The following is a 56,541-nucleotide window of genomic DNA, read 5'->3' on the forward strand; positions in this document are numbered from 1 at the left end:
CCCCGACGCTCAGCGCGGCCCCGGCCCCGCGGGCGGTGATGCCGGTGCCTGCCGCGGTGCGCCCCGCGCCGCCGCCTCCCGTGGCCCCCGCGGCATTGGTGACGGGCATCGACGCGATCGCAACCGAATTCGGGGGCAAGGTCGGCATCGCGGTGAAGAGCATCGATGAAGGCTGGATGGTCGCCAAGAACGGCGACCAGCGCATGCCGCAGCAAAGCGTCAGCAAGCTGTGGGTGGCGATGACGATGCTCGATGCGCGCGACAAAGGTCGCGTGCGGCTCGAGGATTCGGTGACGATCACCCGCAACGACCTGACGCTGTTCCATCAGCCGATCGCCGGCTTGATGAAGGACGGCAGCTATCGGACGACGGTGGGCGAACTGTTCCGCCGCGCCATGACGATGAGCGACAATACCGCCAATGACCGGCTGCTCCAGCTGGTCGGCGGGCCGCAGGCGGTGCGCGGCTTCATCGCCGACCGCAATCTCGGCAATATCCGCTTCGGCCCCGGCGAACGGCTGCTCCAGTCGCGCACCGCCGGGCTGGAATGGAAGCAGGATTATGCGATGGGCCGCGCGTTCGAGGCGGCCCGTGCCAAGCTGCCGCGCGAAGTGCGTCAGGCGGCGTTCGACAGCTATGTCGCCGAACCGATCGACGGGGCGGGGGCGGCGGCGATCGCCAACGCGCTTGCCCGGCTGAAGCGCGGCGAGCTGTTGTCGGCGGGATCGACGACGTTGCTCATCTCCACCATGCAGGAATCGCGCACCGGCCGCGCGCGGCTGAAGGGTGCGGTACCTGCCGGCTGGGTGCTGGGTCACAAGACCGGGACCGGCCAGGATTTCTTTGGCCGCACCGCGGGCTTCAACGATGTCGGCATCCTGACCGCACCCGACGGCAAGAGCTATGCGATCGCGGTCCTGATCGGCGACACGCGCCGGCCGATTCCCGAGCGCCAGCAGCTGATGCAGACCGTCGTCGCGAGCGTCGTCGCCAATCACCGCTGATTGCCGTTGCCGGCCGCCTGGCCGTCGGTTCGTTCAGCGCTTCACTTTTTCGAACAGCTCGATCAGCTCGTTGAACTTGGCACGCTGTTCATTGGCGTCGCCCGCGGCGATCGCCTCGCCGACGCAGCAGGCGGCGTGGTCCTTCAGGATCTCGCTCTCGGCCTTGCCGAGCGCCGCCTTGATCGCCTGGACCTGGTGGAGGATGTCGATGCAATAGCGATCGTCCTCCACCATCTGGATGACGCCGCGCACCTGACCCTCGATTCGCTTCAGCCGATTGCGGATTTCCGCCTTGTGCCTACCCATCTCGCCGACCCGCTTGAATACCCAAGGGGGGTATAGTATCGGCGCGGCGAAGGACAGGCAACACCATGGTGCATTCACGTTCACGGCGATCGGTGCTGGCCGGCATGGGTGCCGGCGCATCGTTGCTGACGATGCCGGCCTGGGCGCAGGGGCATTCGATGCACCGCGCGCCGCGCCGCGGCGGCCCGATCCCGGCCGGCTTCGACGAGGTGTCAGGCGAGGTGATCGACCTGACGATCGGCAGCGGCCATCGCGTGGTCGAGGGGCGGCGCGGTCCCGGCGTCGCGGTGAACGGCAGCGTGCCCGGCCCGCTCATCCGCCTGGTCGAGGGCCAGCGCGTCCGCCTGAACGTCACGAACAGGCTGGACGTCGACAGTTCGGTGCATTGGCACGGCCTGCTGGTGCCGTTCCAGTATGACGGCGTGCCCGGCATCAGCTTTCCCGGCATCCGCCCGGGCGAGACCTTCACCTATGATTTTCCCGTCCGCCAGGCCGGGACCTACTGGTACCACAGCCATTCCGGCCTGCAGGAACAGTCCGGCCATTACGGGCCGATGATCATCGCGCCGCGCGGCGGCGATCCCCTGGGGGTCGATCGCGACTACATCCTGCTGCTCAGCGAGTTCACCACGCTCGACCCGCATTTCATCATGAACCGGCTGCGCACCGGCGGCGGCTATTTCAACTATCGCCAGAACACGTTGACCGACGATTATCCGATGTCGGCGGAAGAAAGACGGATGTGGGGCCGGATGCGCATGATGCCGACCGACATTGCGGACATCGGCGCACCGACCTACACCTTCCTCGCCAATGGCCGGGGGCCGGGCGAGGGGATGGAATATCTGTTCCGCGCCGGCGAGCGGATCCGCCTGCGCGTCATCAACGGGTCGGCGCAGAGCTTCTTCAACGTGCGCATCCCGGGCCTGGCGATGCAGGTCGTCGCCACCGACGGCCAGCCGGTGCGGCCGGTCGAGGTCGACGAGTTCCAGATCGGCACCGCCGAAACCTATGACGTGATCGTCGAGCCGGGTTCGGCGCCCGCCTATACCATCGTGGCGGAATCGATGGAGCGATCGGGCATGGCGGTCGCCACGCTGGCCAGCGCGCCGGGACTGCGCGCCGACGTGCCGCCGCTGCGCGATCCGCCGGTGCTGACGATGGGCGACATGGGCATGAACCATGGCGCGGCGAATCACGGCGCCCCCGGTGAAGGCGGCATGGATCATGGGAACATGGGTCATGGCACGATGGACCATGGCACGATGAGCCACGGCACGATGAGCCACGGCACGATGGACCATGGTGCGATGGACCATGGTGCGATGGACCATGGTGCGATGGGCCATGGCATGACCGCCGATGATGCGAAGCCAAGGTCCGATCCCGCGATGGACATGGCCGGCATGAAGATGCGCGACACGTCACTGCTGCCGCCCGATGTGGCGGTGGGGCCGGGAATCGACATGGTGGCGATGGCGCCGGTCGACAAAATGGGCGACCCCGGGCTCGGCCTGCGCGACGTGCCGCACCGCGTGCTCAATTACCGGATGCTCGCCGCTCGCGATCCGCGCCCCGAGGTTCGCGCGCCGACGCGACTGATCGAGCTTCACCTGACCGGCAACATGGAACGCTATATGTGGTCGTTCGACGGCCGGATGTATTCGTCGGTCAGCGACGTGCCGATCCGCTTTGCCTGGAACGAGCGGGTACGCGTCAAGCTGGTCAACAACACGATGATGGCGCACCCCATCCATCTGCACGGGATGTTCTTTGAACTGGTCAACGGCCAGCCTGCCGAAAGCCAGCCGCGCAAGAACACGATGATCGTCCAGCCGGGCGCCAGCGCGACGTTCGACCTCACCGCCGACGAACCCGGCGACTGGGCGTTTCACTGCCACCTGCTCTATCACATGCATGGCGGCATGATGCAGACGGTGACCGTGATGGGGCCGGAGCAACCGGCGTGACGCTCGCCCATGGCCGATGGCTGGCGCTCGCCGTCGCGGTGGCGGCCACGCCTGCCGAGGCCCAGGATCATGGCGGGCATGGCAGCCACAGCGCGCATCAAGCCTCACCTGCGCCGACACCCGAACCGACGCTTCCGCCGGTTCAGGCCGACCCGCACGCCGGGCACCAGATGGCCGATCCGCACGCGGGACATGCAATGCCGGCCCCGCCAAGCCTGCCAAGCCCACCGGCTGAGGCCCCCGGCATCGAGACGCCACCCCCGCCCGGGGCCGGCAGCGGCCCGCCGCGCGCCGCCGATGCGATCTGGGGCGCCGAGGCGATGCGGGCGTCGCGGCGCGCGTTGCAGCAGGTGCACGGCGATTATCCGCTGTTCTGGTTCCAGGTCGATCGGGCGGAAGTCCAGATGCGCGATGGCCGCGACGGCTATCTGTGGGACATACAGGGCTATTATGGCGGACCGACCGAGCGGCTGTGGTTCAAGAGCGAAGGCGAAGGGGCGTTCGGCGCCGCCCCCGACGATGCCGAGGTGCAGGCGCTCTATGCGCGCGCGATCGCGCCGTTCTTCGACGTGCAGGCCGGCATTCGCCACGACATCGCCGGGCCGGACACGACCCATGCGGTCGTCAGCATCCAGGGGCTCGCGCCCTATCTGTTCGAGATCGACGCTGCCCTGTTCCTGTCGCATCGCGGCGACCTGACCGCGCGGATCGAGGCTGAGCTCGACCAGCGCATCACTCAGCGCCTGATCGTTCAACCCCGTATCGAAGCCAATCTCGCCGCCCAGGATATCCCGATGCTGGGCGTTGGGGCCGGGCTCGACCAGTTCGATTTCGGCGTGCGGTTACGCTATGAATTCGTGCGCGAGTTCGCCCCCTATATCGGCGTCGAGCAAAGCTGGCGCACCGGTCGCGGCGCGGACTTCGCGCGCGCGGCCGGCACCGACCCCAGCGTTACCCAGTTCGTCGCCGGCATCCGCCTCTGGTTCTAGGCCGCCGCCGGGCAGTATCGGCTGAGATAGTCGGCATGGCTCGGCATGTGCTGGACGACATACTGGATGGATTGTTCGATCGCGTCATATTCCTGGCGCGTCGTCGGTTCGGGCAGGCTGTCGGCCATCGCGTTGTGGCCCTGCATCGCAATGCCCTGACCCATCATCACCGCCGCCCAGCTCGTCTCGGTGAACAGTTCGTCATCCTCGCGGAAGATCTGGCCATTGTGGCGGAACAGCTCGATCTTTTCGGTGAGGCTGTCGGGCACCGCCATGGTCCGGCAATGATTCCAGAAGTCGCTGTCGTCACGCGCCGTGGATTTATAATGCAGGATCAGGAAGTCGCGGATGCGCGCATATTCCTTGCCCGTCAGCCGGTTGAAGGCTGCCTCCTGCACCGGCGTTACCCCGTCTAGCGAGAGGAGCGCGATCAGCTTGTTGATGCCGGTGTTGATGAGGTGGATCGACGTGGACTCGAGTGGCTCCATGAACCCCGCCGCCAGGCCGAGCGCGACGACATTCTTGTTCCAGAACTTCTTGCGCCGCCCGGTGACGAAGCGCAGCCAGTTGGGATCGGCGGCCGGCTTGCCCGCGATGTTCCCGACCAGGATGTCGAGCGCGGTATCGTCGGCCATGAAGCTGCTGCAATAGACGTGGCCATTGCCGTTGCGGTGCTGGAGCGGCACCTGCCACTGCCAGCCGGCACTGTGCGCAGTGGCGCGGGTATAGGGCAGCGGCGGGCTGCCATCCTCACGCAGGCAGGGAAGCGCGACGGCGCGGTCGCACGGCAGATAGTGCGACCAGTCCTCATAGCCGGTGTGCAGCGCCTGCTCGATCAGCAGGCCGCGGAAGCCCGAGCAGTCGATGAACAGGTCGCCGGCGATGAGCGTCGCGTCATCGAGCGTTACCGACGTGACGAAGCCGGTTTCGCCGTCGATCGCGACATCGCCCACCTTGCCCTCGCGCCGCACCACGCCGCGCTGCTCGGCATAGGTGCGCAGGAAGCGGGCATAGCGCCCCGCGTCGATATGATAGGCGTAATTGACCGGCGGCAGATCGTCGCGCTGATAATCGGCGGTGCGGGCAAAACGGCCGAAATGCGCCGCCATGGTTTCCATGTTGAACAGCTGGATCGGGCGGTTGTCTCCGGCGACGTGATATCGGTGCCAGACATGGTGGAACGAAATACCGTCGATCTCATAGCCGTAATTGCCGAACGGATGGATGTAGCTGTCGCCGATCCGGCCCCAGTTGACGAACTGGATGCCCAGCTTGAAGCTCCCCTGCACGCACGACATCATCTCGCGCTCGTCGATTTCGAGCAGGCGGTTGAAATCGACAAAGGGCGGGATGGTCGCCTCACCGACGCCGACGGTGCCGATCTGTTCGGATTCGATGAGCGTGATCGAGACGGGACGGCCCGCACGCAGCCGCGATAGCGCCGCCGCTGCCATCCAGCCTGCGGTGCCCCCGCCGACGATGACGATATGCTCGATGGCCATGTCCCCGATCCTCTCCTGCGTGCGCGCGTCCCGGCTGGTCTTGCTGCCCCGGTTGATGCGGCAGGGCGAAACATAGCGCAAATCGCCAACATGTGAACGTTCATATTTCGCGCTTGTGAACGCTCTCAATTGCCGATATCATCCGTGGCGAGGCCAGCAGTCATAGCCGGCACGAAACAGGTTTTGAGGGGAGGTTGGTTTGGCACGCAAACCCATGAGCGGCATCGCGCGCGCATCGCGCCTGGCGGCAATGTCCACGGCATCTGGCCTCGCGCTCGCCGCGTTCACCGCACCACCGGCATTGGCGCAGACCGCCGCCGAACCGCAGGACGGCACTGCCCAGCCCGCGCCTGCCGACGACGGGACCGCAACGCCCGCCGAAGACGAGATTGTCGTCACCGGCTTCCGCCGCTCGCTCGCCAGCGCCCAGACGATCAAGCGCAACGCCGACACCGTCGTCGACGTCATCACGGCCGAAGACATCGGCGCGCTGCCTGACCGATCGGTGGCGGAGGCGCTGCAGCGCGTGCCCGGCATCAACATCTCGCGCTTCGAACAGCGCAACGACCCCGACCGCTTTTCAGTCGAGGGGTCGGGCGTCATCATCCGCGGCCTGCCCTTCGTCCGCTCCGAGCTGAACGGCCGCGACATCTTCTCCGCCAATGGCGGCCGCGAATTGTCGTTCAACGACGTGTCGCCCGAACTGCTCGGCCGGGTCGAAGTATTCAAGAACGGCACCGCCGACATGATCGACGGCGGCATTTCCGGCACCGTCAACCTGGTCACGCGCAAGCCGCTGGACAAGCGCGGCTTCAGCATCGCCGGCACGGTCGAGGGCAATTATGGCGATCTGGCCAAGGAATGGTCGCCCGGCTTTTCGATCCTGGCGTCGAACACCTTTGAAACCGGGATCGGCACCTTCGGGCTTCAGCTCGCTTATGCCCAGTCGGAACTGGTGACGCGCACCGATGCGTCACAGATCACCGACCCCTGTTATCGTGCGCGCACGCTCGATGCCGGCTGCATCCGCGTCCGCGCGGTGGGATCGGGGGGGTTTTCGGGCGATCCGCTGGACCCCTCCGCCTTCCCGCCCGCCGGCGCGGTGTTCGTGCCCAAGGGCGCCGGGGTGCGCACCACCGATTTGACCCGCGACCGCAATGCCTATTCGGCGGTCGGCCAGTGGCAGAGCAGCGACGGCCGCGCCACGCTGACGCTGGAATATCTGCGCGCGGAGACCGAAGCGACGCTCGACGAATTCGCGATTCTGGCGCTGGTCAATGACGACGCACTGTTTCCGGTGCCCGCGCCCGGCACGACACCGGTGTTCCAGGGCAACCAGTTTGTCACCGGCACGCTGACCCAGGCGCAGCCGTTCAACGGCGGGCGCGGCATCCCGACCGAGCTGCTTCGCTTCCAGCGCGAAGACGAGGCGATGACCGAGGACTATTCGCTGACGCTCAAGCTGGAGCCGACCGACCGGCTGCGCTTCAACATCGAATTGCAGAAGATCAATTCGGACCGGACCGAGGAAGGCTTCATCGGCACGATGCAGACCTATACCGACGTCTTCATCGACAATTCGGGCACGACGCCGCAGGTCCAGTTCCTCCAGCCCGGCGCGACCAATTCGCCGGCGGGCTATTTCAACGATCCCGCCAACACCTTCTACTGGTTCCTGATCGACAATCAGGTGCGCAACGAAGGCGAGCTGACCACGATGCGCTTCGACGCGGAGTATGACGTCAGCGAAGACGGGTTCTTCAAGAAGGCGCGGTTCGGTGCGCGCTGGGGCGACCGCAACCGGGTGACCCGCAACGCCAATTTTTCCAACTGGGGCAATCTGGGGGCGCCATGGACCGGGCGCGGCGGCAACTGGAACGGCGCGGATCCACAGGTTTTCGGACCTGGCGGTGCCTATGTCCGCGACTTCCCCGGTTCGTCGACGCTGCGCGACCCGTTCGGCAGCAATTTCCAGCGCGGCAACGCCCCCGTGCCGCTGGGCGACGGATCGGCGTTCTTCTTTGGCGGCGACAATCTGGTCGCCGATTATCTGAGCGGATCGATCCGAGACCAGGCGCGCGCGATCACCGATTTCACGCTGACCCCGAATGCGTGGATTCCGCTCGCCGCGCGCTCCAATGTCGTGGCGGGCGGGCCGTGGACGGCGGGCGAGATTTCCGACGTCGATGAAAGCACTTTCGGCGTCTATGCGCGCGCCGATTTCGGTGCCGACCTGGGTGGCGACGTGACGCTCGCCGGCAATGTCGGTCTGCGCTATGTCAAGACGACGGTGCGCAGCGGCGGGCAGATCAATTTCCCGGCCGGCGACTTTTTCGATGCACCGCCGGGCGGCAATGGCGACGGCCGGGTGAGCGTCGCCGAGCTTCAGCAAGCGTGCGGCAACTTGCAGCCCGGCCAGGTGGCACCGGGCTATTGCAGCCTGTCGCCGCAGCGGCTGGCGCAATTTGCCTCGGTCTTCACCAGCGAAATCATTGACGACAGTTCGAACATCGATTTCGACAACTGGCTGCCCAGTTTCAACGCGCGGATCGACTTCGGCAACGGGATGCTGGTGCGTGGCGCGGTGTCGCGGGGGATTTTCCGGCCCGACCTGTCATCCTTCGCCACCGGGGGTGCGATTTCGGACAATACCACGAACCTGCGCTCCGCCGGCACGCTCGACACCGGGCCGTTGTTCCAGATTTTCACGGGCAACCGCCTGCTTCGACCGACCCAGGCGTGGAACTACGACCTGTCGTTCGAATGGTATTTCGATCGCGTCGGCTCCATCACGCTCGCCGGGTTCGTCAAGGACATCAGCGGGATCGTCAATGGCGGCGCGGTGGTGCGCAACTTCACCAGCGGCAGCGGGGTTTCGACCGACGTGCTGGTCAACGGCCCCGTCAACAGCGACGGCGGCACGTTGAAGGGCGTGGAGCTGGCCTATCAGCAGACCTATACTTTCCTGCCCGGCCCGTTGAGCGGCTTTGGTTCGCAGATCACCTATACCTATGTCGATGCGGGTGATTTCAACAACAGCAACCTGGGTGCCGAACAAAGCCCGTTCACCGGCAATCTGCCGCTGGCGGGCGTGTCGAAACACACGGTCAACGCGACCTTGTTCTATGAAAAATCGTTCCTGTCGGCGCGTGTCGCCTATAACTGGCGCTCCGACTTCCTCCAGACGCCGCGCGACGTCATCTTCCCGTTCTCGCCCATCTATGGCGAAGCGACCGGTCAGCTTGACGGTTCGATCTTCGTCACGGTGAACAAGAATCTGAAGGTCGGCGTCCAGGGCGTGAACCTGCTCGACGAAGTCACCCAGACCAGCCAGGTCATCGATTTCGACGGCACCCGCGTGACGCGATCGGCGTTCCGCAACGACCGGCGCTTTACCTTCCTCGCGCGCTTCAATTTCTGATCGCGCGGCGCCGGTCGGGCGGGTTTCGGGGCGGGTCCGGGCATGGCCCAGGCCCGCCCTTTTTTGGCTCGACAGACGCGCGGCCGGGCAAAGCCCGCCGGGATCGCAAGAGGAGAAACGCATGAAGTGGCTGCCCCACCTTTCGATCGTCCTGCTGGCCCTGGCCGGCCCGGCGGCTGCGCAGACCAAGACCGCGGCTCCGGCACCCGACTGGAAAATGGTCTGGTCCGACGAATTTGACGGGACCGCGCTCGACCTGACCAAATGGCGGCCGGAAGTGTCGTGCTGGGGCGGCGGCAACAACGAGCAGCAATGCTATACCGACCGCGATGCCAACATCCGAGTTGCCGACGGGATGCTGCACCTGATGGCGCGCAAGGAACGCTTCACCGGCCCCGACCGGCCGCCGGAGATCGCCGCGACGCCCAACCCGACCGTCACCCAACCCTATAGCTCGGGCAAAATCCGTACCCTGGGCCTGGCGAGCTGGCGATACGGCCGGATCGAGTTCCGCGCCAAGGTGCCCAAGGGCCAGGGCACCTGGCCGGCGGTGTGGATGATGCCGGCCGACAACGTCTATGGCGGCTGGCCGTTGTCGGGCGAGATCGACATTCTGGAAGCGGTCAACATGGGCGCCACCTGCACCGTGTGCGCGGGCGATCGGGGCGAGAACCGCACGCTCAGCGCGCTGCATTTCGGCGATTCGCCGCCGCGCAACACGCATATCGAGCGTCGCGTCGCGCTGCCCGACCTGTCGCTGCCGTCCGATGATTTCCACGTCTGGACGCTGGAATGGGGCAAGGGGCGGATGCGCTTCTTCCTCGACGGGCGGCTCTATTGGGACGTCACCGCCGACCAGTGGCGCACCGCATCGCCGCGCGCGGCGGGAAATCCGGTTGCGCCGTTCGACCAGCCCTTCTACCTGATGGCCAATCTGGCGATCGGGGGGCGATTGGCGGAGGACAATAACGACAAGGGCATCGGCAAGGACACGCTGCCCGCCGCTTTCGTGATAGACTGGATCCGGGTCTATCAGTGCAGGCAGGATGAGGAGACGGGACTGGCCTGTATGAAAGGCGTCGAAAAGGACTGAACACGCATGGCCAGACGCCGCCAGGCCGTAACCATCAAGCATGTCGCCGCCGACGCGGGTGTTTCGCTCCAGACCGTCAGCCGCGTCATCAACAACGAACCCAATGTCCGCCCGGCAATGAAGGCGCGGGTGCAGGCGGCGATCAACAAGCTGGGCTATGTCCCCTCGATCGCGGCCCAGCGGATGAGCGGATCGCGATCCTATCTGATCCTGGCGATCAACGATCGCGACCGCACCATCGCCGAATGGCAGGCGCGGCAGGGGAATGACTGGGTCGACCAGATGCTGCTCGGCGGGATGCTGAAATCCGCCGAACATGGCTACCGCATGATCTTCGAGCTGATCGACACGCATAGCGACCATGTCGAGCGCGAGCTGGGCGCGGCGCTGGCTGCCCTGCAGCCCGACGGCGTCATCCTGACCCCGCCGCATTCGGAAAACGCCCAGATCACGCGCCTGCTGTCTGATCGCCGCATCCCCTTTGCCCGCATCGGTTCGCAGGCGCGCGGTCCCGGCATCGCGATGACCCTGGGCGACGCAAATTCCGCGCGGCTCGCGACCGAACATCTGATCGCGCTGGGCCATCGCCGCATCGGTTTCATCGCCGGACCGGCCGACTACAGCCTGTCGCAATGGCGCATCGACGGCTGGTGCGCGGCAATGGCGGGGGCGGGACTTGCCACCGCCGGCTATTGCGAGCGCGGCGATTTCGGTCATGCCAGCGGCGTGACCGCGACGGATCGGCTGCTGGCGCACCCACTGCCCCCGACCGCCATCATCGCCAGCAGCGACCAGATGGCGCTGGCGGTGCTGGACGTGGCCAAGGCGCGCGGCATGGCGGTGCCCCGCGACCTGTCGCTGATCAGTTTCGACAACACGCCGGTCGTGCGCTTCACCCGCCCCCGGCTCTGCGCGATCGATCAGCCTATCGCCGGCGCATTTTCCCGCGCGGTGGAGTTGCTGATCCGGGCCACGGGCGACGAACAGTCGGAACTGCCGGTCGAACTGGCCAGCGAACTGGTGGTGCGCGAAAGCACCGCCCCGCCGCCGGCCGATGACCGTGGCTGACCCTGCGGGTCCCGCCGCCCAGCATTCGCGCTTTCTGTCGCTTTACGCGCTGGCCTTTGCCGGCGGTGCGGTGGCCTATGTGCCGTTTCTCACCTTGTTGCTGCCGTTGCAGGCGACCGCGATCAGCGGCGACGACCCCGGGCGCGCGCTCACTTTGATCGCCCATTGCACCTTTGCCGGCGCGTTGACCGCCAGCTTCGCCAATATCGGCTTTGGCTGGATCAGCGATGCGCTGCGCGTGCGGCGGCCGCTGATCGCGTTGGGGATGATCGGATCGTCGGCACTGATGGTGACCATGCCGCTGGCGACGGGTCCGGGCGAACTGATCCTGCGCATCATCGGCTGGCAGCTTTGCCTGAATGCCATGCTCGCGCCGCTCGCGGCGTGGGCGGGCGATGCGGTGCCCGACGCGCAAAAGGGGCTGCTGGGCGGGCTGCTCGCCTTTGCCCCGGCGCTCGGCGCGCTGGCCGGGGTGGTCGTGACCGCCGATCCGCTTGATCCAGCCCGCTGGGGCACGACCATCGTCGCGATCCTGGTGCTGGCGATGGTCACGCCGGGGCTGGTCGCGGCGCGCGCGCGGGCGATGCCGCATTTGGCCACGTCCGCGCCCGCCGCACCCGACCCGCGCGATCCCGCACCGAGCGGGCCGCGTGCGGTGATCGGCATGTGGCTGGCGCGGCTGCTCGTCCAGATTGCCGAGGCGTCGCTGTTCGCGTTCCTGTTGCTGTGGCTGCGCAGCCTTGCGCCCGGCTTTCCCGCGCATCGCACCGCACAGATCTTCATGACCGTGCTGTGCGCCGCGGTGATCGTCGCCCTCGCGCTGGGGCGATGGTCGGACCGTACCGGCCGCCCGCTGGCACCGCTGGCCGGATTGGCGGCACTCTGTGCGGCCGGGCTGGGGATGATGGCGCTCGCGACCACCCTGCCAATGGCGATCGCGGCTTACGCGCTGTTCGGGCTGGCCAGCACGGTCTTTCTGTCGCTCCACGCCAGCCAGACCCTGCGCGTCCTGCCGTCGTCGCGCCATCGCGGCCGCGACCTGGGCCTGTTCAACCTGACCAATACGATGCCGTCGCTGGTCATGCCATGGCTGACGCTGGCGCTGGTGCCGCTCTATGGCTTTGCGGCGCTGTTCCTCGTGCTCGCGTTGTTGACGGCAGGTGCAGTGCTGTTGCTTGTCGTGCTGGGCCGGGGTCCGGGTCAGGCCGGCCGGCGGGCATAGACGCCGAAGGCAGCGATCACCGCATAGCACAGGGCCGGCAGCACCAGCGCGACCGCCAGGCTGGCCGAGACATCGGCGATGACCCCGGTCAACAGCGGCACGATCGCCCCGCCGACGATCGCGACGTTAATGATGCCCGAACCGTCCGCCGCACGCGCGCCCAGCTTCTCGCACGCCAGCGTAAAGATCGTCGGGAACATGATCGCGTTGGCGAGGCCGATCGCCAGCAGGCTGTAGGCCGAGACCGTGCCGGTCGTCTGCGTCGACAGCGCGATCAGCAGGATCGCGGCAACGCCGACCGTTGCCAGCACCTTGCCCGGGCTGACCACGCGCAGCACCGCCGACCCGATGAAGCGGCCGATCATCGCCCCGCCCCAATAGACGCCGATCAGCTTGCCCGCCGCCTGTTCGCCCAGGCCCAGCACCTGGGGCTGCATCAGATAGTTGACGATCAGCGATCCGATCGAGACTTCGGCGCCGACATAGAGGAAGATGCACAGCGCGCCGAAGCCGAAGCGCGGCCGCTTGAGCAGGTCCAGCCCGGCCAGCCCGCTGCTTGCCTCATGCCGTTCGCCCTTCAGCGCGTTACGGAACAGCCACACCACCGCCGCGACGATGGCGAGTGCGACCGCGATGCCCAGATAGCCGTTGACGATCGCCTGGCTTTCCGCAGTCCGATAGGCGTCGAGCTGCGCCCCCGTCAATTGATCGGCGCTGACCGTCGCCAGACTGCCGAGGATCAGGATCGACCCGACGATCGGAAAAACGGTGGTGCCGACCGAATTGAACGCCTGGGCAAAGGTCAGCCGGCTGCTCGCGGTTTCGGGCTTGCCGAGCAGCGTGATCAGCGGGTTCGCGACGACCTGAACGATCACCACGCCGCTGGCCAGCACGAACAGCGCGAACAGGAACAGGCCATAGGTTGCGGTCTGGCTGGCCGGGATGAACAGAATGCACCCGACCATCATCGTCAACAGGCCCGCCACCGCGCCGCGCATATAGCCGATGCGTTTGACCAGCCGGGCACCGGGAATGCCGATCACCGCATAGGCGGCGAAGAAACAGAATTGCACCAGCATCGCCTGGGTGAAGTTGAGGGTGAACAGCTCCTTCAGCTTGGGGATGATGACGTCGTTCAGGCTGGTGATGCCACCGAAGATGAAAAACAGCCCCAGGACGAACAGCTGAAGTTGCGGCGCATCGATATGGGATGCGTCGTCACGCGCGGCGTTCGATGCGCCGGGTTGCAGGGCCATGATTCACTCCCGATGGCTGGGTTGGTTCGATGTGCCGGGGCAGGCGGCAACGCCCGACCCGGCCTCGATCCGCACCGATCGCAACGTGGCGACGAAGCCCTTGGGCGCCTGCACGCGGAACGGTGAACCGACCGATGCGATCTTGGTGCCCGCTTTTTCAAAGCAGTGCAACGGCACCCGGGTCTCCACGACCGTGCCGGGGGTGCTGGCGGCAAGCGCGGCGGTGAGGTCGATCGCGCCTTCGCCGATTGCGACCCGCACGGGCCCAGCCGCGCGGCGGTCGATTCGCCATTCGATGAACAAGGCGAGGCCGCCATTCGATTGGCGGGTCAAATCGATTGCGGGGCCGTTGATCGTCAGCACGGCGTCGGCAAGCCAGGTGAGCTGGCGCGCATCCTCCTGTGCCTTCAGGTCGATCGCGCGCGTGGCGATCGCACCGTCGTCGGCGAGGCGCCAAGGTGCCGGCACCTTGCCGCGCACGACGAAGTTGGTCGCGACCTCCTCGGCCGCAAGGTCGACGCGCGGATCTTCGTTGACCCGCGCAAGCGACCCGCCGCGCGTGTAGTCCAGGCCATAGCCGACCGGGAACAGCGGCTGCTTGACCGGCGCGCGCGCATCGTCGGGCCAGGCAAAGGGCAGCCGGCCGGTAAAGTCGCGCGCCGGCCGGCCATTTGCGCCGGCGATTAGCACATCGGCCACGCCTTCGCCCTGGGTGCCGGGCAGCCAGCCGGCGACAAAGGCATCGGCCTGGTTGAGCAGGCCGCCGACGAACATCGGCCGGCCCGACAGGAACAGGATGACGACGCGCTTGCCCGCCGCCTTCAGCCGCGCGACCAGCGCCGCATCGGTGGCGGCGGGGCGAAAGGCCAGGCTGGGCACGTCGCCCTCGAACTCGGCATAGGGTTTTTCGCCCAGCACGACGATGGCGGTATCCGCGCCCGCCACCTCTGCATCGCTCGGCATCGGGGCCAGCGTCGCGGTGCCGCCGCCGGCGGCCACGCCGTCGACGATCGCGCGGCCGATGGTGCGCCCGCGCGGAAAATCCTGCGCGCGGGTGTCGGTGCCCTGCCAGCTGATCGTCCAGCCGCCCGCCTGCATCGCCATGTCGTCTGCGCCGCTGCCCGCGATCAACACGCGGCTGCCCGGCCGGACCGGCAGGACATTGCCCTGGTTCTTGAGCAGGACGAGCGACTTCGCGACGGCCTCGCGGGCGAGTGCCAGGTGATCGGGCGCGCCGATGCTGGCCACATCGCCGCGCGCCACGGGCGTGGTCCCCATCAGGCCAAGCTTGAACTTGACCCGCAGGATGCGGCGCACCGCATCGTCGATCCGCGCGGCCGGAATGCGGCCGGACTGCGCCGCCGCCAACGTGCTGGCGAACAGCCCCTTCCAGCTGTCAGGCGCCATATAGAGGTCGAGGCCGGCATTCACCGCGGCCGGGCAATCGGTGGGCCTGCAGCCGGGGATCTGGCCATGGCCGTTCCAGTCGCCGACGACCAGGCCGGCAAAGCCCATCCGCTGTTTCAGCACGTCCGTGAGCAGCGATTTGTTGCCGTGGTGTTTGACTCCGTTCCAGCTCGAAAAGCTGGCCATCACGGTCAGCGCGCCTGCGTCGATCGCCGGCGGATAGCCGCGGGCGTGGACGTCGATCAGTTCGGCCTCGCCGATCACGGCGTCGCCCTGGTCGCGGCCGTCCTGGGTGCCGCCATCCGCCAGAAAATGCTTGGCCGTCGCCGCGACCCGGTGGGCGTCGAGCGGCCTGCCGGCAACCAGTGTGCCCTGCAGCCCCAGGGTCATCGCCCGCGCATAATCGGCGACCAGCGCCGGATCGGACGAATAGCCTTCATAGGTGCGGCCCCAGCGCGGGTCCTGCGGCACCGCCAATGTCGGCGCGAAGGTCCATTCGATACCGCTGCCGGCGATTTCCGCCGCGGTTGCCGCGCCGATCCGCTGGATCAGTTCGGGGTCACGCGCCGCGCCCAGGCCGATATTGTGCGGAAAGATGGTGGCGCCGGGCAGGTTGGAATGGCCGTGCACCGCATCGACCCCGAACAGGATCGGCACGCCCGCCCCCGCCTTGCGCGAGGCGTCGCGAAAGGCGGCGACCAGCTCGGCCCATTTGGCAGGGCTGGCGCGTTCATCGCCGAACGGACCGGAATTGCCGCCGGCCAGGATCGAGCCAAGCGGATATTCGGCAAGGTCGGCAGGCGTGATCGACGCGATGTCCGCCTGGATCAACTGGCCGACCTTTTGGCGCAGCGTCATGCGCGCGATCAATCGGTCGATCTCGGCCTCGGTCGCGGGTGTGGTGATCGTGGCCGGGCTGGCGGCGCGCGGCCACTTTCCAGGATCGGCCACGCCCGTTTCGGCGGGTGCGGGCTGTGCGCGACCCTGATGCGCAAGGCCGACGCTGGCTCCCGCCGCCGCCACCATCGACCCAAGCATGATCCATGCTGCACCGACCGTTCTACGCACCCGTGCCTCCGTCTTTCCGTTCGATTATTGTGAACGTTCTCACACGGGTGATGACAGGGTGTGGTGGTCAAATCAAGGGGCTGGGCAGTGTCGGGATGCGATCAGCGCTCAGCCGGTTGGCGCGCTCAGCTTGTCGACGCGACGCTGGTGACGTCCGCCGGCAAAGGATGTGCTCAGGAATGCCTCCACACACGCCTTCGCCTGGTCGAGGCCGATCAGCCGCGCGCCCATGGCCAGGACGTTGGCGTCATTATGCTCGCGCGCCAGCCGCGCCGACAGCGGCTCGTCAACGCGCGCGCAGCGGCACGCCGGGTTGCGATTGACCGCGATCGAGATGCCGATCCCCGATCCGCACAGCGCGATGCCGAATGTCGCCTTTCCGGCCGCGACATGTCCGGCGAGCGCATAGCCATAATCGGGATAGTCGACGCTGGTCGCATCCTGCGGGCCAAGGTCGGTGACGTCATGCCCGGCTTCACGCAACCATTGCGCGAGCGCCGCCTTCAGCTCGATGGCGGCATGGTCGGAGGCGAGGACGATCTGGTGCGGCATGGGCTGGCTCTCCGGTTGCACGAAACGCCCTAGCCCGCCGGCGCGCCTCGGGCTAGCCTCGGTGCACCGCTCATGGGCATCAGGAAACGATCATGGCACGCACCGCAGGATGGATGATGTTGGCCGGCACGCTGATGCTGGTCGGCGGATGCAACGACACGCGCGAACCGGCGACGGTCGAGAGCAATGTGACGATGCCCCTCGATGCCGGTGATAACGACGCCGACGCTGCTGCCGAAAGCACCGTGGCCGCCAATGACAGCGCCCCCGAACCGGACTTCGCCGGCCGCTGGATCGGCCCCGAGGGCATGTTCCTAGACATCGCAGCCGATTCCGAAGTCGGGCCCGGCCATTACACCATCCGCAACCGCTGGGGCCTGGACGCCGATGCCGAAGGGTCGTTCAAGGGATCGGTGACCGGGGGCGTGCTGCGCTTTACCCGCCCGGACGGCGACCAGACGCTGACGCCCGGCAACGGGGAGGCGACCGGCATGAAGTATCTGCTCGACAAATCGGATTGCCTGATCGTGCGCACCGGCGAGGGCTATTGCCGCGCCTGACGGCCGCGGATTCCGGGGTGAAGCGCGCGTGGCAGCGTCCGCCGCGCGTGACGGCGGGGGCGCAGACGCCCGCGCGTGCGCGCCGGATTTGCCGGCCGCGCGCGCAACCCGACCCGGCCCGTCACGCACTTGCAACGCAAGCGTCATAATGTCAGCCTAACGCGCACGGCATTCACCGGCGCGGCGTGCGCTTGAGGGGATTTCACGACATGGCGCTGGTTGAAAATGCTCCCCGGAATGTGGCCGTGCGCGGCGCGGTGCACCGGCATGACCATCTCTCGAAGCAGGGGCTGCTCGAACGGACCTTCACCTTCGCCTTCCGGGGGCTGGTCTATGCCCAGATCTGGGAGGATCCGGTCGTCGACCTGGAGGCGTTGGCGATCACGCCCGATTGCCATGTCGTGACGATCGCGTCGGGCGGCTGCAACGTGCTCAGCTACCTGACCGCCGATCCCGCCGCGATCACCGCGGTCGACCTCAACACCGCACATATCGCGCTCAACAAGCTCAAGCTGGCGGCGGCGCGGCACCTGCCCGACCATGCCGCCTTCCACCGCTTTTTCGGCCAAGCCAACCGGCGCGAGAATGTCGAAGCCTATATGGCGTATGTTCGTCCGCATCTCGACGATGTGTCGCGGCGCTATTGGGAAGGGCGCGGGCTGATCGGGCGCAAGCGGATCACCGGCTTTTCCAAGGGATTCTACAAGCGCGGACTGCTCGGCGGTTTCATCGGCGCCGCGCATCTGGTCGCCAAGCTCTATGGCATCGATCCGCGCGTGATGCTGGAAGCGCGCACGATCGAGGAGCAGCGCGAGATCTTCGAGACCAAGCTCGCCCCGGTGTTCGACAAGAAGTTCGTCCGCTGGCTGGTCGATCAACCCGCGTCGCTTTTCGGGCTGGGCATTCCGCCCGCGCAGTATGAGGCGCTGGCGTCCGATGATCCGCAGGGCATTTCGGCGGTGCTCAAGCAGCGGCTGGAAAAGCTCGCCTGCGATTTCGACCTCTCGCAGAATTATTTCGCGTGGCAGGCGTTCGGGCGCGGCTATGGCGAAGGGCCGGCGGCGCCGCTACCCCCCTATCTCGAACCCGCCAATTACCAGGCGGTGGTCGAGCGGGTCGACCGGGTCGAGGTGCGCCACGCCAACATGTGCGATTATCTTGACGCGATGCCCGATGCGTCGCTCGATCGCTATATCCTGCTCGATGCCCAGGACTGGATGACCGACGCGGTGCTGACCCGGCTGTGGACCGGCATCACGCGGACCGCGAAGCCCGGCGCGCGGGTGCTGTTCCGCACCGCGGCCCAGCCCAGCCTGCTGCCCGGCCGCGTGCCCGACGCGATCCTCGACCGCTGGGATTATCGTGCGGACGAATCGCTCGACTATACCCGCCGCGACCGCTCTGCGATCTATGGCGGCGTGCATCTCTATGTGCTGAAAGGATGAGCGACGGCGCGCGCGATCATGCGCGGCGGATGGACGCGGTCTATGCGACCCAGCGCCACATCTACGACCTGACGCGCAAATATTATCTGCTCGGTCGCGACGCCTTGCTGCGCGACCTTGCCCCGCCCGCGGGCGGCGCGGTGCTCGAGGTCGGCTGCGGGACCGCGCGCAACCTGATCGCGGCGGCGCGGCGCTACCGCCACGCGCAATTCTTTGGCTTCGACATTTCCGAAGCGATGCTGGCGACCGCGCGGGCGAATGTCGCGCGCGCGGGGTTGAGCGCACGCATCACGTTGGCCCAGGGCGACGCGACCGGCTTCGATGCCGCCGCCATGTTCGGCCGTGACCAGTTCGACCGGGTGTTCATGAGCTACACCATCTCGATGATTCCCGGCTGGGAGGATGCGATCGCCGCCGCCGCCGCGGTCGTGGCGCCCGGCGGCACGCTGCAGATCGTCGATTTCGGCCAGCAGGAGCAGCTGCCCCGCCCGTGGCGCAGGCTGCTGTTCGCCTGGCTCGCCAAATTCCACGTCAGCCCGCGCGCCGACCTGGATCGCGTCATCGCCCGCGTCGCGCGCGCGGCGGGGTTGGAAGCGCGTTTCCAGCCGCTCTATCGTGGCTATGCCTGGCGCGCGACGTTGGCCGCCGGCCGGGACTGACGTCGCCGGGTCAACGGTCATGCCCCGGCTATTTCGGCCAGATAGGCGTCGGCATAGTCGATCGCGATTTCGCACCACAACAGCTTGTGGTCGGACATCTGATGCCGACGGTAGTAGCGCCGGAAATAGTCGACCTGACGATCGCGTGGGCGCAAATTGCCGTCGCCGTCGACCGCAATACGCTCCGGCTTCAGGTGATCGATGTAGAAGGCCGCATCCTCGTCGCGATACACGTGCCCGAGCATGTCGAACACGCCCGAATTGCGCACTGCAAAGCCGGGATGCGCGGCCTTGACCGCGATCTGGTCGTAATGATGGTCATTGCCCAGATTGGTGGTGTGCAGCGCGGTCGGCACGGTGAATCCCGCAGCCTCCAGCGCCTGCATCGTCTCGTGCGCGGGCGAGACGATGTTGAAATCGCCGAGCAGGATATAGTTTGCGTCGCGCCCGGCATCTTCGGGACGGACCCAGCCGTCCTCCCGCGCGCGGCGGACGGCGGCGCGCGCCTCGTCCGCCTGCCGGTCGGCAAGGAAGCGGGCGATCTGTGCGATCTCCGCACGGCGCTGCGCCATTTCCGGCGAGCCTTCGCGTGCGTCGCCGTAGAAGATGTGGACGGTGCAGAGCTTGAACTTGAGCCAGCCGGCGCGGAACGCGACGGTGAACGGCGTGCGCGCGAACTGGACATGGCGGGTGACGCCGTCGGCGCCGGGCGCGGCGATCTCCTGACCCTCGGGCAAGACGATCTCGCCGGTTTCGCGAGCAAAATGCACCTTGCCCCGGCGATAGAGAAAGGCCAGCCGCTCGTGATTGCCCGGCCCCCCTTCACGCGAGGTGCCGCCCGCCGTGTCGGTGACCAGATAGTCCCAGTCGGTGCCGAGATGATCGTTGACCAGCGTGTCGAGCGCGGTCAGGTCGCGATTGACCTCCTGCACCGCGACCAGATCGAAATGGTCGATGATCTCGGCGATGTAGAGCATCGATTCGGGCGTGCGACGATACCCGCCGCCATTGCCGAAATGCATCAGGTTCCAGGTGGCGAGCCGCAGGCTGCGCTCGCTCGTCCCCTGCGTTATCTCGCGCTGCAGCGCCGCCTTGAGCGCGGCCAGCCGTTCGGCAACGAAGCGGCGGTGGAGCGGATCGGTAAAGCGCCAGCGCAGCGAATGGATCATCGTCATCGGCCATCCCCCCGAGCGCGATCATGCGCGCGGGAGGTGACGCGGCGATGACCGCGGGCGTCAGGCGGCCTTGCGCAGCTCGAGCCGTTCCCAGATTTCGACCAGCGCGTCGGTCAGCTCGCGCATCATCTCCGGCGTGTGGCTCGGCCCGGGGGTGAAACGCAGCCGTTCGGTGCCGCGCGGCACGGTCGGGTAATTGATCGGCTGGACGTAGACGCCGTATTCGGCGAGCAGGATGTCGCTGATCCGCTTGGCGCGGACCGGGTCGCCGACCATCAGCGGCACGATGTGCGTCGTCGTCGCCATGACCGGCAGGCCCGCTGCGGCCAGCATCGCCTTCAGCGTCGCCGCCGCCGCCTGTTGCCCGTCGCGCTCCACGCTCGACGCCTTCAGGTGGCGCACGCTCGCCAGCGCGCCGGCGACGAGCACCGGCGACAGCGAGGTCGTGAAGATGAAACCCGGCGCATAGCTGCGGATGACGTCGATGATGGTCTGGTCCGCCGTGATATAGCCGCCCATCACCCCGAATGCCTTGCCCAGCGTGCCCTCGATGATCGTCAGCCGGCCGGCGACGTCGTCGCGCTCCGAAATGCCGCCGCCGCGCGCGCCGTACATGCCGACGGCATGAACCTCGTCGAGATAGGTGAGCGCGTTATACTTGTCGGCAAGGTCGCAGATCGCCGCGATCGGCGCGACGTCGCCGTCCATCGAGTAGACGCTTTCGAACGCGATCAGCTTGGGCGCGGCGGGATCGGCCTCGGCCAGCAGCTCCTCGAGATGCGCGAGGTCGTTGTGGCGGAATACCCGCTTCTCGCAGCCCGAATTGCGGATGCCGGCGATCATGCTGGCATGGTTGAGGGCGTCCGAAAACACGATGCAGCCGGGCAGGATCTTTGCCAGCGTCGACAGCGTCGCTTCGTTCGAGACATAGCCCGACGTGAACAGCAGCGCCGCCTGCTTGCCGTGCAGGTCGGCCAGTTCGCGCTCAAGGTCGACATGATAATGCGTGTTGCCGCCGATATTGCGGGTCCCGCCCGATCCCGCGCCGACATTGTGCAGCGCCTCCTCCATCGCCGCGATGACGTCGGCGTGCTGGCCCATCGCCAGATAGTCGTTGGAGCACCACACCGTGATCGGCTTGGGGCCGTTATGGCCGGCGAAGCAGCGCGCGTTGGGAAAGGCACCCTTGTTGCGCAAAATGTCGATAAAGACGCGGTAGCGCCCCTCGGCGTGCAGCCGGTCGATCGCCTGGGTGAAGGCGCGCTGATAATCCATGACCGGTCCCACGTCCGCAATTCGTGTCATGCGCGCGTATCTAGACGCGACGCCCGCGTTTTTCCAGCCGCCAAAGGACCCGGTTGACAGGCGGACGAGATAGCGCATCTGACTGATATTGCGCAAAGTTTCGACATTGCTCTCGATCAAGGACGCGACCTGCGCGCTGTGCTACCCCCCCGATATCGCACTCCCTTCCCCGAGTCGCACGCATCGACGCGATCGATATTCGCCGCGCGCCAATGAAATGCAGGAGGCTGAGACATGGCTTCGTCCAACACCGAATATTATGCGCGCCGTGCGGAACAGGCGCGCTTGCTCGCCGATCGCGCCGCGGATCAATGTGCCCGTTCGGCGCATCTGACCATGGCGAAACGCTATGGCGAACTTGCCGCGCGCGATGCGCAGTCGGCGGCTGGGGAGACCGCGCCGACCAATTGAGCGCAGCACGCGCCGCCCGGCGATCAGAGCGTTTCGATCCGGGTCAGGCCATAGCCGGCCAAAGCGGGCTCAAGCCGCGCGGTCGCCGCGTCGCGTCGAGTGAATACGGCGACATTGGCGCGCGGCGACGCTGGCCACGCCTGGTCCACCGTCAGTGCCTGGACGCGTCGCGCGATCCCGGCTGATCCATCGACAAAATGCAGCGGGCGGGGGGCGGCGCGCTTCAGCTGCGCCTCGACCAGCGGAAAATGGGTGCAGGCGTTGACGACGACGTCGATCCGGTCGCCGCCGGGCTGGTCGAGCAGCCCGGCAAGCACGTCGGCATAGGCCGCGTAGGGGACGTCCTCGCCGCGCAGCACGGCCTCGGCCATCTCGACCAGCGCCGCCGAGCCGTGGCGCAGAACGCGGCAATCCGCGGCAAAGGCACGCGCGAGTTCGTCGACATAGGGCTGGCGCACTGTCGCCTCGGTACCGAGCACCCCGATCACGCGGGTGCGGCTGAGCGCGGCGGCGGGCTTGATCGCCGGCACGGTGCCGACCACGGGCAGGTCGAGCGCGGAACGGACGGCGGCGAGCGCGATCGTCGACGCGGTATTGCACGCGACCACGATCAGGCGCGGATCATAGCGTTCGGCCAGCCGGCCGAGCAGCGCGGGCACGCGCGCGGCAATGTCGGCCTCGCTTCGCGTGCCATAGGGAAATCCCGCCGAGTCGGCGGCATAGACGATTGGCGCCTGCGGCAGCAGCGATCGGGTGGCGGCGAGCACCGACAGACCGCCGATCCCCGAATCGAAGAACAGCAGCGGCCGGTCCGCCGGCGACAGCGTTTCGCGCGCGATCATCGGCGCGCCATGCGGCGGTTGCGCGCGCCAAATCAAGGCCGTATTCGATCGGTCGGAACCGGATAAGGGGTCGAGGGCACGGTGCCGACCGAAATTCTATGGCAGGCACCGGCGCTCGCGCTGCTGATCGGCTATCTGCTGGGATCCATCCCGTTCGGCGTGCTGCTCACCCGCGCGGCAGGTGCGGGCGACCTTCGCCAGATCGGATCGGGCAATATCGGCGCGACCAACGTCCTGCGCACCGGGCGCAAGGGGCTGGCCGCGGCCACGCTGGCGCTCGACGTCGCCAAGGGCTGGGCGGCGGTGGCGCTGGCCGATGCGATCGTGCCCGGCCACGCTCCGCTCGCCGCGGCGGCGGCATTCGTCGGACATTGCTACCCCGTGTGGCTGCGCTTCTTGGGTGGCAAGGGCGTCGCCACCCTGATGGGTGTGGTGCTGGCGCTGCACGCGCCCGCCGCGTTCGTCTATGCGGGGGTGTGGCTGGGCCTGCTGGCGGCGCTGCGCATTTCGTCGGTCGCGGGGCTTGCCGCGGCGTTTTCCGCCCCGGTTTCGCTGGCGTTAATGGGGCGCAGCGACCTGGTTCCGCTGTCGCTCGCGCTCGCGCTGATCGTCGGATGGAAGCATCGCGGCAACATCGCGCGCCTAGTCGCGGGCACGGAGCCGCGGGTGGGCGCAGGTCCGCGTGCCTGATCCGACCGGTCGGGCCGACCGGCTGCGGCTGATCCGCGCGCACGGCATCGGGCCCGTCACCTACGCCCAGCTGATCGCGCGGTTCGGCGATGCCGCGCGCGCGATCGAGGCGTTGCCCATGCTGGCCGCGCGCGGCGGCGGACGCCCGCCGACCCTCGCCGATCCGGCAATGATCGCGCGGGAGATCGCGACCGTCGACCGGCTCGGCGCGCGCCACGTCTTCATCGACGATCCCGACTATCCCGCGCTGCTCGCCGAGCTGGAGAGCGCGCCGCCGGTGCTGACCGTGCGCGGCGACACCGCGCTGCTGGCGCGGCCCGCCATCGCGCTGGTCGGTGCGCGCAACGCGTCGGCGGCGGGTTGCCGGTTCGCGCGCGAACTGGCGATCGGGTTGGGGCGACAGGGGGTGAGCGTCGTGTCGGGGCTGGCGCGCGGGGTCGATACCGCCGCGCATCAGGGATCGATCGACACCGGCACCGTGGCGGTCATCGCGTGCGGCATTGACCGCGTTTTCCCGCCGGAAAATGCCGCCCTGCAGGAGGATGTCGCCGGGCGCGGGCTGCTGCTGGCCGAACAGCCCCCGGGCACCGAGCCGCTGGCGCGCCATTTCCCCACCCGTAACCGCATCATCGCAGGCGCCACACAGGGCACCGTGGTGGTCGAGGCCGCCCCGCGATCGGGATCGCTGATCACCGCGCGGATCGCCGCGGACGCCGGCCGCGAGGTGATGGCGGTGCCCGGCTCGCCGCTCGATCCGCGCGCGCAGGGCTGCAATCTGCTGATCCGCGAGGGGGCGACCCTGGTCCAGTCGGTCGACGACATTCTGGAAGCGGTTCGGCCGATCGATCCCCGCGCGGTCCGCTCGCCGGAATCGACCTATCACCCCGCGCCGGTGACGGCCGATGTCGATGCCAGCGAACGCCGGCGCGTCACCGATCTGCTCGGTCCCGTGCCGGTCGCGGTCGACGAACTGATCCGTCAGGCCGCGATCGCCCCGGCCATCGTCCAGACGGTGCTGCTCGAGCTCGAGCTTGCCGGCCGGCTCGAACGCCATGCCGGGGCCCGGGTGAGCCTGGTCTGATCCGCGTCAGGCGCGCAGACGAATCGCGGAGGCCTGCAGCGCGAGCGGATACAGCAGCTCGTTTTCGCTGCGCATGCGCGCATGCAGCTGGTCGATCAGCTGCGCGGTCGCCTCCGCAAAGCCAGCGCGGTCGCGCATGATCGCTTCTTCGTGCCAGTGCGCGCCATAGCCCAGCCAGTCGACCGCCGCGCCTTCGAAGCGGCGGATCGCGTCGTGCGCCGCGCGGGCATCGGGGTCGTCGTTGCAGGCGAGCAGTCGCGGATAGATGTCGCGATCGCCATTGGCGAGGTGGGGGATCACCGCTTCGAGCAGCCCGTCGACCGCGTCGCGCAGCTGGTGCGGTCGCTGGTGGGGATCCACCGCCGCGTCGGCAAGCGCCGTCGCCAGCGCAACGATGCGCCGGTGATCGCCGATCAGCCGTTCAAGCGAGTGGTGAGACAAGGACAGGTGTCACCTCGAAACGTAGCTGTCACGATCTAGCCGCAAGACCCTTAACAAACCGTCCGCACCGCGCCATGAGCGGCGCCGCGTCATCGGGCGGGCAACGCCGCTTGACGCCACCGCGTGCCGCTCTCCATCCTCGCGCGTACACGTAAGGAACCGTCGCACCCCATGCAGCTTGTCATCGTCGAATCGCCCGCCAAGGCGAAAACCATCGAGAAATATCTGGGCAAGGACTATCGCGTGCTCGCCTCCTACGGGCACGTCCGCGATTTGCCGCCCAAGGACGGATCGGTGAACCCCGATGAAGATTTCGCGATGGCGTGGGAAACCTATGCCGACAAGTCGAAGCAGCTGAAGGCGATCACCGACGAGGCGAAGAAGGCCGACCGGCTGATCCTGGCCACCGACCCCGACCGCGAGGGCGAGGCGATTTCGTGGCACGTTCAGGAAGTGCTGAAGCACCGCAAGGCGTTGCCGGGCGAGGTCGAGCGCGTCACCTTCAATGCGATCACCAAGGCGGCGGTGCTGCAGGCGATGGCCCAGCCGCGCCAGCTCGATACCGACCTGATCGATGCCTATCGGGCGCGGCGCGCGCTCGATTATCTGGTCGGTTTCACCTTGTCGCCGGTGTTGTGGCGCAAGCTGCCCGGCGCCAAGTCGGCGGGGCGCGTGCAGTCGGTCGCGCTGCGCCTGATCGTCGAGCGCGAGCGCGAGATCGAGGGGTTCCGGCCGCAGGAATATTGGTCGGTCATCGCCGAGTTCGAACAGGACGGCACGCCGTTCCAGGCGCGGCTGGTGCGCTTTGACGGCACCAAGCTCGACCGGCTTTCGATCGGCGACGAAGGCACCGCCCTGCGCGCCAAGGCCGCGGTCGAAGCAGGGCGTTTTAGCGTTGCGTCGGTCGAAACCAAGCCTGCGACGCGCAACCCGCCGCCGCCGTTCACCACCTCGACCCTGCAACAGGAAGCCGCGCGCAAGCTCGGCTTTTCCGCCAGCCACACGATGCGCATCGCCCAGGGCCTCTACGAGGACGGTGCGATCACTTATATGCGCACCGACGGCGTCCAGATGGACGGCAGCGCCATCGACGCGGCGCGCCGCGCGATCGCCCAGCGCTATGACGGCGGTTATGTCCCGGACAAGCCGCGCCAGTACCAGACCAAGGCGAAGAACGCGCAGGAAGCGCACGAAGCGATCCGGCCGACCGATTTCAGCCGCGACCGGATGGGATCGGGCGATCATGCGCGGCTGTATGAGCTGATCTGGAAGCGCGCGCTGGCCAGCCAGATGGCATCGGCGCGGCTGGAACGTACCACCGTCGAACTGGAGGAGGGCACCGGCCGCCACGCGCTGCGCGCGACTGGCCAGGTGGTGCTCTTTCCCGGCTTCATGGCGCTGTACGAGGAAGGCCGGGATGAGGAGGGTGACGAGGATTCACGCCGCCTGCCGCTGATCCGCGAGGGCGACGCCCCCGCGCGCAAGAACGTGACCGCCGAGCAGCATTTCACCCAGCCGCCGCCGCGCTTTTCCGAAGCGTCGCTGGTCAAGCGGCTGGAGGAACTGGGCATCGGCCGCCCGTCGACCTATGCCTCGATCATTCAGGTGCTCAAGGACCGCGCCTATGTGCGCGTCGAGAAGAACCGCTTCTTTGCCGAGGAGTCGGGCCGGCTGCTGACCGCGTTTCTCGAGCGATTCTTCGAGAAATATGTGAGCTACGACTTCACCGCCGGCCTGGAGGAGGAGCTGGACGACGTGTCCGGTGGCCGGGCGGCGTGGCAGGCGGTGCTCGACGCCTTCTGGCGCGATTTCAAGCCGCGCACCGCCGAGGTGATGGAACAGAAGCCCTCCGACATCACCGCGGCGCTCGACCAGTTTCTCGAGCCATATCTGTTCCCACCCAAGGCCGACGGGTCAGACCCGAGGCTGTGCCCCAATTGCGGTGCGGGTCGGCTGGCGCTGCGCGGCGGCCGGTTCGGCGCCTTCGTTGCCTGCTCGAACTATCCCGAATGCAAGTATACCCGCCGCTTCGCCCAGGGCGGCGGCGAGGCGGGCGAGGACACCGGGCCCGAGGTGCTGGGTCAGGATCCCGAAACCGGGCTCGACGTCTCGCGACGGTCGGGGCGCTTCGGCCCCTATCTGCAACTGGGCGACGGCAAGGACGCCAAGCGCGCGTCGATCCCCAAGGATGTGCCCGAACCTGATCTGGAATGGGCGCTCAAGCTGTTGTCGCTGCCGCGCACCGTCGGCCTGCATCCGGAGAGCGGCGAGCCGATCACCGCGGCAATCGGCCGCTATGGGCCTTATCTGGCGCATAACGGCAAATATGCGCGGCTGACCTCGACGATAGAGGTGTTCGATACCGGCATGAACGCGGCGGTCGTCAAGCTAGCGGAAGCCGCCGCCGGGGGCGGCCGGCCCCAGCGCGGGGCAGCGCGCGAACCGCTGCGCAGCTTTGGCGCGCATCCGGTTTCGGGCGCGGAAATCAAGCTGATGGAGGGGCGCTATGGCGCCTATCTGACCGACGGCACGACCAATGCGACGCTGCCCAAATCGGCGGACAAGGACGCGCTCACGCCCGAGGAGGCGGTGGCGCTGATCGATGCGAAGGCCGCAGCGGCTCCGGCCAAGGGCAGGAAGAAGGCGGCGTCCAAGAAGCCGGCGGGGTCCAGCAAGGCCCCGCCGAAGAAAGCGGCTGCGAAGAAAGCGGTGACGAAGAGCTGACCGCGCCGGGCGATGCGTCGCTTGGGCGGGGCCAGCGGATCATGTCACGCCGCCTTGAGGGTGGTCATCTGAAGCCAGGCGCGTGCCTGCTTCTGCGCCAGCGCGATTTCACGTGCGGTCATTTCATCGGCCACTTCGGCGCGGCAGAGCTGAGCCCGCGTGTCCCCGGTCATCGCGGCGAGATTGAACCATTTATGCGCTTCGATCAGGTCGATGCCGACCCCGCCCGATCCGCTCGAATAAACCATGCCGAGATCGAAATAGGCGTCGGTGTCGCCGCGCGCGGCGTCCTCCAGACGGCTTTCGATCAGAAACCGCGCACTCTTCAGACTGTTGGCCATGATGCCCCCATCCCCTTCTTTGCCAGGGGAAGGATTGCCGTCACAGTTTCAACAAATGGTTAACGCGATTAACCAGAAGTGATCGGGGCCACCGCGACATTGTCGAGCAGCCGCGTGCCGCCCATTCGCGCGGCGGCGAGCAGGCGCATCGGGCGTGCCGCGTCGAACGCGCCCAGCGTCACCGCGTCGACCAGCTCGACATAATCGACCTCGAACCCGGCCTGGGTCAGGGTATCGCGTGCCTGGGCGAGCGCCGCTGCCACTTCGCCGCCGCGTTCGATCGTGCGGGCGGCGACGCCGAGCGCGCGGGGCAGCGCGACCGCCTGAGCGCGGTGGTCCTCCGCCAGATAGATGTTGCGCGAAGACCGGGCCAGGCCATCGTCCTCGCGCTGGGTCGGCACGCCGATGATGTCGATGGGCAGGTCGAGATCGGCGACCATGCGGCGGATCACCGCCAGCTGCTGGTAATCCTTTTCCCCGAACAGCGCGACGTCGGGGCGCACCTGGTTGAATAGTTTGGCGACAACGGTGGCGACCCCGTCGAAATGGCCCGGGCGCTGATCGGCCTCCAGCCCCTCGCTCACCCCGGTCATCGTGACGCGGGTAGCAAAGCCCGCCGGATACATCACCTCGACCGACGGCAGCCAGAGCAGATCGGCCTTGGCGTCGGCCAGCATCCGCGCGTCCGCCTGTTCCCGGCGGGGATAGCGCGACAGGTCCTCGCCCGCCCCGAACTGCATCGGATTGACGAAGATCGACACGACCACCCGGTCGGCTGCACGCCGCGCCGCCTCGACCAGCGCCAGATGTCCTTCGTGCAGTGCACCCATGGTCGGAACCAGCGCCACACGCTCCCCGGCCGTCCGGAACGCGGCGGTCGCGTCGCGCAAAGCGGGCAGGTCACGGATGGTTTGCACGGGCGTCGGGCCTCCGATAAGGACTTTCGAGGGGCGGCCTTCTATGGGCGGCGTGGCAGCGGATCAACAAAGGATTTCCGGGGTTGGGCGAAGTTTCGAGCGGCGGTTTGGCGACGGGGCTCGGGCGGATGCACGTCATCGTGTTCGCCAATGAAAAGGGCGGCACCGGCAAGTCGACCACGGCGGTTCACGTGGCCATTGCGCTCGCTGCCAAGGGGCATCGCGTCGCCGCATTCGACCTGGATCACCGCCAGCGCACGCTGGGCCGCTATCTCGACAACCGCGCCGCGACGATCAAGCGGACCGGTCGCGCGCTGCCGATGCCCGAACATTTGACCCATGACGGCGAAAGCCTGGCCTTCTTCACCGAGGCGATCGACACGCTCAGCCGCAACGCCGATTATCTGGTCATCGACACGCCGGGCCGCGACGATCGTTTCGCGCGCATCGCGGTGACCAACGCCGACACGTTGGTGACGCCGATGAACGACAGCTTTGTCGACCTCGACCTGATCGGCCAGGTCGATCCCGACACGTTCAAGGTGACGCGGCCGAGCTTCTACTCCGAACAGATCTGGGAATCGCGCAAGCACCGCGCCAAGGCGGACGGATCGACGATCGACTGGGTGGTGCTGCGCAACCGCATGCAGCACATCGAGGCGCGCAACATGAAGCGCGTGGCGAGCGCGATCGAGCAGCTCGCCAAGCGCGTCGGCTTTCGCGTCATCTCGGGCCTGTCGGAGCGCGTCATCTATCGCGAGCTGTTTCCCCAGGGGCTGACCATGCTCGATTCGCGCGAATTCGGGGAGATGGCGCTCGCGCATGTCGCCGCGCGCCAGGAACTGCGCGAGATGATGGCCGGCCTTGCGCTGCCCGAAACGACGCTGCCGATGTTCGCCTGATGGCCAAGCTGGTGCTGGTGGCGGCGGTGGCCGCCGCGATCTGGTGGTTTTTCCTGCGCAAGCCGCCGCGGCCGGCCCTGCCCGAGGAAGCCGAGGCGCGCGAAATCCTGGGCGTCGGGCGCAATGCCGACGCGGACGAGATCCGCGCCGCACACCGCCGGCTGGTCCAGGCGGTCCATCCCGACCGCGGCGGATCGGAAGCGTTGACCCGACGGATCAATGCGGCACGTGACGTGTTGTTGAGACGCCTGCGCCATTGAGTTTTGTCGCCGGCTCGCCGAAGAGGCGCGCGTCACTCAGGGAGGCCCGCATGACCCATCGTTTCGACCCCACTTCGCTCCGAGAATACGACATTCGCGGCGTCGTCGGAAAAACCCTGGGAGAGGATGACGCGCGCGCGATCGGGCGCGGATTCGCCACGCTGTTGCGCCGCGCGGGTGGCACGCGGGTGGCGGTTGGACGGGACGGGCGCGCATCGTCGCCGGTGCTCGAGGCCGCACTGATCGACGGGCTGACGTCGAGCGGGGTCGACGTCGTCCGCGTGGGGCTCGGCCCGACGCCGATGCTCTATTACGCCGAAGCCACGCTAGAAGTGGATGGCGGCATCCAGATAACCGGCAGCCATAATCCCGCCGATTACAATGGCTTCAAGATGGTGTTTCAGCACCGCCCGTTTTTCGGCGCGGACATCCAGACGCTGGGCCGCATGGCCGCCGACGGCGACTGGGAGGACGGCAGCGGCACCGTCACCGACGTCGACATCATGGACGATTATGTCGGCCGGCTGATGGCCGGCTATGCCGGGGGCAGCTACCGGATCGGCTGGGACGCGGGCAACGGCGTGTCCGGCCCGGTGATCGAGCGGCTGGTCAAGCTGCTGCCCGGCGAGCACCACCTGCTCTACACCGATGTCGACGGCAATTTCCCCAACCATCATCCCGATCCCACCGAGGAAAAGAATCTGGCCGATCTGAAGCGGCTGGTCGCGGAAAAGCAGCTCGATTTCGGACTGGCGTTCGACGGCGACGGCGACCGGATCGGCGCGATCGACGGCGAAGGCCGGGTGATCTGGGGCGATCAGCTTCTGTCCATTCTGGCCGAGCCGGTGCTGCGCGAGGTGCCCGGCGCGACGATCATCGCCGATGTGAAGGCTAGCCAGGCACTGTACGACCGCATCGCCGAGCTGGGGGGCAACCCGGTGATGTGGAAGACCGGCCACAGCCTGATCAAGACCAAGATGAAGGAAACCGGCGCGCCGCTGGCGGGCGAGATGAGCGGCCACATCTTTTTCGCGCACGACTATTACGGCTTCGACGATGCGCAATATGCCGCCGTGCGCCTGATCCGCGCCGTCCACATGATCGGCAAGTCGATGACCCAGCTGCGCAGCGAGATGCCCGCGATGGTCAACACGCCCGAGATGCGTTTCCAGGTCGACGAGAGCCGCAAGTTCGCGATCGTCGACGAAGTGCTCGCGCGGCTGAAGGACGAAGGCGCGCAGGTCAACGACACCGACGGCGCCCGGGTCAACACCCCCGACGGCTGGTGGCTTTTGCGCGCGTCCAACACCCAGGATGTGCTGGTCGCGCGCGCGGAATCGCTCGATCAGGCCGGGCTGGACCGGCTGGTGGCGATGATCGACGCGCAACTGGCCGCAAGCGGGGTCGAGCGGGGGCCGCAAGCGGGGCACTGAAAACGATCCCGCGTCGGAGGGGTAGCGCCTCCGGCCGATCGCGCCCACATAGCGGCGATGCCCGCGCCCCAGATCGTCCGTGTCATCGACCTTGAAACCACCGGGGCGGCACCGCCGACCCACGCGGTGTGCGAAATCGGCTGGCAGGACGTGGCGCTCGGTTCGGACGGACGCTGGGCACTGACGGGCGAGGGCGGATCGACGCTGGTCAATCCCGGCCGGCCGATCCCGCCGGTGACGATGGCGGTGCATCACATCCTGGACGAACATGTCGCGGACGCGCCGTGGTGGCACGACGTCGCACGCCCGATCCTCGACCCGTGGCCCCGCCGCGTGGCGCTGGCGGCGCATCGCGCGTCGTTCGAGGCGCAATTCTGCACGCCTGCGCTCACCCACGGCGCGGACTGGATCTGCACCTGGAAATGCGCGCTCAGGCTGTGGCCCGAATCGCCGGGCTTCTCAAACCAGATGCTGCGCTATTGGCGGCGCCCGGAGGGGATGGAGCACGAACGCGGCCTGCCCGCACACCGCGCCTTTCCCGATGCCTATGTCACCGCTTTCCATCTGCGCGACATGCTCAACCTGGCCAGCGTCGAGCAGCTGATCGCCTGGTCGAAGGTGCCGGGGCTGCTGCCGCGCGTGCGCTACGGCCCCTATCGCGGGCGCGAATGGAGCGAGATCGACGACGACGCCCTCGCCGCGTTTCTGACGGATCGTGACGAGGACATCCGCTTCACCGCCGAGCATGAATATGCGCGTCGCCAGGGTGGTGGCGCGATCGGCCGCGAGTCGCGCCAGCAGCAGCTCCTGTAGGTTACGCCAAGGCCACCACTGGCAAAAAAGCGGGCGCCGACACCGTCGACGCCCAGGTTGCCAGTTGCACGCTGGAAGAGGTCAGTATTTGATGCGCTCGGCCTTCACCTTGTAGGGGCTGAGCTTCACCTGGACGCTGTCGGGGCCGGCCAGGTGCCCCGCGCCGACCGCGATGAACACGGTGCCGGGCTTTTCAAGGCGCGTGTTGATCCAGCTTGCCCAGCGTTCGTTGCGGTCGTTCAGAATGGCCTTCGACACTTCCGGCGATTCGCGCAGCGCGTCGTTGATGATGGTGCCCAATGCTTCCGCATCCCCCGCCGCCCAGGTATTGACCAGGTTTTCGGTAAACGTAGCGATTTCGGGCAGCTGCTCGACGGTCGCGTTCAGCAATTCGATCTGCGCCGCTTCCGGCAGCGAGTCGAAGAAGCCGAGCTGTTCGTCGAGCGTTTCGAGACCAACGACGGGCTTGTTCGCTTGCTTGGCAGCCGCCGAGATGACCATTTCGGCCCCGGCGTTGGGCTGATAGCCGCTCTTCATCGTCGAGACCATCGACAAGGTGGTCGCCGCGAACCATGGGTCGACGCGATCCAGCCCGGCGGCCGGGATTCCCAATGACGCCAGCGCCTTGACGAACGCTTCCCGCTTGTCAGCAGGGATTTTCTCGGTCAGCGACGGGCCCGTCGGGTTCACCGCCCGGGCTGCCACAGCCTGCTGCGCTTCCTGTTCGGTCGGCATGACGAGTTCGAGCACGACCTCGTCGCTCTTGTCGAATGAGGTCTTCACCGCCTCGTCGAACCAGCTCAGCCCCGGCTTCAGCACATGGACGGTGCCGAACAGGTAGATGGTGGTGTCCTCGTCCTTGACCACCCACAGCGCCGGGTCGGCATCGACCGTGGCCGGGGCGGCCGGGGCGGTCGCCGCCGACTGCGCCTGGGGCGCGGGCTGGGCGGCGGAGGGCGGGAAGTAGGCGAGCGTCATCGCCGCGCCGACATAGAGGATTGTCCGCAACATTTTGTTTCTCCGGTCAAAAGAGGTTGGTTTGGGTCAGTTCAGGGTCGAAACTTCTTCCAGCCATAGGCTGCCATCAACACGAAGTAGAGCACTACGAAGATAATTTCATGGCTCGGCTCGGGGACGAGCCCGCCTTTCCAGAGCAGGAACCAGATCGGGTAGCCGACCAGGTAGACGTTGAACGCCATCATCATCGCCCAGCTGTTGTCGCGGCGTTCGAATTCGTCGACGGCCTTGAAATACCGCCACGTCCCGACCGTGCAGGTCAAAAGGAAGACCAGCGACGCGATGATCGCCCATGCTGCCGGAATGCCTTCAAGGAATTCACCGTCCTCGCGTTCGAAATGGGCGCTCAGAAAACCGATGACGAAGCCGCTGGCCGCAAGCGTGCCGATGATGACGAAGATTCGCCGACGCCGCGCCTTCAACGCCGCCTCACCCGCGCCCTTCGGCAGATCGGCGGGATTAGCCATGATCATTTCCTTCCCCGTCATCGAAAATCTCCTCGATCCTGAGATCGAACAATCGGCCGATCTTGAACGCCAGCGGCAGCGAGGGATCGTATTTGCCCGTTTCGATCGCGTTCACCGCCTGGCGCGACACGCCCAGGCGGCCGCCAAGCTCCGCCTGGCTCCAGTCCCGCTCGGCACGCAATACCTTGAGACGGTTTTTCATGAACACTCCGGCGATCCTTCCCGACTGTCACTATCGCATGACGTTATGTCATGCAACGCTGACTAAATGACACCGTCATCTGACTATGTCAAGTCTCCATGACCAAAGGTCGCCCGACCATGACATCATGTCAGGGCCGCGTGACGCTAATTGTATCGGATTGCTCCGGTTTTCCGCGCATTTGGTCACTGCGCGGCGGGTCATGCTAGAGAGCGTTCGGTCAGCGATTTTCGCGCAATGATCGGGGAGAAGAGCAAGGTGCCCAGCGAATCGTTCAAGTTCACCGGCGCCGCCGGCCATGCCCTGGCAGCGCGACTCGAACGGCCGATCGGCCCGATTCGCGCGGTCGCGGTGTTCGCGCACTGTTTCACCTGCACAATGCAGAGCCACGCCGCGACCCGCCTGACCGCCGCGCTGGCACGCACCGGAATCGCGACGCTGCGATTCGACTTCACCGGCTTGGGGGGCAGCGACGGCGATTTCGGCAATGCCGGTTTTGCCGCCGACGTCGCCGACATCATCGCGGCGGCGGATCACCTGCGCGCGACGATCGAGGCGCCCTCGATCCTGATCGGCCACAGTCTGGGCGGTGCCGCGGTGCTCGCAGCCGCGGCGGGCGTGCCGGAAGCCAAGGCGGTCGTGACGATCGGCGCGCCGTTCGATGCCGCGCATGTGCTGCATCAGATCGATGGCGACTGGGATCGGATCGAGCGCGAGGGTGAGGGCGACGTCCGCATCGCCAGCCGCCCGTTCAAGGTCAGCCGCAACTTCCTCCACGCGGTCCAGGGCGTGGAGCCGGAGCGGCGCATCGCGGCGCTCGGCCGCGCGCTGCTGGTGCTCCACGCGCCGCGCGATGCGACCGTCGGGATCGAGAATGCGCGCCTCATCTATGACGCGGCCAGGCATCCCAAGAGCTTCGTGTCGCTCGACGACGCCGACCACCTGCTGACGCGGCTGGCCGATGCCGAATATGCCGCCAACCTGATCGCGGCCTGGGTGGCGCGCTATCTGCCGCCGCTCGCCACTCCGGTGCTGGACGAGGGCGCGGTGCGCGTGTCGAACGGTGCGGGCAAGTGGGGCACCCTGATCGAGGCGGGCGCGCATCGCTGGATCGCCGACGAGCCGCGCAAGCTCGCCGGCGAGGACGCGGGGCCGAGCCCCTATGACCTGCTGCTCGCGTCGCTGGGCGCGTGCACGTCGATGACGCTCAAATTCTATGCCGAGCGCGAGGGCATCGCGCTGGACAAGGTGACGGTGATGCTCAGCCATAACCGCAACCACGCGCAGGATTGCGATCATTGCGAGGAGGGCGGGACCCGGATCGAGGCAATCGACCGTACCGTTTCGCTGACCGGCGACCTGAGTGCCGAAGATCGTGCACGGCTGATGGTCATCGCGGACAAATGCCCGGTCCACAAGACATTGACCGGCGACCTGCATATTCACACGCGCGCCGCCGAACCCGGCGAATAGTCGCGAAAGCGAAACGAAATGCATGCACGTTCCGAACAGGTTCAACCGGAGCAGCAGGAGCTCGAGTGATGGCGGTTTTCCGCAACCTCAAAAATCACGGTCAAAAGATCATCAAGTTCAAGCAGGGCAAGGTGCTCGATAACGAGCTGGCATTCTGGGAAAACGTCAATGCTTCCCTGACCGGTGACGGCGCGTTCAATTACGGCAAGGGCGTCTGCGCCGCGATTTCGCTCAGGTTCATCGGCGAACTGCTGGGTAACCGGTTGCTGATGGACTTGGACAACTTTTCCTTCAATCGCGATGAGGGTGTATCATCGAAAAACACGCACAACGAAGGCCTCTACAACGAGGCCGTCCGGTTCCAGTCGGCCTATGTGAAGCGGTTTGAGACGGTGGGAAACCGCGACGCCGTTGCTGAAATGGCGAACCGCATGGGCCTGGAGGTTGCGGTCATGGGCAGGGACCTGATGTCGTTCGATTCAAGCCTGGTCGATTTCGCCACCTATTGGAGTGGCAAGGTCACCGATAGCGTCGCCGCCTATCTCTCCTACAATTTCAAGACCGCGGCGAACGAGCCGGGCTCGCACGCCATCGCGATCGGACGCCGGTTCGGCAAGATCTACATCTTCGATTCAAACATCGGCGGATACCATGTCGTTCCGGCCAATGTTGAGGCGTTCATGACCACCTATGTACAGGCTTACGCGGCCTATTGGACGATCGGCGCGGACGGGTTGTTCGCGCTGCCGTTGAAGAAGACGGCCTGAGCGCAGGCGGCTAGAGCGGTGCGGGCTGACAGCCGAGCAGCGGGTCGAAGCGGACCGAACGGCTGGCGATCAGGGGTACCGACGCGGTGACGGTGCGGGTGCGCGGATTTTCGGCCAGGCGGATCGGCTCCATGCCGGGTTCGAAATCCTTGCGGCAATCGGTCAGGCTGCGATTGCCGATATAGCGGCACGCGCAGGCGACCCGCGCGCCATAGCCGACGCCCAGTGCCAGCTGCGGCTGCATCGCGCGAATGTAAAGCCACAGCCCGACGCCGGTCAGCGCCACCACCGCCAGCGTTCCCCAGATCGCGATGCGCCTTGCCATCATCGCTGCCGAGCCTAGGCTGGCGCGATGCGATTGCAAGCGATCCTCGCGCTGGGCCTGGCGCTCGCGCTGCCGGCAGCATCGGCCGTGTCGCGAGACGCGCCGGCTTCCGCACCGGCCATGTTCGACACGCTGTTCAATCCCACGCTGGCGGAAACCCGCGCGGCGATACTGATCGTCGACGGGCGCGTGGTCGCGCGTCGTTATGCGCCCGGTTATTCGGACGCCAACCGCTTCATCAGCTGGTCGATGGCCAAGACGGTCACGGCGATGCTGATCGGGGAACTGGTCGCCGATGGCCGGCTGAAGCTCGATGCACCCGCACCGATTGCCGAGTGGCGGCGGCCCGGCGATCCGCGCGGCGCGATCACCTTGCGTCACCTGCTCAACATGGCGTCGGGGCTGCGCCACGTCGAAGTCGGCGAACCGATCGAGGCGTCGGACACGAACCAGGTGCTGTTCGTCGGCGGGACGCAGGACATGGCGGCGCGCGCGATCGCCGCCCCGCTCGCCGATCCGCCGGGCAAGCGCTTTCGCTACAGCTCGCTCACCTCGATCATCCTGGCGGAGATCATCACGAGGACGCTGACCGACAGCCGCGATCCCCGCGTGCGCGCAAAGGCCTATCGCGACTTTGCCGAACAGCGGCTGTTCGCACCCGCCGCGATGCGTCGCGTGTTCCTCGAGTTCGACGGTGCCGGCACGCAGGTCGGCGGATCGATCCTGCACATGCCGCTCGACGACTGGGCGCGCTTTGGCCGGCTGCTGCTCGACGGACGCGGTGCCGACGGCCGCCAGGTGATCGCGCCCGAATGGCTGGCGTTCATGAAATCGCCGTCGCCTGCCGATCCCATCTATGGCGGCCAGACCTGGCGCAATGTGTCCGGTGGTGAGGAGACGCTGTTCCCCGGCAAGGGTCCGCCAGGAACGGTCAGCGCAATCGGCCATCTGGGCCAATATGTCGTCGCGGCGTCCGCCCCTGTCGCGCCGGGTGGCCCGACGCGGACGATGATCCTGGTGCGCCTCGGCAAGACCCAGGACGATCAGCTGCCGCCGCTGCGTGCCCGGCTGGGGGACATCACCGCGGCGGTCTTCGCGCACCAGGGCCCTTTGCCCTGACGTCGGACTGGCTCGATTGAACCCTGTCCCAAGGGTGGATCAGAGCAGGAAGCTGCCCTCGATCACCGACACGCACCCGCCCCCTAACATGACACGGTCGCCGGCATCGGTACAGGCGATCCGCCCGCCGCGCGTGCTCGCCTGAAAGGCGGTGAATTGCGCGCGACCGAGCCGCTTTGCCCAATAGGGGGTCAGCACCGCATGCGCTGCGCCCGTCACCGGGTCCTCGTCGATCCCGGCACCCGGCGCAAACACCCGGCTCATCACGTCGCTGTCGGTGCCCGGTGCGGTGGCGATGACCAGCACGTCGCCATGGGTGGCCAGCGCGCGGAAATCGGGCGTCAGCGCCATTACCTGGTCGGCATGGTCGAAGACGATCAGGCTGTTGCCCGCATCGTGCCACAGCGTGTCGCGGACCGCACCCGCATCGACGCCCAGCGCCGCGACGATGTGCGGCAAGGCGCGCGGGGCGGGCGTCCATGCGGGCAGTGCCATCGCATAGCCATCGCCGTCGCGCCGCACCTCCAGGATGCCGGCCCGGCGGGTCCGGAACCGGACCCGGTCGCGCGCCTGGTCGAGCCCGAGCACGACATGGCCCGACGCCAGCGTCGCATGGCCGCACATGATGACCTCGGTCGTCGGGGTGAACCAGCGCAGCTCGAAATCGGCGTCGCCGTCGCCATCCGGCATATAGAAGGCGGTTTCCGACAGGTTGTTTTCGGCCGCGATCGCCTGAAGCACTTCGTCGTCGAGCCATTGGTCGAGCGGCATGACCGCAGCCGGGTTGCCGGCAAAGGCGCGATCGGCAAATGCGTCGACCTGGAAAAAGCGCAGTCGGGTCATCATGGCTCCTTGGGCAGGCGGGCGAGTTCGTCGGCTTCGATCAGGTCGTTGCCGGGATGATCCACCTGCCCCTCGGGGTCGATATGGATCAGGATCTCGGTATTGGGAAACGCTTCCGACAACTGGCGCTCCAGCGCCTCGACCACGTCATGTGCCCGGGCGACCGTCATGTCGGGGTCCATCCACATGTGGAACTGCACGAAATCGCGCGCGCCGCTGGTGCGGGTGCGCAGGTCGTGGAGGTTGCGCAGCTCGGGGTGGCGGCTGGCGACTTCGACGAAGCGCCGCCGCTTCTCGTCCGGCCATTCGCGGTCCATCAGCTGGTTGATCGCCGCGACCGATGCGCGCCACGCGCCGAACAACAGCCACAGCCCGATCGCCACGCCGAACATCGGGTCGATGCCACGCCATCCAAGCCCGCGCTCGAGCGTCAGCGCGGCGATGACCGACAGGTTGAGCCACAGGTCGGATTCGTAATGCAGCCGGTCGGTGCCGATCGCGAGTGACCCCGTCGCGGCGACGACCCGGCGCTGATAGCGGGTCAGCAGCAGCGTGACGACGATCGCCACCGCCGACGCGCCGATGCCGATTTCGGCATGCGCGGTCGCCGCGCCGGCCGAAAAGCGCCGCAGTGCCTGAATCAGGATCGCGATCGCCGACGCGGTGATGATCGCGACCTGGAACAGCGCGGCCAGCGCCTCCGCCTTGCCGTGGCCGAAACGGTGGTCGGCATCCGCCGGGCGCGCCGCCATGTGCACGCCGAACAGCGTCACGAGCGAGGCGACGAGGTCGAGCAGCGAATCGGCGAGCGAGCCAAGCATCGCCACCGACCCGGTTTCGATCGCGGCGGCAAGCTTGATCGCGCCAAGCAGGATCGCGGTCGCCACGCTCGCCAGCGCCGCGTTGCGGGTCAGCCGGGCCAGGGCGGCGGCGTCGGTCATGGAAACAGCATCGTCATGCGCCACGCATTGCCGGCATCGCGGGTGAACACGTGGCGCTCGTGCAGGCGATGGTCGCGATCGGTCCAGAATTCGATCCGTTCGGGCGTCAGGACATAGCCGCCCCAGTGCGGCGGGCGGGGCACGTCGCCCCCGGCGAAGCGCGCTTCCACGGCGGCCAGCTTCGCCTCGAACGTTTCACGGCGGTCGAGCGTGCGCGACTGGTCTGACGCCCAGGCGCCAAGCCGGGATTCGCGCGGCCGGGTCGCGAAATACGCGTCCGACGTCGCGTCGTCGGCCATTTGCACCGATCCTTCGATGCGCACCTGGCGGCGCAGCGTTTTCCAGTGGAACAGCAGCGCCGCATGTCCCGTCGCCGCGAGCTCGCCCGCCTTGCGGCTCTCGCGATTGGTGTAGAAGACGAAGCCGTCGGGCCCATGTCCCTTCAACAACACCATGCGGACCGAGGGGCGCCCCACGCCGTCGGTCGTCGCCAGTGCCATCGCATTCGGATCATTGGGTTCGCTGGCGCTGGCTTCGGCCAGCCAGGCGTCGAACCGCGCAAGGGGATCGGCATCGTTCATCCGGGCGATCTAGGCCCCCGTCCGAAGGCTGTCGAGACACGTGCCACACCGGCGTTTCGATTTGCATGCGCCGCGGTGCGCAACGCGGTTGCGCTGTCATGGCCTTTGTGGTCACGTCACCCGGCCCGGTCGCCCGGCGGGGCGACACCGGGATTGAAGGCGCCACTCATGGACTGCGATGGCTAGCGCATCGGCGACACCCCCTGAATCAAGCGACAATGCGCGCGCATGGGAACGCGCCTATTGCGCCGCCGATTCGGGCGTGGATGCCCTGTGCGCCGCAACCGGCGCGTCGCGCGCGGCCTGGTCGACGATGATCGAGGAACTGGCCGGCGCGGCGCCCACGCTGGATCAGGCACGCGAGCGGGCGCAGCGCCACGCCGACGATATCGGCACCGGCTACCGCATTCCCGGCGAGCGCGAGGAGCGGCCCTGGCCGCTGTCGCCGGTGCCGCTGATGATCGATCGCGACGATTGGCGGCAGGTCGAAGCCGGCATCGTCGAGCGCGCGGAGCTGATGGAAACCGTGCTGGCCGACCTGTATGGCCCGGCGACGCTGATGGCCGATGGCGCGCTGCCCGCGGCGCTTGCCACCGGCAGCCCCTATTTCCTGCGTGCGATGGCGGGAATGTCGCCGCCGGGCGGCCGCCACCTGCATTTCTACGCCGCCGATCTGGCGCGCGATCCCGATGGCGGCTGGCGCGTGCTGGCTGATCATCTGCGCTCGCCGGCGGGTGCCGGCTATGCGCTCGAAAACCGGCTGGCGATCGCGCGGACGATCAGCGGGCTGCAGCTTCGCCTCAACATCGAGCGCCACGCACCCTTTTTCGCGGCGATGCGCGAGGGGCTGGCCGCGTCGTGCCGTCGCACCGATCCGCGCATCGGGCTGCTGACTCCCGGCCGGTTCAACCCGAGCTATGCCGAACAGGCGCATCTGGCGCGCTATCTCGGCTTCCTCCTGGTCGAAGGTGCCGATCTCGCCGCGATCGACGGCAAGGTCTATGTCCGCACCATTGCCGGGCTGAAGCGCATCGATGCGCTGTGGCGGCGGATCGATCCCCAGTTCCTCGACCCGCTGGTGTTCGATTCCGCCTCGCAGATCGGGGTCGCCGGCCTGGTCGACGCCATGGCGGCGGGCAATGTCGTCATCGCCAATGCCCCCGGCGTCGGCGTGCTCGAAGCACCGGCCTTCATGGCCTTTCTGCCCCAGCTTGCCCGGCGCATGCTTGGCCGCCCGCTCACTCTGCCCAATATCGCGACCTGGTGGTGCGGCGATCCGGCCGCGGCGGATGATATGCTCGCCCATCTTGACGAGCGGTTGATCGGGCCGGCCTTTGGCCCCGCGCCGCTCGGCCTGCCGGGTGCGGAGCCGGTGATGGGCGCATCGCTCGGCCGTTCCGAGCGCGCGGCGCTGGCCGCTGACCTGAAGCGCCGGCCCCAGGATTATGCGGGGCGGGAGGTCGTACGGCTGTCGACGATGCCGGTGGTGATCGAAGGTGCGCTGGCGGCGCGGCCGTTCACGCTGCGGGTGTTCGCTGCGCGCGGTGCCGACGGGCAATGGGTGGTGATGCCCGGCGGTCTGGCGCGGATCGGCACCGGGCCCGACACGCGCGCGGCGGTGATGGGGGAGGGCAGCTGGTCGGCCGATGTCTGCGTCCATGGCCCCGATCCGGTGCCGGCCATCTCGCTATTGCCGACGGCGGGCGCCATCGAGATCCGCCGCAACCCCGGCACGCTGCCCAGCCGGGTCGCCGACAACCTGTTCTGGCTCGGCCGCTATCTGGAGCGTGGCGAGGCATTGCTCGGCGTCATCCGCGTCCTGCTCGGCCATTCGATCAGCGCGGACACCGGTGCCGCACTCGCGGCGGACACCGTCACGCGGCTCGTCGACCTGATCCGTGCCGCCGGCGCCGCGCCCGCCCCGCCGACCCGGTCGCGCACCGACCTCGCCGAGTTTGCCGAAGCGGCATTGGACGGGCATCGCGGCTGGTATGGCGTGCGCGCGATCATCGGCCAGGCGCGCACCATCGGATCGGTGTCGCGCGAGCGCTTGTCGGCGGACATGATCCGCCTGCTCGACGCGCCCTTTCCCCAGGGCGGCACGCTGCTCGACCGCGCGGGCTCGCTCCAGCGCCGCTACGCCGCGATGGCGGGGCTGGCCGCCGAACACATGGCGCGCACCGATGCGTGGCGTTTCCACGACCTCGGCCGCCGGATCGAGCGCGCGGCGACGATCCTGCGCATCGTTAGCGCATTCATGGCGGAGGACGCGAGCGGCGACGACCTGTCGACGCTCCTCGACCTGGCCGACAGCCAGATCAGCTATCGCCAGCGCTATCTGGGCGCGATCGCGCGCCGTCCCATCCTCGATCTCGTGCTGCTCGATCCCGGCAACCCCCGCAGCCTGGCCTTCCAGACCGCGACGATCCTCGATCATCTCCGTCGCCTGCCCGTCCTGTCCGACCATGGGCTGGCCGAACCGCAACAGGCGCTGGCGGAGGCGTTGCAGGCCGCGGTGCAGATCGCGCGGGTCGAACAGATCGATGCCGGCACGCTCGACGACTGGGCGAACCAGGTCGGGCAGGTCTCGGACGCGATTGCGCGGCGCTATTTCCTGCATGGCGCGGAGCCTCTGCGCGCCGGCGGCCTGACGCTCGCCTGACGCGATGCGTTACGCCATCCGCCATGTGACCCGCTTCGACTATGCCGAGCCGGCGGCGTTCGCGCGTTGCAACCTCCGGCTGCGCCCGATCGCCTGGGACGGTCAGCGCCTGGAACGTCACCATCTGTCGGTCGAGCCGGGCGGCGAGATGACCGCGGCGAGCTTCAATACCGGCCTGGCCAACGTCACCCGGCTGGTGATCACCCAGCCGACCCGGACGCTGACGATCGAAAGCCTGGCCTGCGTCGCGGTCGACCGCGCGGTACCGATGCCGGCACCCGACGATCCGAGCGTCGCGGCGGTCGCGGCGGCGGCGCGATCGAGCGGCGACATGCGCGCCGCCGGCCCGGCCGCCTATCTCTTCCCCTCGCCCCGCATCCCGCTCGACGTCGACATCGCGCAATGGTGCGCCAGCGACCTCGATCCCGATCGCGGCGTCCTTGAGGCCGGCATCGCGCTGGCGCAGCGGATCCAGCGCGAATTCGCGTTCGACCCCACCGCGACGCTCGTCGACACCCCGCCCGCGGAGGCCTTTGCCAAGCGCGGCGGGGTTTGCCAGGATTTCGCCCAGATCATGCTGAGCGGGCTGCGCGCGGCCGGTCTGCCCGCCGCCTATGCCTCCGGCTATATCCGCACGCTGCCGCCGCCGGGACAGCCGCGGCTGGTCGGTGCTGACGCCACCCATGCGTGGGTGCTGATCTGGTGCGGGGCCGAACGCGGCTGGATCGGGGTCGATCCGACCAACGGCATCTGGATGGCGGGCGACCATATCGTCATGGCGGTCGGGCGCGACTATGGCGATGTCGCGCCGATCGACGGCGTCGTGCTGGGGTCGGGCGCGCAGGCGATGCAGGTGTCGGTCGATGTCGAGCCGCTGGCCGACCCGGCCTGATCGGCACCGCCGGAAGGCCCACCGTCTTTAATCGGGCGCCCCCGGCGACTAAGTGCTATGCCGCATCAACGCACCCCTTGGGGGTGCCAGGAACGGTTCGGAGACCAGATGGCTGATCCCTATGCGACGCTTGGCGTGGCGCGCACCGCGAGCGAGGGCGAGATCAAGAAGGCTTATCGCAAGCTCGCCAAGGAGCTGCATCCCGATTACAACAAGGACAATCCCCGGGCTTCGGAGCGGTTTGCCAAGGTCACGCAGGCCTATGACCTGCTGACCGACAAGGACAAGCGCGCCCGTTTCGACCGCGGCGAGATCGACGGCGAGGGCAATCCGACCGCGCCCTATGGCTTCGGTGCGGGGAATGGCGGCGGCTTTCGCCCCGGCGGCGGCCAGTTCGATTTTTCCGGCGAGGGCGGCGACTTCAGCGACATTTTCGAGGGGCTGTTCGGCCAGGGCGGCGGATCGCGCCCCGGCGGCGGTTTCGCCAGCGGTTTCGGCGGCTTCGGACGTCGTGCCCAGCCCAAGGGCGCGAACACCCCCTATCGCCTGGCGGTGCCGTTCGTCGATGCGGCGACGCTCGCGCCCCAGCGCATCACGCTGGGCGACGGCAAGACGATCGACCTCAAGCTCGCGCCCGGCGTCGACAGCGGCACCCAGTTGCGTCTGGCGGGCAAGGGCCAGCCGGGACCGGGCGGGCCGGGCGATGCGATCGTGACGATCGAGGTGCAGCCGCACCGCTACTTCACCCGCGACGGCGACGATGTCCGGCTCGACCTGCCGATCACGCTGGCCGAAGCGGTGCTGGGCGCGCAGGTCCGCGTGCCGACCGTCGAGGGCACCGTGATGCTCACTGTTCCCAAGGGCGCGACGTCGGGCAAGGTGCTGCGCCTGAAGGGCCGCGGCTTTCACAAGAAGGGCGGCGGGCGCGGCGACCAGCTGGTCACGCTGATGATCGACCTGCCGGTCGAGGATGACGCACTGGTCGAATTCGTCCGCGGCTGGCCGGGGCGCGACCGCCATGATCCGCGACGGCGATTGGATCCTTGAGCGCGGGCCGACCGTTTCCCGGTGACAGGCGGCACGAAGGGGGACGACGATGTCCGAAATCTGGTCGGTAACCAAACAGGTGGCGGTCAAGTCGGTCGAGCGCGGCTTCACCCATTCGGGCAACCTCGCCTATCTGTCGCTGCTGACCCTGTTTCCCTTCTTCATCGTTGCCGCCGCAGTCGCCGGCCTGTTCGGGCGCACCGGCGACGGTGAGCGCGCGCTGGTCGCTTTCCTGCGCACCGTGCCGCCCGATGTCGCCGACGTCCTGGCCGGGCCGGTCACCGACGTCATCGCGGCGCGGTCTGGCGCGCTGTTGTGGATCGGCGCGCTGGTCGGGCTGTGGACCACCGCGGGCTTCATCGAAACGATCCGCTCGATCCTTCGCCAGGCCTATGGCACGTCGATGAGCCGGCCGTTTTGGGAGTATCGATTGACCTCGATGGGGCTGATCATCCTCAGCGTCGTCATGGTCCTCGTCGCGTTCGCGCTGCAGGTGATCCTGACTGCGGTCGAGGCGTTCATCGTCCGCGTCCTGCCCTTTGCCCAGGATGCCGCCGATCTCGTCTCGCTGTCGCGGATCGCGCCGGCGGTCGCGCTGTTCGTGGCGATGTATTTCCTGTTCTACAGCCTGACGCCGGGCCGTTACCGTCGGGGATGTCCGAAATGGCCGGGTGCCCTGTTGACGACCCTGTGGTGGCTGGGCACCACCGCGCTGCTGCCGGTCGTGCTGGGGACGCTCGCCAATTACGACCTCACTTACGGCAGCCTCGCCGGGGTGATGATCGCCCTGGTGTTCTTTCAGCTGATCGGGCTGGGCGTGGTGATCGGCGCCGAATTGAACGCGGCGCTGGCGCAACGCAGCGCGACCGGGCTAGAAGGCGCGCCGGACGAAGACGCGAAGAGGGCGACGTGACGGGATTGATGGCGGGAAAGCGCGGGCTGATCATGGGGCTGGCCAATGATCGTTCGCTGGCATGGGGTATCGCGAAGAAACTGGCGGAACAGGGTGCCGAACTGGCGTTCACCTATCAAGGCGAGGCGCTCGAACGCCGGGTCCGCCCGCTCGCCGAACAGCTGGGCGCCCCGATCCTGATCGATTGCGACGTGTCGGACATGGCCAAGCTGGACGCGACCTTCGCGACGCTGGCCGAACACTGGCCGACGATCGATTTCGTCGTCCATGCCATCGGCTTTTCGGACAAGACCGAGCTGCGCGGACGCTATTACGACACCAGCCTCGACAATTTCCTGATGACGATGAACATCAGCGTCTATTCGTTCACCGCGATCGCGCGGCGCGCGCGCGCGATGATGCCGAACGGCGGCAGCCTGCTGACGCTGACTTACTATGGCTCGGAAAAGGTCGTGCCCCATTACAATGTGATGGGCGTTGCGAAGTCCGCGCTCGACACCTCGGTCAAATACCTCGCCGCCGACCTGGGTCGCGACAATATCCGCGTCAACGCCATCTCGGCCGGGCCGATCAAGACGCTGGCGGCGAGCGGCATCGGCGATTTCCGCTACATTCTGAAATGGAACGAACTGAACGCGCCGATGAAGCGCAATGTCACGATCGAGGATGTCGGCGGCGCGGGCCTCTATCTGCTGAGCGACCTGGCGAGCGGCGTGACCGGCGAAATCCACCATGTCGACGCCGGTTACAACGTGATCGGCATGAAGGCGGAGGACGCGCCGGACATCGCGCTCGCCTGATGGGCGCGGTGCTTGCCAAGCTCGGCTTCAAGCCCGGAATGACGGGCTGTGCGATCGGCCGACCGGATGCGCTGGCGGACGTGCTGCCGCTGCCGTCGGGGCCGGCCGACGACGCCGACCTGACCATCGCGTTCGTGACCGGTTCGGCGGATGTCGAGCCGCTCGCGGCGCGGCTCCTGCCCGCGCATCGTCCCGGTGCGCGCTTGTGGTTCGCCTATCCCAAGAAATCGGGTGCGATCCGCAGCGACATGTCGCGCGATACGGGGTGGCAGCCGCTGGCGGCGCGCGATTTTCTTCCCGTCACCCAGGTCGCGATCGACGCCGACTGGTCGGCGCTGCGCTTTCGCCCGCGCGCCGAAATCCCCAGGCTGACCCGCCAGTCGGAGATCGGGGCGCAATGAGCTTCAACAGCTTCGGCCGGGTATTCCGCTTCACCACCTGGGGGGAAAGCCACGGGCCCGCGCTCGGCGTGGTGATCGACGGCTGCCCGCCGGGCATCGCGCTGGGCGAAGCCGATATCCAGCCCTTTCTCGATCGCCGCCGGCCGGGGCAATCGCGCTTCACCACCCAGCGCCGGGAGCCCGATCAGGTCCGCATCCTGTCCGGCGTGTTCGAAGGGCGCACGACCGGCACGCCGATCAGTCTGATGATCGAGAATGTCGACCAGCGTTCAAAGGATTATGGCGACGTCGCCCAGGCCTATCGTCCCGGCCACGCCGACTATGCCTATGACGTCAAATACGGCTTTCGCGACTATCGCGGCGGCGGGCGGTCTTCGGCGCGCGAAACCGCCGCGCGCGTCGCCGCCGGTGCGGTGGCGCGTCTGGTCATCCCCGAGGTGACGCTGACCGCCTGGGTCGAGGCGATCGGCGGCGACACCATCGATGCGACCCGCTTCGACCCGACCGAGATCGACCGCAATCCGTTCTTCTGCCCCGACCCCGTCGCCGCCGCGCGGTGGGAGGCCCGGATCGACGAGGCGCGCAAGGCGGGCTCGTCGCTGGGCGCGGTCATTGCGTGCGAAGCGACGGGGGTGCCCGGCGGCTGGGGTGCGCCGCTCTATGCCAAGCTCGACGCCGAGCTTGCCGCCGCGCTCATGTCGATCAACGCGGTCAAGGGGGTCGAGATCGGCGACGGTTTTGCGGCCGCGACGCTGAGCGGCGAGGCCAATGCCGACGCGATGCGCCCCGGCGCGGCGGGGCAGCCGGATTTCCTGTCCAACCATGCCGGCGGGATCGCCGGGGGCATTTCGACCGGCCAGCCGATCCGGGTGCGCGCCGCGTTCAAGCCGACCAGCTCGATCCTGACCCCGGTCGAAACTATCACCCGCGCGGGCGACGCGACCGAAATCGTCACGCGCGGCCGCCACGATCCGTGCGTCGGCATCCGCGGCACCCCGGTGGTCGAGGCGATGGTCGCGCTCGTGCTGGCCGACCAGAAGCTGCTCCACCGCGCGCAATGCGGGTGAACAACGCTGGCCGCGCCCGACGGCCAGTCGCGGCGTTCGGGCACTTCGCGGGTCAGCGGCCCCGATCGCGCGGCCAGCGGTTCGCCGCGCTATGGACCTCTGCGGCGTGACGCCCATTGTCCGGATGACCCCTTGGTCATCAGGAGTTTAGTTCATGCGTACCCGTACCCTCGCCAGCCTGCTCATCCTGTGTGGCTCGACCGCCGCGCTCGCCCAGGTGTCCCCGCCCCCCGGCGATCCGGATGCCGGCAACAACACCGTGATCACCAACGATGCGACCGAATCGGATCACGGCATGACGCCCGAAACGACGAAGCCGACCGATCCGACGCCGACGGACCCGACCACCGGCAACCCGACGCCCGCCGAGCCGTCGACCGACAACACCACCGACGACGCCGCGCCGTCGCCCGATCCGACACGCTGAGTCATGCCGCGTGCCGGGATTGCCGGGGTCCGGCAATCCCGGCGCGTGGCGTTGCAATCGCCGGTTGCCACGCTGTCGGTGCTTTGCTAGGGGCAGCCGCCTGCCAGCAGCCGGGGAAGCCCGGCCATCAGGATGTGCGGTCGTGGCGGAACTGGTAGACGCGCAACGTTGAGGTCGTTGTGGCCGAAAGGCCGTGGAAGTTCGAGTCTTCTCGACCGCACCATCCTTTACCGGCCTGGCCGGTGATCGCCGCCGCGGCGGCGTCGGCCCTCAATCCGAAGCGCTGTCGCGCGAAGGCGTTTCGACCGGCGTCGCGCGCGCCTGCGCCTTGCGGCGGCGCAGGTTTTCGCGCAGCGCCCGGGCCAGCCTTTCCTTGCGCGTCTGGTCCTCGTTCGTCATCGGCCCTTTGCTATCGCAGGCGGGTGCGCCTTGACAATCGGCCCGTCACCTGCACATAGGCCGCTCCCCGCCAAGCGGGGCGTCCCGAACGGGCGAGTGCTGCCGTAGCTCAGTGGTAGAGCGCATCCTTGGTAAGGCTGAGGTCGTGAGTTCAATCCTCACCGGCAGCACCATTTTCGTTCCGCGTCATTCCCACCAATAGGGCAGGCGCTTCGCGGTACCGGTGGCGACTTCGTTCATTGTCACCGGATCGTACATCCGCCCGCCCAGCATGACGCGATGGACCTTGTCCGAATTGCGGATGTCCTGGGTCGGATCGGCGTCGAGCACGACCAGGTCGGCGAGCTTGCCCGCCTCGATCGAGCCGATGTCGCGGGCCATGCCCAGCGACTTCGCCGCGGTGATCGTGCCCGCGGCAAGCGCCTGCACAGGGGTCATCCCGCCGCGCACGAACGACCAGAGTTCCCAATGGGTGCCGATCCCGGCCTGTTGCCCGTGCGCGCCGATCGACACCGGCACGCCGCGCGCGGCAAGCTTCGCGGCTTCGCGGGCATTGTCGTCATCGACGAAATTGCTGTCGGGCGCCTTGGTCACGCGCGCGCCTTCGGCGAGCAGCTGGGCGGGCGGGGTATGCGCCTTGAGCAGCGGATGTTCGTAGATGTTGGTCGCCTGGCGCCAATAGGGGTCGCCGGCCAGCCCGCCATAGCTGACCACCAGCGTCGGCGTGTAATAAGTCTGTGAGGCGGCGAAGAAGTCGACGACGTCCTTGTAGAAATATTCGAGCGGGACGTTGTGCTCGAGCGTCGAATTGCCGTCGGCGATCAGGTTCATGTCCATGCCGAACAGCGATCCGCCCTCGGCCACCACCTGCATTCCCTCCGCACGCGCGGCGGCGACGACCTGCTGGCGCTGTTCGCGGCGCGGCTGGTTGTAGTTCTTGACCGAATGCGCGCCCTGCGCCTTCAGCCGGCGCAGATGCGCGAGCGCGTCGTCATAGCCGTTGATCTCCGCATAGACATCGGCCGCCTTGGCCCCATAGATGATCTCGCCGGTCGAAAAGATGCGCGGGCCGAGCAGCGTGCCGGCACGCTGGCGCTCCTGGGCCACGAAGATGTGGCTGGCCTGGCTCGACGGGTCGTGGATCGTCGTGGTGCCGAGCGCAAGGTTCTGGACCAGCGACCAGTTCTGTTGCGGGACCAGATCGTCGTCGCCCTGTGGCCCGTGCGCATGCGCGTCGACGAAGCCGGGCACGATCGTCTTGCCGGCCAGGTCGATCGTGGTGGCGCCGGCGGGCAGCGTCATCGCAGCGAGCTGGCCGACCGCGACGATGCGGTCGCCCTCGATCACGATCGCGCCGTCGTCGATGATCCCGCCATCCGCCGCCGACATCGTCACGATGCGCGCATTGGTGAGCACCACCGTCCCGCGCGGTTTGGCGGCGTCGACCGGCATCGACAGGTCGACGCCCGTCGTCGGCGGGGTGAAGCGTGGCGCGTCCTTGGCCGGCGGGGCGGCGGGGAACAAGGCGGCGCGGTCGGCGCCGAGCAGCATCGGCCCCATGCTCCAGTGGAGCCGCGCGCCATTGCCCGACCAGTTGAGATAATCCGCACCGCCCGAGCTGACCCGGGTCACCGGCAGGCCGTCGGCCTTGGGCGCGACCGCCACGGCCTGGCCACCCGGCATCAGCGGCATGACAAAGGCTTCGTAATTCTGGCGGAACGCCACCGACTGGCCGTCGGGCGACACGACGAAGTCGCTCGCGAGCTCGCCGGTCGCGTGGGTGCGCCGCGCCTGGCCCGAAAGGTCGGCGGAGACGAGCTGGAGCTTGCCGTCCTTGCGCTCGACCCAGAACAGCCGGTCGTTGGCGCTCCCGAATTGCGGCCGGGTGCCGTCGCTGGCGACGAGCGCCGGGGTGCCGCCGCTGACGCCGACGCGATAGATGCCGGCATTTTCCGACCATCCGGGCGACGTCAGCCCGCCGCCTTCACCCCGTTCGAATACGATGGTGCGGCCGTCAGGCGAAAACGCCGGGCGGCGATAATGGCCGGGCTGGCTGGTGATGGTGCGCGGGGCGCCGCCGCCTGCCGGGACGATGCGCACGCTGCCCAGCTTCGCGTCGGTCCAGCCGACGAATACGATCGACTTGCCGTCGCGCGACCATGCGGGAAACAGTTCCAGTTCGTCGCCGCCGCGGGTCAGCCGCCTGGCCGTGCCGCCGGCGGTCGGCTTCACCCACAATTTGCCGAGCGATTCGAACACCACCTGTGCGCCGTCGGGCGACACGCTGGCGAAACGCACCATGCGGGTTGCGAGGCGATCCGGCGCGACGGTGATTTGCGGGTGCGGCGCGTCGGCGACGGCGCGGGTGTCGTTGACCCGGAACGGGATGACCGCCGCCTTCGATCCGTCCGCGTCGACGCGGTTGATCTTGCCCTTGGCCCAGAACAGCAGCGACTTGCCGTCGGGCGTCCACGCCATGTTGGGATAGACCCCGGTGACCGCCCAGGTTTCCTGCACGTCCTGGTCGAGCAGGTCGGAAACCTTGCGCTCCGCGCCCGACACCATGTCCTTGATGTAAAGCTTGGACCGCGTCGCCTCGCGCCGGACGAATGCCAGCTTGGTCCCGTCGGGCGACGGCGTCGGCCGCACCGATCCGCCCAGCCCCGCGACCGCGGTCGTCGTCTCGCCGCTCGCCAGGTCATAGCGTTCGATATGGAACAGGTCGGTGTTCGAATCCTGCGCATATTCAAAGATCGGGCCCGGCGTCACATTGCGGGTGAAGAACACCGATTTGCCGTCGCGCGCATAGACGGGCTCGCCCAGTTCCTTCTGGTGCTGCTCGTTCGGCCGCTTGACCAGCTGGACCCCGCCGCCGCCCGACACATGGTAGAGCCAGACCTCGCCCGTGCCCAGCGAACGACCGGTGGTGAAGTGCTTCTTGGCGACGATGAACTGGCCGTCGGGTGACCAGCTCGGCTGGTTCAAGAGGCGGAAATCCTCCTTGGTCACCTGGCGCTTGTCGCTGCCGTCGACGTTCATCACCCAGATATTGTCGCCGCCGCCCCGGTCGGAGGTGAACGCGATGCGCCGCCCGTCGGGCGAGAAGCGCGGCTGCACTTCCCACGCCAGCCCGTCGGCGATCCGCGTCGCCGCGCCGCCGGCGATCGGCATGGTGTAGATGTCGCCCAGCAGCGTGAACGCGACCGTCCGTCCGTCCGGGCTGACGTCCAGGTCCATCCAGCTGCCCTCGTCGGTGTCGATCGGCACCTGGCGCAACGTCGCCCCCGTGGGGGCGTTGACGTCCCATTTCGGCTTGTCTTCCTGGGCATTCGCGGCGGGGGCGGCGAGCGCGAGGGTTAGCGCGAGCGCGCTGACGGTGGTGCGGATCATGGGGGTGCTCCCTGGGACGGCGTTGCTTGTGCCGGAAGCTATCGGTCGGCGAGCGAAGTGCAAGCGTTGATCGCCGCGACCGGGCGGCGGACGCGCCCGGCATGGTCATCGCCTTCGTCGCGTCGTGCGGATGAAGGCTGGATTTGCGGATGCCTAATTCGTCCTGTCTTGAGAACGACTTGCCGCGGCAAGAAACGAATAGCGCAATTATAGAAAAATTGCTTGATACGATGTATAGACCCAGTAGTGGATGAGGATAGATTAGACGGGCCACCATAAAAAGAGAGGGGCTCGCAAGCATATGTTTAACAATACTGTCATCACATTTGACGATATCGTGCTCGGTTCGGGACAGGAGGCCCGGATCGGCGACGGTTACGCTGGCTTCAATTGGTCGCAGACCGCGATCCTGTCCGTTGATGGGACGTTGCCGGGCTATACCGCGACATCGGGGTCGAACATCGCGTTCATCGCGGAAGCGGGCGGCACGGAAATTGGCGGCTACGAGGATGCGGCCGCCGGATCGGCGCTCGTCTTTACTCGCGATCGCCCCTTCGACCTGATCTCGGCCGACCTGTCGGCGGCATTCCGCAGCGGGCTGAATATCGGCGTTACGGCCTTTGCCGACGAAGCGGGCACGATTCCGCTCGGCACGGTAACGCTGGTCGTCAATCAGGGTGCAACGACGTTCAGCTTCGACCCCGCGCTGTTCGGCGGGGCGCGTCGCGTCGAGATCAACGCCAATGACGGCGATAGCAGCACGCTCGACTATTTCGGTATCGACAACCTTACCGTCCGCGATACCGTCACCGTCATCACCTTCGACGATATCGCGCTCGCAGCCGGGCAGGAAGCGCGGATCGGCGACGGCTATGCCGGGTTCAACTGGTCGCAGACCGCGGTTCTGTCCGTCGACGGGTCGCTGCCGGGCTATACCGCGACATCGGGGTCGAACATCGCGTTCATCGCGGAAGCGGGCGGCACGGAAATCGCCGGCTACGAGGACGCGGCCGCCGGATCGGCGCTGGTCTTCAGCCGCGAAGCGCCCTTCGACCTGCTTTCGGCGGACCTGTCGGCGGCGTTCCGCAACGGCCTGAACATCAGCGTCACCGCCTTTGCCGACGAAGCGGGCACAATTCCGCTCGGCACGGTCAATCTGTCGGTCGACCAGGGTGCGGAAACGTTCAGCTTTGATCCGGCGCTGCTCGGCGGAGCGCGCCGTGTCGAGATCAATGCCAATGACGGCGACGGCAGCACGCTCGATTATTTCGGCATCGACAACCTCACCTTCCGCGACGCTGCCCCCGCATCGGGCGCACCGACCAATGTCGGCACGCGCGACGCCGGGCGGGTCATCTTCGCGTCGGACGAGTCGATCGCGGCGGGTCCCGAGCTGCTCGGACCAGGCGCGTCGCTCGAACTCGCGGTTGGACTGTCGGTGCCGGCGTCGACCGCCACCGAACTTCTCGGCACCGGGTCGCTATAAGCTGACGGCCCGACGAATGAGGTGCCGGCCCGATCGCAACGGGTCGGTACCTCGATCAGCGTCGCAACAGGAACACCGCGTGCTCGGCCAGTACGTTCGCCCAGGACGAACGCGTGGCGCCGCCATTGGCGAGGAACCAGCGCCCCTCCACCCGGATGCCGCGCGCGCGCACGAACGCGTGAAAGTCCTCGATCGTCAGATGGTGGATGTTGGGGGTGTCGTACCAGCGCATCGGCAGCAGGCGGGTCACCGGCATCCGCCCGCCGGTCAGCAGCGACACGCGGTTGCGCCAGTGCGCGAAATTGGGAAACGACACGAACGCCCGCTCGCCGATGCGCAGCAGATGGTCGAGCACCAGGTCGGGCCGACGCGTCGTCTGCAGCGTCTGGCTCAGGATCGCATAGTCGAAGCTCTTGTCGGGATAGCCCGCCAGATCGGTGTCGGCATCGCCCTGGACGACCGACAGCCCGCGCGCGACGGCGGCGGCGACGTTTTCCGCGTCGATCTCCAGCCCGCGCGCATCGACGCCGCGGTCGTCGCGCAGCGCCGCCATCAGCTGGCCGTCGCCGCAGCCGATGTCGAGCGCGCGCGCGCCGGTGGCGACGTTGGCGGCGATGATCGCCAGGTCCGGGCGCAGCGCGGTCACTCCCCCGCCCTCAGGAACCCGTCGATCACGCGGTTCAGTTCGGGACTTTCCAGCAGAAAGGCGTCGTGACCGAACGGGGAATGCAGCTCGACAAAGCTCGCGCGCGCGCCGGCGGCGTTGAGCGCGTGGACGATCGCGCGCGATTCGCTGGTTGGATAGAGCCAGTCGGTGTCGAAGCTGACGATGCAGAAGCGCGCCCGGCTGTCCCGGAACGCATTGGCGAGCAGCCCGCCATGCTCCTCCGCCAGGTCGAAATAGTCGAGCGCGCGGGTGATGTAGAGATAGGCGTTGGCGTCGAACCGGTCGACGAAACTGATTCCCTGGTGGCGCAAATAGCTTTCGACCTGAAAATCCGCGTCGAAACCGAACGACTTGGCGTCGCGCCCCTGCAGCCGGCGGCCGAACTTGGCGGTTAGGCCAGCCTCCGACAGATAGGTGATGTGCGCGGCCATCCGTGCGACCGCCAGGCCCGCGGCAGGCGGATCGTTGTCGGCATAATAATCGCCGCCGCGCCAGCGCGGATCGGCCATGATCGCCTGGCGCCCGACTTCGTGAAAGGCGATGTTCTGGGCCGAATGGCGCGCGGTGGCGGCGATGACCACCGCGGCTTCCACGCGATCGGGAAAGGTCGCCGCCCAGCCGAGCGCCTGCATGCCGCCCATCGACCCGCCGACCACGGCGCGCAGCCGGGGGATGCCGAGATGGTCGAGCAGCATCGCCTGCGCCTTCACCATGTCGCGGATGGTGATGACCGGAAAGCCCATGGCCCAGGGCGCGCCGGTCGCCGGGTTGACCGTCGCCGGGCCGGAGGATCCCATGCAGCTGCCGATGACATTGGCACAGATGACGAAATGCCGCGCCGGGTCGATCGGCTTGCCCGGTCCCACCATGCGCGTCCACCAGCCGGGCTTGCCCGTTACCGGATGCTCGGATGCCACGAACTGGTCGCCGGTCAGCGCGTGACAGATCAGGATCGCGTTGGCGGCGTTTTCGTCGAGCGTGCCATAGGTTTCATAGGCGATGTCGACCGGAGAGAAGAGCACCCCGCTGTCCAGCCGCAACGGGCCGGGCAGCGTGACAGTGCGGCGCAGGCCGAAACGGTCGTCATCGGGCATGGCGCGCAGTTACGGTGCGGCAACGGCCGGTGCAAGCGGAGTGCATGAAGCATGCTTTGATCCCGCATTTTGTAGGCAGACGGTTCACGTCACCCCGAACTTGATCCGGCATCCCGTTGCCTGATCCCGACGAAGAAAAGCGGGACCCGGGCGCAAGGCGGGGGTGACGTTAATCGCTGGTCAGTCTTCCGGGGCCCCCGGCGGGCGCGGGGAGGCGTGAGGTTGCCCGGTTCAATCTCCAGCCACCCGTTCGTGTCGAGCGAAGTCGAGACACGTTTCTCGACTACGCTCGAAACGGACGGAAGGGTAGGGAGAACGGACGGGAAGCCGGGAAGGCTGGTGCACCCACCCCCGCCGCTTGCCAATCCAGCCCGCTTGCGCCAATCGGCTGGGCCATGAACGCACCCACGCCCAAGCCCTGGATCATGGCGATCGCCCCCTATGTCCCCGGTCGATCGAAGATCGACGGCGTCACCGTCCGTGCCAAGCTGTCGTCGAACGAAAATCCGCTCGGCTGCTCGCCGCACGCCGATGCCGCGTTTCGCGCTGCGAACGATACGCTCGCGCGCTATCCCGACGCGGCGGCCGGCGACCTTCGCGACGCGATCGCCGCCGTCCATGATCTCGATCCCGCGCGCATCATCTATGGCACCGGATCGGACGAGGTGCTTCACCTCGTCGCCGGGGCCTATGCCGGGGCCGGC

53 protein-coding genes and 2 tRNA genes (1 of these 55 only partly in view) are annotated in these 56,541 nt (G+C 67.5%); 33 read left to right on the forward strand and 22 right to left on the reverse strand.

The window, feature by feature from the left end; all coding sequences use genetic code 11:
* Positions 1–1,004 (forward strand): serine hydrolase (locus AX676_RS14630; RefSeq protein WP_066544435.1); only part of this gene is annotated, 1,004 nt, incomplete at its 5' end.
* Positions 1,005–1,037: 33 nt separating this feature from the next.
* Here the strand turns inward: AX676_RS14630 and AX676_RS14635 are convergent.
* A complete protein-coding gene (locus AX676_RS14635; RefSeq protein ID WP_066483404.1) occupies positions 1,038–1,310 on the reverse strand; it encodes a metal-sensitive transcriptional regulator in 273 nt (90 codons plus the stop codon).
* 65 nt (positions 1,311–1,375) lie between these two features.
* Between AX676_RS14635 and AX676_RS14640 the strand changes: the two genes are divergently transcribed.
* Positions 1,376–3,280 carry a copper resistance system multicopper oxidase gene (locus AX676_RS14640; RefSeq protein ID WP_082731060.1) on the forward strand — a complete coding sequence of 635 codons (1,905 nt, stop codon included), beginning with the start codon at positions 1,376–1,378 and terminating at the stop codon, positions 3,278–3,280.
* Positions 3,277–4,269 carry a copper resistance protein B gene (locus tag AX676_RS14645; RefSeq protein ID WP_066483409.1) on the forward strand — a complete coding sequence of 331 codons (993 nt, stop codon included), beginning with the start codon at positions 3,277–3,279 and terminating at the stop codon, positions 4,267–4,269. The genes AX676_RS14640 and AX676_RS14645 overlap by 4 nt, the downstream gene beginning before the upstream one ends.
* Here the strand turns inward: AX676_RS14645 and AX676_RS14650 are convergent.
* Positions 4,266–5,771: a tryptophan halogenase family protein gene (locus AX676_RS14650; protein ID WP_066483702.1), complete on the reverse strand. Its 1,506-nt coding sequence runs from the start codon at positions 5,769–5,771 to the stop codon at positions 4,266–4,268. The genes AX676_RS14645 and AX676_RS14650 overlap by 4 nt on opposite strands.
* Positions 5,772–5,985: 214 nt before the next feature.
* Here AX676_RS14650 and AX676_RS14655 point away from each other — a divergent pair, with 214 nt between their 5' ends.
* The 4 genes from AX676_RS14655 to AX676_RS14670 all read left to right on the forward strand — a co-directional run bounded on the left by AX676_RS14655 (position 5,986) and on the right by AX676_RS14670 (position 12,575).
* Positions 5,986–9,192: a TonB-dependent receptor gene (locus AX676_RS14655; RefSeq protein ID WP_066483411.1), complete on the forward strand. Its 3,207-nt coding sequence runs from the start codon at positions 5,986–5,988 to the stop codon at positions 9,190–9,192.
* Between the two features lie 121 nt (positions 9,193–9,313).
* The gene (locus AX676_RS14660; RefSeq protein ID WP_066483413.1) at positions 9,314–10,285 is read left to right on the forward strand and encodes a glycoside hydrolase family 16 protein; all 972 of its coding nucleotides are present in this window, start codon (positions 9,314–9,316) and stop codon (positions 10,283–10,285) included.
* A gap of 6 nt (positions 10,286–10,291) precedes the next feature.
* Entirely contained in the window at positions 10,292–11,353 is a 1,062-nt protein-coding gene (locus AX676_RS14665) for a LacI family DNA-binding transcriptional regulator (protein ID WP_066483414.1), read from the forward strand.
* The gene (locus AX676_RS14670) at positions 11,340–12,575 is read left to right on the forward strand and encodes an MFS transporter (protein WP_066483416.1); all 1,236 of its coding nucleotides are present in this window, start codon (positions 11,340–11,342) and stop codon (positions 12,573–12,575) included. Before AX676_RS14665 ends, AX676_RS14670 begins: the two co-directional genes overlap by 14 nt.
* On the opposite strand, the gene AX676_RS14675 is transcribed toward AX676_RS14670, so the two are convergent.
* The 3 genes from AX676_RS14675 to rpiB all read right to left on the reverse strand — a co-directional run bounded on the left by AX676_RS14675 (position 12,554) and on the right by rpiB (position 16,858).
* The gene (locus AX676_RS14675; protein WP_066483417.1) at positions 12,554–13,831 is read right to left on the reverse strand and encodes a sugar MFS transporter; all 1,278 of its coding nucleotides are present in this window, start codon (positions 13,829–13,831) and stop codon (positions 12,554–12,556) included. The two genes, AX676_RS14670 and AX676_RS14675, sit on opposite strands and share 22 nt — an antisense overlap.
* Before the next feature lie 3 nt (positions 13,832–13,834).
* Positions 13,835–16,306 (reverse strand): glycoside hydrolase family 3 protein, encoded by a 2,472-nt coding sequence (locus AX676_RS14680; protein WP_231725990.1) that lies wholly within the window; start codon positions 16,304–16,306, stop codon positions 13,835–13,837.
* Positions 16,307–16,414: 108 nt separating this feature from the next.
* Positions 16,415–16,858, reverse strand: a complete 444-nt coding sequence (gene rpiB / locus AX676_RS14685) for a ribose 5-phosphate isomerase B (RefSeq protein WP_066483422.1) — start codon at positions 16,856–16,858, stop codon at positions 16,415–16,417.
* 92 nt (positions 16,859–16,950) lie between these two features.
* Here rpiB and AX676_RS14690 point away from each other — a divergent pair, with 92 nt between their 5' ends.
* The 3 genes from AX676_RS14690 to AX676_RS14700 all read left to right on the forward strand — a co-directional run bounded on the left by AX676_RS14690 (position 16,951) and on the right by AX676_RS14700 (position 19,522).
* On the forward strand, positions 16,951–17,418 hold the full coding sequence (locus tag AX676_RS14690) for a hypothetical protein (protein ID WP_156437860.1): 468 nt from the start codon (positions 16,951–16,953) through the stop codon (positions 17,416–17,418).
* Positions 17,419–17,627: 209 nt separating this feature from the next.
* The gene (locus AX676_RS14695; RefSeq protein ID WP_066483424.1) at positions 17,628–18,863 is read left to right on the forward strand and encodes a DUF3419 family protein; all 1,236 of its coding nucleotides are present in this window, start codon (positions 17,628–17,630) and stop codon (positions 18,861–18,863) included.
* Positions 18,860–19,522, forward strand: a complete 663-nt coding sequence (locus AX676_RS14700) for a class I SAM-dependent methyltransferase (protein WP_066483425.1) — start codon at positions 18,860–18,862, stop codon at positions 19,520–19,522. The genes AX676_RS14695 and AX676_RS14700 overlap by 4 nt, the downstream gene beginning before the upstream one ends.
* 17 nt (positions 19,523–19,539) lie before the next feature.
* Here the strand turns inward: AX676_RS14700 and AX676_RS14705 are convergent, their stop codons facing one another.
* Both AX676_RS14705 and hemA read right to left on the reverse strand, forming a co-directional pair.
* Entirely contained in the window at positions 19,540–20,697 is a 1,158-nt protein-coding gene (locus AX676_RS14705) for an endonuclease/exonuclease/phosphatase family protein (RefSeq protein WP_066483433.1), read from the reverse strand.
* A gap of 60 nt (positions 20,698–20,757) precedes the next feature.
* Entirely contained in the window at positions 20,758–21,972 is a 1,215-nt protein-coding gene (gene hemA, locus AX676_RS14710; RefSeq protein WP_156437868.1) for a 5-aminolevulinate synthase, read from the reverse strand.
* Positions 21,973–22,236: 264 nt separating this feature from the next.
* On the opposite strand from hemA, the gene AX676_RS17950 reads away from it, so the two are divergent.
* The gene (locus AX676_RS17950) at positions 22,237–22,413 is read left to right on the forward strand and encodes a hypothetical protein (RefSeq protein ID WP_156437861.1); all 177 of its coding nucleotides are present in this window, start codon (positions 22,237–22,239) and stop codon (positions 22,411–22,413) included.
* 23 nt (positions 22,414–22,436) lie between these two features.
* Here the strand turns inward: AX676_RS17950 and murI are convergent, their stop codons facing one another.
* Positions 22,437–23,255, reverse strand: coding sequence for a glutamate racemase (gene murI / locus AX676_RS14715; RefSeq protein ID WP_066483706.1), 819 nt, complete (start codon positions 23,253–23,255; stop codon positions 22,437–22,439).
* Between the two features lie 81 nt (positions 23,256–23,336).
* Between murI and plsY the strand changes: the two genes are divergently transcribed.
* Both plsY and dprA read left to right on the forward strand, forming a co-directional pair.
* Entirely contained in the window at positions 23,337–23,945 is a 609-nt protein-coding gene (plsY, locus tag AX676_RS14720) for a glycerol-3-phosphate 1-O-acyltransferase PlsY (RefSeq protein WP_066483436.1), read from the forward strand.
* On the forward strand, positions 23,938–25,026 hold the full coding sequence (dprA, locus tag AX676_RS14725) for a DNA-processing protein DprA (RefSeq protein ID WP_066483439.1): 1,089 nt from the start codon (positions 23,938–23,940) through the stop codon (positions 25,024–25,026). Before plsY ends, dprA begins: the two co-directional genes overlap by 8 nt.
* A 6-nt stretch (positions 25,027–25,032) precedes the next feature.
* Here the strand turns inward: dprA and AX676_RS14730 are convergent, their stop codons facing one another.
* Positions 25,033–25,467: a hemerythrin domain-containing protein gene (locus tag AX676_RS14730; protein WP_066483445.1), complete on the reverse strand. Its 435-nt coding sequence runs from the start codon at positions 25,465–25,467 to the stop codon at positions 25,033–25,035.
* A gap of 171 nt (positions 25,468–25,638) precedes the next feature.
* Between AX676_RS14730 and topA the strand changes: the two genes are divergently transcribed.
* Positions 25,639–28,191, forward strand: coding sequence for a type I DNA topoisomerase (gene topA, locus AX676_RS14735; RefSeq protein ID WP_066483449.1), 2,553 nt, complete (start codon positions 25,639–25,641; stop codon positions 28,189–28,191).
* 44 nt (positions 28,192–28,235) lie between these two features.
* Here the strand turns inward: topA and AX676_RS14740 are convergent, their stop codons facing one another.
* Together AX676_RS14740 and panC are read right to left on the reverse strand one after the other, a co-directional pair.
* Positions 28,236–28,532, reverse strand: a complete 297-nt coding sequence (locus AX676_RS14740; RefSeq protein ID WP_066483450.1) for a sel1 repeat family protein — start codon at positions 28,530–28,532, stop codon at positions 28,236–28,238.
* A gap of 68 nt (positions 28,533–28,600) precedes the next feature.
* Positions 28,601–29,449 (reverse strand): pantoate--beta-alanine ligase, encoded by an 849-nt coding sequence (gene panC / locus AX676_RS14745; protein ID WP_066483453.1) that lies wholly within the window; start codon positions 29,447–29,449, stop codon positions 28,601–28,603.
* Positions 29,450–29,577: 128 nt separating this feature from the next.
* Between panC and AX676_RS14750 the strand changes: the two genes are divergently transcribed.
* From AX676_RS14750 to AX676_RS14765, 4 genes are read left to right on the forward strand one after another with little or no spacing between them, the layout of a single operon-like run.
* Positions 29,578–30,351: a division plane positioning ATPase MipZ gene (locus AX676_RS14750; protein ID WP_066483455.1), complete on the forward strand. Its 774-nt coding sequence runs from the start codon at positions 29,578–29,580 to the stop codon at positions 30,349–30,351.
* The gene (locus AX676_RS14755; protein WP_066483458.1) at positions 30,351–30,611 is read left to right on the forward strand and encodes a J domain-containing protein; all 261 of its coding nucleotides are present in this window, start codon (positions 30,351–30,353) and stop codon (positions 30,609–30,611) included. The genes AX676_RS14750 and AX676_RS14755 overlap by 1 nt, the downstream gene beginning before the upstream one ends.
* 50 nt (positions 30,612–30,661) lie before the next feature.
* Entirely contained in the window at positions 30,662–32,044 is a 1,383-nt protein-coding gene (gene pgmG / locus AX676_RS14760) for a phosphoglucomutase/phosphomannomutase PgmG (RefSeq protein WP_066483460.1), read from the forward strand.
* A gap of 57 nt (positions 32,045–32,101) precedes the next feature.
* On the forward strand, positions 32,102–32,857 hold the full coding sequence (locus tag AX676_RS14765) for an exonuclease domain-containing protein (protein WP_066483462.1): 756 nt from the start codon (positions 32,102–32,104) through the stop codon (positions 32,855–32,857).
* Between the two features lie 81 nt (positions 32,858–32,938).
* Here the strand turns inward: AX676_RS14765 and AX676_RS14770 are convergent, their stop codons facing one another.
* From AX676_RS14770 to AX676_RS14780, 3 genes are read right to left on the reverse strand one after another with little or no spacing between them, the layout of a single operon-like run.
* Positions 32,939–33,868 carry a TraB/GumN family protein gene (locus AX676_RS14770; RefSeq protein WP_231726031.1) on the reverse strand — a complete coding sequence of 310 codons (930 nt, stop codon included), beginning with the start codon at positions 33,866–33,868 and terminating at the stop codon, positions 32,939–32,941.
* 38 nt (positions 33,869–33,906) lie between these two features.
* Positions 33,907–34,341, reverse strand: coding sequence for a hypothetical protein (locus AX676_RS14775; RefSeq protein WP_066483464.1), 435 nt, complete (start codon positions 34,339–34,341; stop codon positions 33,907–33,909).
* Complete coding sequence (locus AX676_RS14780) at positions 34,334–34,543, reverse strand: helix-turn-helix transcriptional regulator (protein ID WP_066483466.1); 210 nt, start codon at positions 34,541–34,543, stop codon at positions 34,334–34,336. The genes AX676_RS14775 and AX676_RS14780 overlap by 8 nt, the downstream gene beginning before the upstream one ends.
* Positions 34,544–34,801: 258 nt before the next feature.
* Here AX676_RS14780 and AX676_RS14785 point away from each other — a divergent pair, with 258 nt between their 5' ends.
* Both AX676_RS14785 and AX676_RS14790 read left to right on the forward strand, forming a co-directional pair.
* Positions 34,802–36,016, forward strand: a complete 1,215-nt coding sequence (locus AX676_RS14785) for a bifunctional alpha/beta hydrolase/OsmC family protein (RefSeq protein ID WP_231726032.1) — start codon at positions 34,802–34,804, stop codon at positions 36,014–36,016.
* Between the two features lie 68 nt (positions 36,017–36,084).
* Positions 36,085–36,783, forward strand: coding sequence for a hypothetical protein (locus AX676_RS14790; RefSeq protein WP_066483471.1), 699 nt, complete (start codon positions 36,085–36,087; stop codon positions 36,781–36,783).
* Between the two features lie 10 nt (positions 36,784–36,793).
* Here AX676_RS14790 and AX676_RS14795 read toward each other — a convergent pair whose 3' ends face one another.
* A complete protein-coding gene (locus AX676_RS14795; protein WP_066483473.1) occupies positions 36,794–37,111 on the reverse strand; it encodes a hypothetical protein in 318 nt (105 codons plus the stop codon).
* Between the two features lie 24 nt (positions 37,112–37,135).
* Between AX676_RS14795 and AX676_RS14800 the strand changes: the two genes are divergently transcribed.
* A complete protein-coding gene (locus AX676_RS14800; protein WP_066483474.1) occupies positions 37,136–38,227 on the forward strand; it encodes a serine hydrolase domain-containing protein in 1,092 nt (363 codons plus the stop codon).
* Between the two features lie 39 nt (positions 38,228–38,266).
* On the opposite strand, the gene AX676_RS14805 is transcribed toward AX676_RS14800, so the two are convergent.
* From AX676_RS14805 to pdxH, 3 genes are read right to left on the reverse strand one after another with little or no spacing between them, the layout of a single operon-like run.
* Entirely contained in the window at positions 38,267–39,070 is an 804-nt protein-coding gene (locus AX676_RS14805; RefSeq protein ID WP_066483711.1) for a PhzF family phenazine biosynthesis protein, read from the reverse strand.
* Entirely contained in the window at positions 39,070–40,011 is a 942-nt protein-coding gene (locus AX676_RS14810; protein ID WP_066483475.1) for a cation diffusion facilitator family transporter, read from the reverse strand. The genes AX676_RS14805 and AX676_RS14810 overlap by 1 nt, the downstream gene beginning before the upstream one ends.
* Positions 40,008–40,592, reverse strand: a complete 585-nt coding sequence (gene pdxH / locus AX676_RS14815; RefSeq protein WP_066483478.1) for a pyridoxamine 5'-phosphate oxidase — start codon at positions 40,590–40,592, stop codon at positions 40,008–40,010. The genes AX676_RS14810 and pdxH overlap by 4 nt, the downstream gene beginning before the upstream one ends.
* Positions 40,593–40,770: 178 nt before the next feature.
* Between pdxH and AX676_RS14820 the strand changes: the two genes are divergently transcribed.
* The 9 genes from AX676_RS14820 to AX676_RS14860 all read left to right on the forward strand — a co-directional run bounded on the left by AX676_RS14820 (position 40,771) and on the right by AX676_RS14860 (position 49,024).
* The gene (locus AX676_RS14820) at positions 40,771–43,254 is read left to right on the forward strand and encodes a circularly permuted type 2 ATP-grasp protein (RefSeq protein WP_066483479.1); all 2,484 of its coding nucleotides are present in this window, start codon (positions 40,771–40,773) and stop codon (positions 43,252–43,254) included.
* Positions 43,255–43,258: 4 nt separating this feature from the next.
* A complete protein-coding gene (locus AX676_RS14825) occupies positions 43,259–44,146 on the forward strand; it encodes a transglutaminase family protein (RefSeq protein ID WP_066483480.1) in 888 nt (295 codons plus the stop codon).
* Positions 44,147–44,254: 108 nt separating this feature from the next.
* Positions 44,255–45,193, forward strand: coding sequence for a DnaJ C-terminal domain-containing protein (locus AX676_RS14830; RefSeq protein WP_066483483.1), 939 nt, complete (start codon positions 44,255–44,257; stop codon positions 45,191–45,193).
* A gap of 49 nt (positions 45,194–45,242) precedes the next feature.
* Positions 45,243–46,106, forward strand: coding sequence for a YihY/virulence factor BrkB family protein (locus tag AX676_RS14835; protein ID WP_066483484.1), 864 nt, complete (start codon positions 45,243–45,245; stop codon positions 46,104–46,106).
* Positions 46,103–46,906, forward strand: coding sequence for an enoyl-ACP reductase FabI (gene fabI, locus AX676_RS14840; RefSeq protein ID WP_066483485.1), 804 nt, complete (start codon positions 46,103–46,105; stop codon positions 46,904–46,906). The genes AX676_RS14835 and fabI overlap by 4 nt, the downstream gene beginning before the upstream one ends.
* On the forward strand, positions 46,906–47,307 hold the full coding sequence (locus tag AX676_RS14845; RefSeq protein WP_066483486.1) for a hypothetical protein: 402 nt from the start codon (positions 46,906–46,908) through the stop codon (positions 47,305–47,307). The genes fabI and AX676_RS14845 overlap by 1 nt, the downstream gene beginning before the upstream one ends.
* On the forward strand, positions 47,304–48,374 hold the full coding sequence (aroC, locus tag AX676_RS14850) for a chorismate synthase (RefSeq protein ID WP_066483487.1): 1,071 nt from the start codon (positions 47,304–47,306) through the stop codon (positions 48,372–48,374). The genes AX676_RS14845 and aroC overlap by 4 nt, the downstream gene beginning before the upstream one ends.
* Positions 48,375–48,528: 154 nt before the next feature.
* Complete coding sequence (locus tag AX676_RS14855; RefSeq protein ID WP_066483489.1) at positions 48,529–48,801, forward strand: hypothetical protein; 273 nt, start codon at positions 48,529–48,531, stop codon at positions 48,799–48,801.
* A 136-nt stretch (positions 48,802–48,937) separates the two neighbouring features.
* Positions 48,938–49,024: transfer RNA gene (locus AX676_RS14860), tRNA-Leu, on the forward strand.
* A gap of 47 nt (positions 49,025–49,071) precedes the next feature.
* On the opposite strand, the gene AX676_RS18480 is transcribed toward AX676_RS14860, so the two are convergent.
* Positions 49,072–49,200, reverse strand: a complete 129-nt coding sequence (locus AX676_RS18480) for a hypothetical protein (protein ID WP_269450175.1) — start codon at positions 49,198–49,200, stop codon at positions 49,072–49,074.
* A 98-nt stretch (positions 49,201–49,298) separates the two neighbouring features.
* On the opposite strand from AX676_RS18480, the gene AX676_RS14865 reads away from it, so the two are divergent.
* Positions 49,299–49,373: transfer RNA gene (locus tag AX676_RS14865), tRNA-Thr, on the forward strand.
* Positions 49,374–49,386: 13 nt separating this feature from the next.
* Here the strand turns inward: AX676_RS14865 and AX676_RS14870 are convergent.
* Positions 49,387–52,590: an amidohydrolase family protein gene (locus AX676_RS14870; protein ID WP_066483492.1), complete on the reverse strand. Its 3,204-nt coding sequence runs from the start codon at positions 52,588–52,590 to the stop codon at positions 49,387–49,389.
* A 301-nt stretch (positions 52,591–52,891) separates the two neighbouring features.
* Between AX676_RS14870 and AX676_RS14875 the strand changes: the two genes are divergently transcribed.
* Complete coding sequence (locus tag AX676_RS14875) at positions 52,892–54,076, forward strand: hypothetical protein (protein ID WP_066483493.1); 1,185 nt, start codon at positions 52,892–52,894, stop codon at positions 54,074–54,076.
* A gap of 55 nt (positions 54,077–54,131) precedes the next feature.
* Here the strand turns inward: AX676_RS14875 and metW are convergent, their stop codons facing one another.
* Complete coding sequence (metW, locus tag AX676_RS14880) at positions 54,132–54,722, reverse strand: methionine biosynthesis protein MetW (RefSeq protein ID WP_066544436.1); 591 nt, start codon at positions 54,720–54,722, stop codon at positions 54,132–54,134.
* Positions 54,719–55,837, reverse strand: coding sequence for a homoserine O-acetyltransferase MetX (metX, locus tag AX676_RS14885; RefSeq protein ID WP_066483496.1), 1,119 nt, complete (start codon positions 55,835–55,837; stop codon positions 54,719–54,721). The genes metW and metX overlap by 4 nt, the downstream gene beginning before the upstream one ends.
* Before the next feature lie 395 nt (positions 55,838–56,232).
* On the opposite strand from metX, the gene hisC reads away from it, so the two are divergent.
* On the forward strand, positions 56,233–56,541 hold the 5' portion of the coding sequence (hisC, locus tag AX676_RS14890) for a histidinol-phosphate transaminase (RefSeq protein ID WP_066483499.1). It continues 786 nt past the right edge of the window; only the first 309 of its 1,095 coding nucleotides appear in the window; it begins with the start codon at positions 56,233–56,235; its stop codon lies off the right edge, out of view.

It is taken from the genome of Sphingomonas sp. CCH21-G11 (assembly GCF_001555965.1).
Taxonomy (GTDB): Bacteria; Pseudomonadota; Alphaproteobacteria; order Sphingomonadales; family Sphingomonadaceae; genus Sphingomonas.

Bases quoted from the DNA above. Each gene is read 5' to 3' on its own strand.
- AX676_RS14635 (WP_066483404.1), bottom strand. From the start codon at position 1,310: ATGGGTAGGCACAAGGCGGAAATCCGCAATCGGCTGAAGCGAATCGAG.
- AX676_RS14640 (WP_082731060.1), top strand. From the start codon at position 1,376: ATGGTGCATTCACGTTCACGGCGATCGGTGCTGGCCGGCATGGGTGCC.
- AX676_RS14650 (WP_066483702.1), bottom strand. From the start codon at position 5,771: ATGGCCATCGAGCATATCGTCATCGTCGGCGGGGGCACCGCAGGCTGG.
- AX676_RS14655 (WP_066483411.1), top strand. From the start codon at position 5,986: ATGAGCGGCATCGCGCGCGCATCGCGCCTGGCGGCAATGTCCACGGCA.
- AX676_RS14660 (WP_066483413.1), top strand. From the start codon at position 9,314: ATGAAGTGGCTGCCCCACCTTTCGATCGTCCTGCTGGCCCTGGCCGGC.
- AX676_RS14665 (WP_066483414.1), top strand. From the start codon at position 10,292: ATGGCCAGACGCCGCCAGGCCGTAACCATCAAGCATGTCGCCGCCGAC.
- AX676_RS14670 (WP_066483416.1), top strand. From the start codon at position 11,340: ATGACCGTGGCTGACCCTGCGGGTCCCGCCGCCCAGCATTCGCGCTTT.
- AX676_RS14675 (WP_066483417.1), bottom strand. From the start codon at position 13,831: ATGGCCCTGCAACCCGGCGCATCGAACGCCGCGCGTGACGACGCATCC.
- rpiB (WP_066483422.1), bottom strand. From the start codon at position 16,858: ATGCCGCACCAGATCGTCCTCGCCTCCGACCATGCCGCCATCGAGCTG.
- AX676_RS14690 (WP_156437860.1), top strand. From the start codon at position 16,951: ATGGCACGCACCGCAGGATGGATGATGTTGGCCGGCACGCTGATGCTG.
- AX676_RS14695 (WP_066483424.1), top strand. From the start codon at position 17,628: ATGGCGCTGGTTGAAAATGCTCCCCGGAATGTGGCCGTGCGCGGCGCG.
- AX676_RS14700 (WP_066483425.1), top strand. From the start codon at position 18,860: ATGAGCGACGGCGCGCGCGATCATGCGCGGCGGATGGACGCGGTCTAT.
- AX676_RS14705 (WP_066483433.1), bottom strand. From the start codon at position 20,697: ATGACGATGATCCATTCGCTGCGCTGGCGCTTTACCGATCCGCTCCAC.
- hemA (WP_156437868.1), bottom strand. From the start codon at position 21,972: ATGGATTATCAGCGCGCCTTCACCCAGGCGATCGACCGGCTGCACGCC.
- AX676_RS17950 (WP_156437861.1), top strand. From the start codon at position 22,237: ATGGCTTCGTCCAACACCGAATATTATGCGCGCCGTGCGGAACAGGCG.
- murI (WP_066483706.1), bottom strand. From the start codon at position 23,255: ATGATCGCGCGCGAAACGCTGTCGCCGGCGGACCGGCCGCTGCTGTTC.
- topA (WP_066483449.1), top strand. From the start codon at position 25,639: ATGCAGCTTGTCATCGTCGAATCGCCCGCCAAGGCGAAAACCATCGAG.
- AX676_RS14740 (WP_066483450.1), bottom strand. From the start codon at position 28,532: ATGGCCAACAGTCTGAAGAGTGCGCGGTTTCTGATCGAAAGCCGTCTG.
- AX676_RS14750 (WP_066483455.1), top strand. From the start codon at position 29,578: ATGCACGTCATCGTGTTCGCCAATGAAAAGGGCGGCACCGGCAAGTCG.
- AX676_RS14755 (WP_066483458.1), top strand. From the start codon at position 30,351: ATGGCCAAGCTGGTGCTGGTGGCGGCGGTGGCCGCCGCGATCTGGTGG.
- pgmG (WP_066483460.1), top strand. From the start codon at position 30,662: ATGACCCATCGTTTCGACCCCACTTCGCTCCGAGAATACGACATTCGC.
- AX676_RS14765 (WP_066483462.1), top strand. From the start codon at position 32,102: ATGCCCGCGCCCCAGATCGTCCGTGTCATCGACCTTGAAACCACCGGG.
- AX676_RS14770 (WP_231726031.1), bottom strand. From the start codon at position 33,868: ATGTTGCGGACAATCCTCTATGTCGGCGCGGCGATGACGCTCGCCTAC.
- AX676_RS14775 (WP_066483464.1), bottom strand. From the start codon at position 34,341: ATGGCTAATCCCGCCGATCTGCCGAAGGGCGCGGGTGAGGCGGCGTTG.
- AX676_RS14780 (WP_066483466.1), bottom strand. From the start codon at position 34,543: ATGAAAAACCGTCTCAAGGTATTGCGTGCCGAGCGGGACTGGAGCCAG.
- AX676_RS14790 (WP_066483471.1), top strand. From the start codon at position 36,085: ATGGCGGTTTTCCGCAACCTCAAAAATCACGGTCAAAAGATCATCAAG.
- AX676_RS14795 (WP_066483473.1), bottom strand. From the start codon at position 37,111: ATGATGGCAAGGCGCATCGCGATCTGGGGAACGCTGGCGGTGGTGGCG.
- AX676_RS14800 (WP_066483474.1), top strand. From the start codon at position 37,136: ATGCGATTGCAAGCGATCCTCGCGCTGGGCCTGGCGCTCGCGCTGCCG.
- AX676_RS14805 (WP_066483711.1), bottom strand. From the start codon at position 39,070: ATGACCCGACTGCGCTTTTTCCAGGTCGACGCATTTGCCGATCGCGCC.
- AX676_RS14810 (WP_066483475.1), bottom strand. From the start codon at position 40,011: ATGACCGACGCCGCCGCCCTGGCCCGGCTGACCCGCAACGCGGCGCTG.
- pdxH (WP_066483478.1), bottom strand. From the start codon at position 40,592: ATGAACGATGCCGATCCCCTTGCGCGGTTCGACGCCTGGCTGGCCGAA.
- AX676_RS14820 (WP_066483479.1), top strand. From the start codon at position 40,771: ATGGCTAGCGCATCGGCGACACCCCCTGAATCAAGCGACAATGCGCGC.
- AX676_RS14825 (WP_066483480.1), top strand. From the start codon at position 43,259: ATGCGTTACGCCATCCGCCATGTGACCCGCTTCGACTATGCCGAGCCG.
- AX676_RS14830 (WP_066483483.1), top strand. From the start codon at position 44,255: ATGGCTGATCCCTATGCGACGCTTGGCGTGGCGCGCACCGCGAGCGAG.
- AX676_RS14835 (WP_066483484.1), top strand. From the start codon at position 45,243: ATGTCCGAAATCTGGTCGGTAACCAAACAGGTGGCGGTCAAGTCGGTC.
- AX676_RS14845 (WP_066483486.1), top strand. From the start codon at position 46,906: ATGGGCGCGGTGCTTGCCAAGCTCGGCTTCAAGCCCGGAATGACGGGC.
- aroC (WP_066483487.1), top strand. From the start codon at position 47,304: ATGAGCTTCAACAGCTTCGGCCGGGTATTCCGCTTCACCACCTGGGGG.
- AX676_RS14855 (WP_066483489.1), top strand. From the start codon at position 48,529: ATGCGTACCCGTACCCTCGCCAGCCTGCTCATCCTGTGTGGCTCGACC.
- AX676_RS18480 (WP_269450175.1), bottom strand. From the start codon at position 49,200: ATGACGAACGAGGACCAGACGCGCAAGGAAAGGCTGGCCCGGGCGCTG.
- AX676_RS14870 (WP_066483492.1), bottom strand. From the start codon at position 52,590: ATGATCCGCACCACCGTCAGCGCGCTCGCGCTAACCCTCGCGCTCGCC.
- AX676_RS14875 (WP_066483493.1), top strand. From the start codon at position 52,892: ATGTTTAACAATACTGTCATCACATTTGACGATATCGTGCTCGGTTCG.
- metX (WP_066483496.1), bottom strand. From the start codon at position 55,837: ATGCCCGATGACGACCGTTTCGGCCTGCGCCGCACTGTCACGCTGCCC.